Below are 55,254 nucleotides of genomic sequence, written 5' to 3' on the forward strand. Positions count from 1 at the left end.
CCTTGAGGTCGAGGGCCTTGAAGCGGTCCATGGTGGCGGCGTCCGCGGCGTCCGCGAGGACGTGGGCCAGACGCAGGTCATCGAGGTAGTCGGGCATGGGGGAACCGTATCCGCCCGGTGCGGCGGGGGGCTACCGGGGGCGGGGCGCGGGACCACGAGGACGCGCGGCGGGAGCCGCGCCCGGACGCGGCACGGAGCCGCCGGGGCGCGCGCGGGGAGGCCGGTGCACGGACGGGCCGCGCGGCACGCGGAATGCGCCCGGGTGCGTCCGGAGACCCTTGACAGTCCCCGCGGGCGCGCCAAATCTGGGGTCGGAGCCGTTCGGCCCGGGGAGGCGACGATGCCCGCAGCGCGGGAATCCCTGCTGGACGCCGCGTACACCGCGCTGGCACGCCGGCCGTGGTCGGCGGTGCGGATGGTGGACGTGGCCGCGGCGGCCGGTGTCTCCCGGCAGACGCTCTACAACGAGTTCGGCAGCAAGGAAGGGCTCGCGCGGGCGCTCGTCAGGAGGGAGGCGGACGGCTTCCTCGCCGGGGTCGACCGGGCGCTCGCAGGCCACACGGACCCGTACGAGCGGCTGACCGCGGCCGCCGAGTGGACCGCCTCCGCCGCCCGCCGGAACGCGCTGGTGAAGGCCATGCTCACCGGCTGCTGGAGCGAACGGCTGCCCGCGCCGCCGCTGTCGGCCGTGCCGTCCTCCTCCGCCGTGCCGGCGCAACGCAGGGCGGACGGCCCGCTGCCGGCGCCCGGCGACCTCCTGGCGGCGGTCCGCGACCGCGCCGTGGCCCTCGCGTCCGCGCCGGGCGCGCCCGGGACGGACGGCGCCGGTCCGGCCGACCCGGCCGGCGCCTGCGAGCTGGTGTTCCGCCTGGCGCTGTCGTGCGTGGCGGCGCCGCCGGGCGAGGGCGGGATCGCCGAACTGGTACGCGGCGCGCTGCGCGGGCGGACGCCGGGCTGAGCCGCGGCCCGCCGATCCGCCTTCGGGGCGGCGGGCTTCAGTGGGAGGAGCCGGACAGCTGCAGTCCGATCACGCCGATGATGACGAGGCTGATCGAGACGATCTTCAGCACCGACACCAGGTCGTCGAGGAAGACCATGCCGTAGATGGCGGTGCCCGCTGCCCCGATGCCGGTCCACACCGCGTAGGCGGGCCCCACGTCGAGCTTGCGCAGGGACAGGGTGAGCAGGCCGAAGCTGCCGAGCGCGAAGCAGCTGAAGGCGATGGTCGGCCAGAGCCTGGTGAAGCCGTGGGACAGTTTCAGACACACCGCGAAGCCGGTCTCGAGCATTCCCGCGACGATGACCAGCAGCCACGCCATGTGCTGTCCTCCGTGTGTCGTGTCCGCGTCTCCGTGGCCGCTCCGGCTCGGTGCGATTATGCACTTGCCTGACCGGGACGGGCGCAAACAACGCGGAGGTCACCGAACGGTCCCGCGCGCCGGTCAGTCGCCTTCCGTGCGCTCCCGCGTGGCCAGCAGCCGGCGCAGCGAGTACAGCCGGGCGGGGTCGGCGTGGCCGTCCGCGACCCACGCGTCCAGCGCGCAGTCCGGCTCGTCGTGACTGCATGCGCGCGGGCAGCCCTCCGTGCCGGGCTCCAGATCGGGGAAGGCGTGGATGACCCGGGACGGATCGATGTGGGCGAGCCCGAAGGACCGTACGCCCGGCGTGTCCACGACCCAGCCGTCGTCGCCCGCCAGGGGCAGAGCGAGCGCCGAGGTGGTGGTGTGCCGGCCGCGGCCGGTCACCGCGTTCACATGCCCCGTCGTCCGCCGCCGCTCCGGTGGGACCAGCGCGTTGACCAGGGTGGTCTTGCCGACGCCGGAGTGGCCCACGAACGCCGTGACCCGCCCGTCGAGATACTCCCGCACCCGGTCCGCCGCGCCGCCGGTCTCCAGCTCCTCCCGGCTGGTGACGACGTAGGGGATGTCCAACGCCCCGTAGAGCTCCAGGAGTTCGTCCGGCGGGGCGAGGTCCGACTTGGTCATGACCAGCAGTGGGTCGAGCCCGCCGTCGTACGCCGCCACCAGGCAGCGGTCGATCAGCCGCGGGCGCGGCTCGGGGTCGGCGAGCGCGGTGACGATGGCCAGCTGATCGGCGTTGGCCACGACCACGCGTTCGAACGGGTCGTCGTCGTCCGCCGTGCGGCGCAGGACCGAGGTGCGCTCCTCGATGCGGACGATGCGCGCGAGGGTGTCCTTCTTGCCGGACAGGTCGCCGACCAGGGCCACCTGGTCGCCCACGACGGCGGCCTTGCGGCCCAGCTCGCGTGCCTTCATCGCCAGGACCGTGCGGCCGTCGACCAGGCAGGTCAGCCGTCCTCGGTCGACCGTGAGCACCATGCCCTCGGCGGCGTCCTCGTGCTTGGGGCGGATGTTCGTCCGCGGGCGGTTGCCCCGGCGGTTGGGCCGGGAGCGGATGTCGTCCTCGTCGGTGTGCTTGCCGTAGCGGCGCATGACTTCTTCCCCGCGCCCTACGCCTCGAGCATCCCGGTCCACAGATCGGGGAAGTCCGGCAGGGTCTTCGCCGTCGTGGCCACGTTCTCGATCTGGACGCCCTCGACCGCCAGGCCGATGATCGCACCGGCGGTGGCCATGCGGTGGTCGTCGTAGGTGTGGAAGATCCCGCCGTGCAGCCGGCGCGGACGGATGTGCAGTCCGTCGGCGGTCTCGGTCACGTCGCCGCCGAGCTCGTTGATCTCCTTGGTCAGCGCGGCCAGCCGGTCCGTCTCGTGCAGCCGCAGATGGGCCACGCCCCGCAGCGTCGAGGGCGAGTCCGCGAGCGCGGCGACCGCGGCGATGCCCGGGGTCAGCTCGCCGACCTCGCTCAGGTCCACGTCGATGCCGTGCACGGCGCCCGAGCCGGTGAACACCAGCCCGTAGTCCGTGAGTTCGCAGGAACCGCCCATCTCGGTGAAGATCTCCCGCAGCCGGTCACCCGGCTGGGTGGTGTGGGCCGGCCAGTCCGGGACGACCACCTTGCCGCCGGTCACCAGCGCCGCGGCCAGGAACGGCTGGGCGTTCGACAGGTCCGGCTCCACGGTCAGGTCCCGGCCGAGCAGCGCGCCCGGCGTGACCCGCCACACGTTCGGCTCGCCGCCCGACTCCGGGGTGTCCACCTGGGCCCCCACCGCGCGCAGCATGTCCACCGTCATCCGGATGTGCGGCATCGACGGCAGCGTGGCGCCGACGTGGCGGACCTCGACGCCCTGGTTGAAACGGGGGCCGGACAGCAGCAGGGCGCTGACGAACTGGGAGGACGAGGAGGCGTCGATCTCCACCGCGCCGCCGTCCAGGGCGCCGCTGCCGTGCACGGTCAGCGGCAGCGCGCCGCGGCCGTCGTCGTCGATCCGGGCGCCGAGCACGCGCAGCGCGTCGATGACGCCGTGCAGCGGCCGCTCGTACGAACGCGGGTCGCCGTCGAAGCGGACGGGGCCGTCGGCCAGCGCGGCGACCGGCGGCAGGAAGCGCATCACCGTGCCGGCGTTGCCGACGTCGACCGTCGCCGGGCCGTGCAGCCCCGCCGGGATCACGCGCCAGGCCTCACCGGAGCCGCCCGCACCGGAGGCGGAGGACACCGTCTCCTCGATGCCGACGCCCATCGCCCGCAGCGCGCCGGCCATCAGCAGCGTGTCGCGGGAGCGCAGCGGCCGGCGCAGCCAGCCCGGCTCCGAGGCGAGGGCGGCGAGCACCAGGGCGCGGTTGGTGACCGACTTCGACCCGGGCACGTGGACCGTAGCGTCGACGGCTCCGCTCGCGTGCGGGGCGGGCCAGAGGGCGGTGTGTGCGGGGTTCGGGGCCATGCGCTAACTCTATAAGGAGGCGGTCGGACCGGCCGTCCCGCGGACGGACGGCCGGACCGCCGCACGCGCCGCACCCACGGGCTCGCGCTCATGGCCACATCCGGCAGGGCACGCACCCACGGGCACGCGCTCACGGGCACGCGCTCACGGGCACGTGCTCACAGGCTCGCGCCCATGGCCACGTACGGAAGGGCGCGCGCTCACGGGTACACACATCCCAGACCACGCGTCGACCGGCACGCGCGCCCCGGGCCTGCTCACAGACCGAGCAGCCAGCGCCCCCCGCCCATCAGCGCGCACAGCGACACGGCGTGGAACAGGAACAGCCACAGGGCCGCCGGCGCGTGCGTCAGCCGCGCCAGCTGGTCCGCGTCCGAGTCCCCGGCGCCCTCGCGGGACCGCCTGATCTGGAGCTCGAAGGCCGGCCGCACCCCGCCGAGCAGCAGGAACCACACCACGGCGTACGCGAACGCGGCCTGCACCTGGGGTCCGGCCAGCCACGACACCAGCAGGAACGCGCCGCCGGTGAGGACCACGGTCAGCACCCCGTAGGCGTTGCGGATCATCACCAGCATCGCCAGCAGCAGCGCCGTGGCCACCCACAGCAGCAGCGTGATGCGCCCGTCGGCGAGCAGGGCCGCGCCGCCGAGACCCAGCAGCGGGGGAGCGGTGTAGCCGGCGGCCGCCGTGAGGATCATGCCGAGGCCGTACGGCTTGCCCCGGCTCACGGTGAGGCCGCTGGTGTCGGAGTGCAGGCGTATGCCGGTCAGCGTGCGGCCGGTGAGCAGCGCCACCAGGCCGTGGCCGCCCTCGTGCGCGATCGTGACGGCGTTGCGCGCCACCCGCCACAGCGCGGGCGGGACGACGACGGCGAGCGCGGCGAGCGCGGTGCCGATCACCACCCACCGGTCGGGGGAGGGCTGGGTGCCCAGGAGCCGGTCCCAGAGGTCGGGCAGCGCGGTCGCGGCGAGGCGGTCCATGGTGCGAAGCGGCTCCTTGAGCGGGGCGGGGTCTGGCAGTGTTGCACGTATGTGCGGACGGTATGCATCGAGTCGCGGACCCGAGGACCTCGTGGACGTTTTCGGGATCGAGGTGGGGGTCCCCCCTGTTCGAGCGGAGTCGAGAACTTGGGGGAGGGAGCCGGAGGAGACCCTCGCTCCCGACTACAACGTCGCCCCGACCAAGGAGGTCCACGTCGTCCTGGACCGCCCTCTGAAGGACGCCGACGACAAGCGGCCGGTTCGCCAGCTGCGCACGCTGAGGTGGGGGCTGGTGCCGTCGTGGGCGAAGTCCCCCGAGGGCGCCGCCCGGATGATCAACGCGCGCGCCGAGACCGTGCACGAGAAGCCGTCGTACCGGCGCGCTTTCGCCGCCCGGCGGTGCATCGTGCCCGCCGACGGCTACTACGAGTGGGTCACCGGCGAGCAGGAGCGCGAACGGGAGGTCGAGGGGAGGCGCAAGCGCCCGCGCAAGCAGCCGTACTTCGTGACCCCGGCGGACGGATCGGTGTTCGCGATGGCGGGGCTCTACGAGTTCTGGCGGGACCGCACGCTGCCCGACGACCATCCGCGGGCCTGGTGGGCGACCTGCTCGGTGATCACCACGGAGGCGGAGCGCACGCCGCTCGCGGTGGCCCCGGCCGAGGGCCCCCGGGCGCTGGCCGACATCCACCCCCGGATGCCGCTGATGCTCACCCCCGACCGGTGGGACGCCTGGCTGGACCCGGCCCGCACCGACCCGGAGGATCTGCGCGCGCTCCTGGAGCCGCCGCCGGCCGGCCTGATGCGCGCCTACCCGGTCTCCACCGCCGTCAGCAACGTCCGCAACAACGGACCGGAGCTGCTGAAGGAGCTGCCCGCCCCCGAAGAGGGCACACTCTTCTGATGTGAACCCCGCTTCTGATGTGAACCCCGAGGCCGACGTGAACCCCGAGGCCGACGTGAACCCCGAAGCGACGGCCGAGGCGCCCGAGGCGGCATCCGACGTGGACGTGAGCGTCGACACCGTCGGGACGGAGGCGGGCGCGGCCCGCGTCACCTGGCGCCGGGCGCGGAAGGCGCGGCTCGTCCTCGCGCTGAGCCACGGCGCGGGCGGCGGCATCGAGGCGCGGGACCTCCGGGCGCTGGCCGGCGCGCTGCCCGGGCACGGCGTCACCGTCGCGCTCGTCGAGCAGCCCTGGCGGGTGGCCGGCAAGAAGGTGGCGCCCGCGCCGAAGACGCTGGACACCGGCTGGCGCGGCGTGTGGCCCGCCCTCGCCGGGCCGGGACTGCCGGTGATCGCGGGCGGTCGCAGCGCCGGCGCGCGGGTCGCCTGCCGTACGGCGGCCGGGCTGGGAGCGTGCGCCGTGCTCGCCCTCTCCTTCCCGCTGCACCCGCCGGGCCGGCCGGAGAAGTCCCGCGCCGCCGAGCTGCTCGGCGCCGGCGTGCCCACGCTCGTCGTCCAGGGCGGCAACGACCCGTTCGGGAAGCCGGCGGAGTTCCCGGAGGGCGCCCACGAGCTCTTCGAGGTCCCCGGCGGCGATCACGGCTTCGCCGTGCCCAAGCGGGCGGGAATCGGCCAGGACCAGGCCATGCGGCTGCTCACGGACGCCGTCACCCGGTGGATCGTGTCGCTCGGGTCACTCGGCTGACGGCCGGGAATGCCGGGCCCCCCAACGCTGTTGAGCCGGACGGAAGTGCTGGTAGCCGGCACCGAAGTCGTAGGAGAGGGAGTCCGCCGCATGGGTTGCACCGTCTGCCCGCCCGTCGCCCACCGTCCGGTGGACGGGCCGCTCCCGGCAACGTCCGATTCCGGCCGCGGCAGCCGCGCCGACCTGGAGTGGACGGTGCTGCACGCGGCCAAGGCCGCACCTATTCGAGCGGCGGGGGGCACGGGTCGTCGTCTATCCTCCGAAACGAGTGGGATCGCTCACGGTCCCACGACATCGTTTGAGGAGGTGGGTCCGGTTCCCGGTACCGACGCAGGGACCGACGACGGCCAGGCGGAGCTGCCCGAGGGCCAGGGCACGGGCGCGACCGCGTCCGGGGAGTCGACCGCCGAGCGCAGCGCGCGCTTCGAGCGGGACGCGCTCGAATTCCTCGACCAGATGTACTCGGCCGCGCTGCGCATGACGCGCAACCCCGCCGACGCCGAGGACCTGGTGCAGGAGACCTACGCCAAGGCGTACGCGTCCTTCCACCAGTTCCGCGAGGGCACCAACCTCAAGGCCTGGCTGTACCGCATCCTCACCAACACCTTCATCAACTCCTACCGCAAGAAGCAGCGCGAGCCCCAGCGCAGCGCGGCGGAGGAGATCGAGGACTGGCAGCTCGCCCGGGCCGAGTCGCACATGTCGACGGGGCTGCGCTCCGCCGAGTCGCAGGCGCTCGACCACCTGCCCGACTCGGACGTCAAGGAAGCGCTCCAGGCGATCCCCGAGGAATTCCGCATCGCCGTCTATCTCGCGGACGTAGAGGGCTTTGCGTACAAGGAGATCGCGGACATCATGGGGACACCCATCGGCACGGTGATGTCCCGGCTGCACCGGGGCCGCCGTCAACTGCGCGGCATGCTCGAGGACTACGCCCGCGATCGCGGACTCGTCCCGGCCGGCGCCGGCAAGTCGAACGAAGCGAAAGGCTCGGGCTCATGAGCTGCGGAGAGCCGCACGAGACGGACTGCAGTGAGGTACTCGATCACCTGTACGAGTTCCTCGACAGTGAGATGCCGGACGTCGATCGCACCAAGTTCGAGCACCACTTCGAGGAGTGCTCGCCGTGCCTGGAGAAGTACGGCCTGGAGCAGGCCGTGAAGAAGCTGGTCAAGCGGTGCTGCGGGCATGACGACGTCCCCGCCGACCTGCGCGCCAAGGTCATGGGGCGGATCGAGCTGATCCGCTCCGGCGACCAGGGCGGCTCCGGGCGTGATCTGCTGCCCCCGCCGGGCGCCGCCCAGGAGAGCTGACCCCGGGCGCTCCCGAAGGCTCCGCGGTCCGACGGCGCCGGACACTCTCCCGGAGTCCCGACCGGCCGTCCACCGAATGAACACCCGTCACTCGAACGTGCTAATCCGCGGGTTATCGGCCCGCGGACTCCCCCCTGCCCGTCCTAGGCTCGGACCCACTGGCCGTGGACAGGCGTGACCGGGGAGGGGCGTCATGGAGGCCGTTCCACCACGGGCCCGCGCCTACGTCGTCTGTGTCGCCCTCGGCGCGCTGGTCTGTCTGCTGCCGCTGCCCGCGACGCACGCCCCCTGGTGGGTGGTCGTCCTGCTGGCAGCGGTGTACGCCGCCTGCAAGCAGCTCGCCCCGCGACGCTTCACCGGTCCCTTCTACCCCGTGCTGCTGGCCGCCGCCTTCCTGCTGCCGCCGCCCGCCGCCGCGTTCGTCCCGCTGCCGGGGGCCCTGCTCGCGCGGACCGGGCAACGGCCCGAGGCACTGCGCCGGACCTGGCGGGCGGCCCAGCTCGTGCTGGCCGTGTGGGCCGCCGCCCGCGTGCACTGGGAGCTGGGCGGGCGCGACGCGGTCGTCGGCTCCGACTTCCCCTACGCCCTGCTGCCCGCCGCCCTCGCCGTCACGGCGTTCTGCCTGGTGCTGACCGTGCTGGACGGCGGGATCCTCGCGCTGGCCGAGCGGATCGAGGCACGGCGGGTCTGGCTGGGACTGTTCGCCCGGTCGCTGGCGCCGGTCGCGGTGCACGGCCTCGCCGGGCTGATGATGGCCGTGCTCTGGCGCAGCCGGTACGGCCCGGTCGCCGCCCTGCTCGTCCTGCTGCCGATGTGCGTGACCTGGTGGGCGTACGCGCAGTACCACCGGGAGCGGGCCGCCCACCAGGCGACGATCAGGGCGCTGGTGCAGGCGGTCGACATCAAGGACGGCTACACGCGCGGACACAGCGAGCGGGTCGGACAGGCCTCCGTGCTGATCGCGCGCGAGCTGGGCATGGACGACGGGCGGGTCGAGGTGCTCCGGTTCGCCGGGATCCTGCACGACGTCGGAAAGCTGGGCGTCCCCACCCGGCTGCTGCGCAAGGACGGGCCGCTGACGCCCGACGAGCGGCGGGTGATCGAACTGCACCCGGAGTACGGGCACGAGATGGTGCGCGGGATCTCCTTCCTCGGCGAGGCCCGCTCCGCGATCCTGCACCACCACGAACGACTGGACGGCAGTGGCTACCCCTACGGCCTGAAGGGCGCCCAGATCCCCGAGTGCGCGCGGGTGGTGGCCGTCGCGGACGCCTTCGACGCGATGACGTCCACCCGGTCCTACCGGCGGGCCCGCCCCGTCGGCGCGGCGCTCGCGGAACTGGAGCGCTGCGCGGGCGCGCAGTTCGACCCGCGGATGGTCATGGCGCTGACCCGTGCCGTCGACCACCACGGCTGGCACCCGGTGGTCACCGCGGACCTCGCTCCGCCCGCCCCCGTCCCCACGGCCCGCTCCGCCGGCCCGCCGCGCCCCGGCCCCCACGCCCGAACCGCTCCGCCTGCCGCCCCGCCTGCCGCGCCCGCCGCCGCGCAGGGCGCCCCGCCGCACACCGCCGACGAGCACGGCTCCCGCACCGCGGAGCCGGCCCCGGCGCCTGGCCCGGACCGTCCCGGCGCCTCGGACTCCGCGCCGGACCACCCCCGCCCCCGAGCCGCCGGCCCCGCCCCGCCCGGCGCGGGCCGCAGGGGAGCGCGCCGGTGACGTGGGGCCGACCGGTGGCCTTGATCCGGGGCTGCGCCCTCCTCGTGGCCGCGTTCTGCCTGGCGGTCACCTTGTGGACGGGGTTGGCGGACCCCGGGACCGCGCTCGCCTTCGGGACGCTCGTGCTCGTCGGGGAACTCACCCGCTGGTCCGGGGCCCAGGTCCGCGAGGCCGCGCCGCTCGGGGCCGCCGGAGCGCTGTCGTACGCGCTGCTCGGGGAGAACGCCGGCCGGGCCGGCCACCACGGCGTCTGCCAGGTCGTCGCCGTGGTGCTCGCCGCCGCCCTGCTCGGCAGCGTGCCGCACATCGCGCGCGGCCACAGCCCCACCCTGGACCACCTGGCGCGGCGGGTCCTCACCGTCTCCTTCGCCGCCGTCTGCTTCCAACCGCTCTACGGCAGGGGGGCGTTCCGCGGCTGGGGCGGGCCGGCGTACGCCCTGCTGCTGCTCGCGCTGCTGGTGCTCACCGCGCTGTGCGGCGCCGTGCTCGCCGCCGCGCCGGTCCACTGCCGCAGCCGGTGGCCGTTCGGCCCGCTGCTGCGGGAGGAGCTGCGCGGCCTCATGGGCATCGGGGCGGCGGTGTGCGCGACGGGCGCGGTGATGGCCCTCGCGGTCGCCGTCGTGGGACTGTGGGCGCTGCCGGTGTTCTCGCTGCCGCTGCTGCTCACGCAGCTGTCCCTGCGCCGGTACGCGGCCGTGCGGACCACCTACCGCCAGACCATCGCCTCGCTGGCCCGGGCCACCGAGGTCGCCGGGTACACCCCGGCCGGACATGCCCGGCGGGTCGCCGCGCTCAGCCGGGCCGTGGGCCGTGACCTGGGGCTCTCGGAGCCCGAGCTCACCGTCCTGGAGCACGCGGCGCTCATGCACGACATCGGGCAGCTCAGCCTGGTCGACCCGGTGCCCGCGGGCGCCACCGCCGGCCTGCCCGCCGAGGAGCAGCGGCGCATCGCGCTGCTCGGCGGGGCCGTGGTCCGCCAGAGCGGGGTGGGCCGGGAGGTCGCGGCCGTGGTGGAGCGGCAGGCCGACCCCTGCCCGGAGCAGCCGCTGCCCGCCCGGATCGTGCGGGCCGTGAACGCCTACGACGAGAAGGCGCGCGACGCCGGCTCCGGCGGACCGCTCAGGGCACTGGAGGAGCTGCGGCTGGCCACGGCGGGCGACTACGCGCCGGAAGTGGTCGAGGCCCTGGCCCGGGTGCTGTCACGCGAGAGTCTTCCGTCGCCCGTCACGGGGTAACCCATGGGTAATGAGCGCCTCTCAAGGCGTACGTGGTTGGATGCCAAGGAAAGGGTGTCCGGGGGCAGAGCCAGCCCAATCGACGGAACTGGCAGGCAGGAATCGTGAGGATCTTCGGCAAGGGACGGCACCGGCCCTCCGCCTCCTGGCGGCAGGCCACCGACCGCGCGTTCACCCTGATCGGCGACGGCCGGTACGAGGACGCGGGAGCGCTGCTGACGCGCGCCGCCGACCTGGAACCGTGGCTCTCGGAGTCCTGGTTCAACCTCGCCCTGCTGCACAAGTTCCGGCACGACTGGGAGCAGGCCAGGGCGGCGGGTCTGAGGGCCGTGGCCCTGCTGGAGAAGGAGACCGGCGCGCCCGACTGGTGGAACGTCGGCATCGCCGCCACCGCCCTGCAGGACTGGCCGCTGGCCCGCCGGGCCTGGCAGGCCTACGGTCTGAAGGTGCCCGGGGGCGCGGCCGCGGCCGGGGAACCGCTGGGCATGGAGCTGGGCAGCGCGGCGGTCCGGCTGTCGCCGGAGGGCGAGGCCGAGGTGGTCTGGGGCCGGCGGCTCGACCCGGCCCGCATGGAGGTGCTGTCCATTCCGCTGCCGTCCTCCGGGCGGCGCTGGGGCGAGGTCGTGCTGCACGACGGCGTGCCGCACGGCGAGCGGACCACGGCCGCCGGGCACAGCTACCCGGTCTTCGACGAGATCGAGCTGTGGGCGCCCTCGCCCGTGCCCACCTGGGTGGTCCTCCTGGAGGCGGCCACCGAGGCCGACCGGGACGCCCTGGAGCAGCTCGCCGCCGACGCGGGCTTCGCCGCCGAGGACTGGTCGTCCTCCGTACGGCTGCTGTGCCGGACCTGTTCGGAGTCGCGGATGCCGTCCGACGAGGGCGACGGCGTGCACCTGGACCCCCATGACCACAGCGAGCCCGGGCACCCCGGACCGCTGGGCCACCGCACCGACGGGCAGCTGTGGGTGCCCGAGCGGGAGTGCGGGGTGGCCGCGCCGGCCTCCCTGGTGAGGGGGTTGCTGGACGGCTGGGTGGCGGACAGCCCGGACTCGCGGGACTGGCGGGACCTGGAAGAGGTCTGCTGAACATTCGCCGTACTCTTATCCAGCATCACTCGTTCCAGGAAGGCAGGCGTACGTCGGTCATGGCGCAGCAGGACACCGATCAGCAGCACGCGGGCGTGCTCCCCGTCGACGACGAGGGTTACGTCGTCGACACGGAGGACTGCGAGGAGCGCGAGGCGGCCTGGCGCGGGCGCGGCACCTCGCGGCCCATCACCGTCGTCGGCAACCCTGTGCTGCACAAGGAGTGCGAGGACGTCACCGAGTTCGGCGACGAGCTCCAGCAGCTGGTCGCGGACATGTTCGCCAGCCAGCGCACCGCCGAGGGCGTGGGCCTGGCCGCCAACCAGATCGGTGTCGATCTGAAGGTCTTCGTCTACGACTGCATGGACGACGAGGGCGTCCGGCACGTCGGTGTGGTCTGCAACCCCGAGGTGGTCGAGCTGCCCGCGGACCGGCGTCGCCTGGACGACAGCAACGAGGGCTGCCTGTCGGTGCCGACGGCCTACGCGCCGCTCGCCCGCCCCGACTACGCCGAGGTCACCGGCCAGGACGAGCGGGGCAACGCGATCAAGGTGCGCGGCACCGGCTACTTCGCACGCTGTTTGCAGCACGAGACCGACCACCTGTACGGCCGGCTCTACATCGACCGGCTCTCCAAGCGCGAACGCAAGGACGCGCTGCGGCAGATGGCCGAGAACGAACCGCGCTACCCCGTGGTCGCCAACGACTGAGCCCGCCACGGCAGTCGGGGCGGGAGTGTCCCCCTGTGAACGGCGCCTGACCGGCCGAACGGTCAGGCGCCGTACTTGTGTGCCGTACACATTCGATCCTTTGTGCGCATTCGTCGAATCAAACCAGGCACACAAGGGGATATTCTCGGCATCCAAGGCGATGGGTGGAGCAAATCCGTTCCCAGAACGGTCAGTTGTGGTGCTGAATGGGAGAGCGGGGATACACGACGGCGTGCGCCGGGCACAGCGGCAGGGGCGGGCGCCACCGGCGGCTGAGAGGGGTTGTTCGTGCCGGCTTTCCCATACAGCACAACATCGACATCCACGGTGGTGGCGGTGCCACCGTCACTGACACTCCCGGTGATCGAGGCGGCGTTTCCCAGGCGACTGCACGCCTATTGGCCCCGACTCCAGGAGAAGACCCGTAGCTGGCTGCTGGAAAAACGGCTCATGCCGGCGGACAAGGTGCAGGAACACGCCGACGGCCTGCGCTACACCGACCTCATGGCGGGGTACTACCTCGGCGCCCCCGACGAGGTGCTCCAGGCGATAGCCGACTACAGTGCGTGGTTCTTCGTCTGGGACGACCGGCACGACCGCGACATCGTCCACGGCCGGCCCGTCGCCTGGCGGCGCCTGCGCCGCGCGCTGCACGCGGCCCTCGACTCCCCCCAGAGCCACCTGCACCACCCGGACACCCTGGTCGCGGCCTTCGCGGACAGCGTGCTGCGGCTGTACGGGTTCCTGCCGGCGACGTGGAACGCCCGCTTCGCCCGGCACTTCCACGCGGTGATCGAGGCGTACGACCGCGAGTTCCACAACCGTGTCGAGGGCGTCGTGCCCACCGTCGGGGACTACCTCGCGCTGCGCCGCCTCACCTTCGCGCACTGGATCTGGACCGATCTGCTGGAGCCCAGCGCGGGGCGCGAACTCCCCGACACCGTCCGGAAGAACCCCGCCTACCGGCGCCCGGCACTGCTCAGCCAGGAATTCGCCGCCTGGTACAACGACCTCTGCTCGCTGCCCAAGGAAATCGCGGGTGACGAGGTCCACAACCTCGGGATAAGTCTCGTCAAACACGAGGGCATGAGTCTGGAGGAGGCGATCGCGGAACTCCGCCGGCGCGTCGAGGAATGCATTTCCGAATTCCTGGTCGCGGAGCAGGAGGCATTACGTTTCGCCGATGGCCTGGCGGACGGGACGATGCGCGGAAAGGAACTGAGCGCCGCCGTCCTGTCCTGCGTCGGAAACATGCGGAACTGGTTCAGTTCCGTCTACTGGTTCCACCACGAGTCAGGCCGCTACATGGTCGACAGCTGGGACGACCGGTCCACACCCCCGTACGTCAGCAACGAAACGGCAGGTGAGAAATGACCGTCGAGTCGGTGAGGCCCGAGGACCGCTCGCAGGCGGCCCCGGAGCTGCGTGAGCCGCCGGTGGCGCCGGGCGCCGCCCCGTTCCTCGGCCACGGCCTCGAACTGGCCCGCGACCCGCTGGCCCTGCTGACCGGACTGCGCGACCACGGCGACGTCGTCCGCCTCCGGCTCGGCCCGAAGACGCTCTACGCCGTCACCGCGCCCGCCCTCACCGGGGCGCTCGCGCTCAGCCCCGACTACATCGTCGCCGGCCCCCTGTGGGAGTCTCTGGGGAGCCTGCTCGGCAAGGAGGGCGTGGCCACCGCCAACGGACCGCTGCACCGGCGTCAGCGGCGCACCATCCAGCCCGCCTTCCGGCTCGACGTGATCCCCGAGTACGGGCCGATCATGTCCGAGGAGGCCCACGCGCTGGTGGAGCGCTGGCGCCCCGGCCAGGTGCTCGACATCACCTCGGAGTCCTTCCGCGTCGCCGTCCGCGTCGCCGCCCGCTGTCTGATGCGCGGCAGCTACATGGACGCCCGCGCCGAGCGCATCTGCGCCGCGCTGGCCACGCTGTTCAGCGGCATGTACCGGCGCATGGTCGTCCCGCTCGGACCGCTTTACCGGCTGCCGCTGCGGTCGAACCGCGAATTCAACCGCGCATTGGCCGATTTCCACCTCCTCGTCGACGAGATCGTCGCCGACCGCAGGGCAAGCGGTCAAAAACCGGACGATTTGCTTACCGCTTTGCTGGACGCCACGGACGAGAATGGTGATCCCATCGGGGAACAGGAGATCCACGATCAGGTCATTGCCATCCTCACCGCAGGAAGCGAGACCGTCGGTTCCACGATCATGTCGCTCCTCCTCGCTCTCACGGAGTACCCGGATCTCGGAAGCAAGATCCAGGAGGAGGTGAAAACGGTGGCGGAAGGTCGGCCGCTGGCATTCGAGGACGTCCGAAAACTGACGTACACCGCCAATGTCGTCGTCGAGACATTGCGCCTGTATCCAGCCGTGTGGATTCTGACGCGCCGGACGGTGGCCGACACGGAGCTCGGCGGATACCGTATTCCGGCCGGAGCGGACGTCGTCTACAGCCCCTACGCCGTCCAGCGCGACCGGCGCTCGTTCGAGCGGCACGAGGAGTTCGACCCCGGACGCTGGCTGCCGGGGCGGTCCAAGGAGGTCCCGAAGTACGCGATGAGCCCGTTCAGCGTGGGCAACCGCAAGTGCCCGGGCGACCACTTCTCGATGGCCGAACTCACGCTGCTGACCGCGGCCGTCGCCTCCGCCTACCGCTTCGAGCAGGCCCCCGGGTCCGACCCGAGGCCGCGCATCGGCATCACGTTGCGTCCGCGCCGCCTGCTGCTGCGGGCCCTGCCCCGCTGAGCCGCCGTGCTCCGTCGGCCGGCCCGCCCCGCTGACCTGCCGGGCCGGTCCCGCCACGGCGGAACCGGCCACGAAGAGGCACGCGTTCAGGCGGCCTGCGGGCCCCTGAACGTGCGCCGGTAGGCGTTCGGCGTGGTGCCCAGCGCCCGGACGAACTGGTGCCGCAGCGCGGCGGCCGTGCCGAACCCGGTCCGGTCCGCGATCGCGTCCAGCGTCTCGTCCGTCACCTCCAGCAACCGCTGGGCCAGCAGCACCCGCTGGCGCAGGATCCACCGGTAGGGGGTCGTGCCCGTCTCCTGCTGGAAGCGGCGGGCGAAGGTGCGCGGCGACATGAGCGCGCGGGCGGCGAGCTGCTCGACGGTGACCTCCTGGTCGAGGTGCCGCTCCATCCAGACCAGCACCTCGCCGACGGTGTCGCACGGCGACTTCGGCAGCGGTCGCTCGATGTACTGCGCCTGCCCGCCGTCCCGGTGCGGCGGCACCACCATCCGCCGGGCGATCTTGTTGGCGACCTCCGGCCCCTGTTCCTTGCGCACGATGTGCAGACAGGCGTCGATGCCGGCGGCCGTGCCGGCCGAGGTGATCACCGGGTCCTCGTCCACATAGAGGACGTCCGGCTCGACGACCGCGCGCGGGTACTGCCGGCGCAGCTCGGCCGCGTGGTGCCAGTGCACCGCGCAGCGCCGCCCCTCCAGCAGACCCGCCGCGCCCAGCACGAACACCCCGGAGCACACGCTCAGCACCCGAGTGCCCCGGTCCACGGCCCGCCTGAGGGCGTCCAGCAGAGCGGGCGGGTAGATCCGGGTCGCGAAGTCGTTCCCGGCCGGCACGGCGATCAGGTCCGCCTCCTCCAGCCGGTCGAGCCCGTACGGCGTGGTGACGCTCAGCCCGCCCACATGGGTGCCGAGCGCCGGGCCCTCGGCGGAGACCACGGCGAAGTCGTAGGCGGGTAGTCCGTCGTCGCTGCGGTCGATGCCGAAGACCTCGCAGACGACACCGAGTTCGAAGGGATGCACACCGTCGAGCAGGACGGCGGCCACGTTCTCCAGCATGCCGCCAGTGTGCCTCACGAGTGGCAGGAAATTGAAGATGTGCGGCAGTCCTGCCACTCACGGCCGGGCGGATCCGGCGCGAGAGTGGAACGCATGAACACAGACCAGATCGAAGCCCTGATCGGAATGCTCGCGACCTTCGGACTCCTGGTCCTGATGGCGCTCCCCTCCGCCCTCGGCGTCGTGCGCGACAAGCGCATCGACCGCCAGATCCGGCAGGCGCGGCGGGAGCACGCGGACCAGGAGTCCCGTGAGGCCCTGGAGCGGCAGGAGCCTCAGAAGTCCTCGTCCAGGTCGACGGTGCCCTCCACCGCCACCTGGTACGCCGACGGACGCCGCTCGAAGAAGTTGGTCAGCTCCTGAACCCCCTGGAGCTCCATGAAGGAGAAGGGGTTCTCCGAGCCGTACACCGGAGCGAAGCCGAGCCGGGTCAGACGCTGGTCGGCGACGCACTCCAGGTACTGCCGCATCGAGTCGGTGTTCATGCCCGGGAGGCCGTCACCGCACAGGTCGCGCGCGAACTGCAGCTCGGCCTCGACGGCCTCCCGCAGCATGTCGGTGACCTGCTGCTCCAGCTGGTCGTCGAAGAGTTCCGGCTCCTCCTTGCGGACGGTGTCCACCACGTCGAAGGCGAACGACATGTGCATCGTCTCGTCGCGGAAGACCCAGTTGGTGCCGGTCGCCAGACCGTGCAGCAGGCCCCGGCTGCGGAACCAGTAGACGTAGGCGAAGGCGCCGTAGAAGAACAGGCCCTCGATGCAGGCGGCGAAGCAGATCAGGTTCAGCAGGAAGCGCCGGCGCTCCGCCTTGGTCTCCAGCCGGTCCAGCTTCTCGACCGAGTCCATCCACTTGAAGCAGAACTCCGCCTTCTCGCGGATGGAGGGGATGTTCTCCACCGCCGCGAAGGCCGCCGCCCGGTCGTCCGGGTCGGGCAGGTAGGTGTCCAGCAGCGTCAGATAGAACTGGACGTGGACGGCCTCCTCGAACAGCTGGCGCGACAGGTACAGGCGCGCCTCCGGGGAGTTGATGTGCTTGTAGAGGGTGAGCACCAGGTTGTTGGCGACGATCGAGTCGCCGGTGGCGAAGAAGGCCACCAGCCGGCCGATGAGGTGCTGCTCGCCCGGGCTCAGCCTGGCGAGGTCGGCGACGTCCGAGTGGAGGTCGACCTCCTCCACGTGCCAGGTGTTCTTGATGGCGTCCCGGTAGCGCTCGTAGAAGTCGGGGTAGCGCATGGGGCGCAGGGTCAGTTCGAAGCCCGGGTCGAGCAGGTTCTGGGTGGTGCGGTCGGTGGGGGTCATCACTGGCATGCCTCGCAGGACTCGGGATTTTCGAGGGAGCAGGCGACGGCGTCGGGGTCGGCCGGCTGCTGGACGGGGATCGGGGCCCGGTCGCGCGTGCGCCCCTGGGCGGCGCGCGCGATCCGGGTCGCCGGGCGCGAGCGCAGGTAGTACGTCGTCTTCAGGCCCTGCTTCCAGGCGTACGCGTACATCGAGGAGAGCTTGCCGATGGTCGGCGTCTCCAGGAACAGGTTCAGCGACTGCGCCTGGTCGAGGAACGGGGTGCGGGCGGCGGCCATGTCGATCAGGCCGCGCTGCGGGATCTCCCACGCCGTGCGGTACAGCGCCCGTACGTCGGCCGGGATCCAGGCGAAGTCCTGCACCGAGCCGTTGGACTCGCGCAGCGCCTCGCGGGTGCGGGCGTCCCACACGCCCAGCTCCTTCAGGTCGTCGACCAGGTAGGAGTTGACCTGGAGGAACTCGCCGGAGAGCGTCTCGCGCTTGAACAGGTTGGAGACCTGCGGCTCGATGCACTCGTAGACGCCGGCGATCGAGGCGATGGTGGCGGTCGGCGCGATCGCCAGCAGCAGCGAGTTGCGCATGCCGACGGACGCGATCCGCTCACGCAGCGCCGCCCACCGCTCGGGCCAGGTGAGGGAGACGTCGTAGTGGTCGGGGTGCAGCACGCCCCGGGCGGTGCGGGTCTTCTCCCAGGCCGGCAGCGGCCCGTGCCGCTCGGCGAGGTCGGTGGACGCCTCGTAGGCGGCGAGCATGATCCGCTCCGCGATACGGGTGGACAGGGCCTTCGCCTCGGCGGAGTCGAAGGGCACGCGCAGCTTGAAGAAGACGTCCTGCAGACCCATCGCGCCGAGGCCCACCGGCCGCCAGCGGGCGTTGGAGCGGCCCGCCTGCCCGGTCGGGTAGAAGTTGATGTCGACCACGCGGTCCAGGAAGGTCACGGCGGTGCGGACGGTCTCGTCCAGCCGGTCCCAGTCGATCTCCCCGCCGGTCACGAACGCGCCGAGGTTGACCGATCCCAGGTTGCACACCGCGGTCTCGCCGTCGTCGGTGACCTCCAGGATCTCCGTGCACAGGTTCGAGGAGTGAATGACGTGGCCCGGCTCGGCCGTCTGGTTGGCGGTGCGGTTGGCGGCGTCCTTGAAGGTCATCCAGCCGTTGCCGGTCTGCGCGAGGGTGCGCATCATGCGGCCGTACAGCTCGCGGGCCGGCATGGTCTTGCGGGCCAGGCCCCTCGCCTCGGCGGCGCGGTAGGCGGCGTCGAACTCCGCGCCCCACAGGTCCACCAGCTCGGGCACGTCCGCGGGGGAGAACAGCGACCACGGCGCGTCCGCGTTCACCCGGCGCATGAACTCGTCCGGGACCCAGTGCGCCAGGTTGAGGTTGTGGGTGCGGCGGGCGTCCTCGCCGGTGTTGTCCCGCAGCTCCAGGAACTCCTCGATGTCCGAGTGCCAGGTCTCCAGGTAGACCGCCGCGGCGCCCTTGCGCCGGCCGCCCTGGTTCACCGCGGCCACCGAGGCGTCCAGGGTCTTCAGGAACGGCACGATGCCGTTGGAGTGGCCGTTGGTGCCGCGGATCAGCGAACCGCGCGAGCGCACGCGGGAGTAGGCGATGCCGATGCCGCCGGCGTGCTTGGACAGGCGGGCCACCTGGTGGTAGCGGTCGTAGATGCTGTCCAGCTCGTCCTGCGGGGAGTCGAGCAGGTAGCAGGAGGACATCTGGGGGTGCCGGGTGCCGGAGTTGAAGAGCGTGGGGGAGGAGGGCAGGTAGTCGAGGCGGCTCATGAGCCCGTAGAGCGCCGCGACCTCGTCCACGGAGCGGGCGGTGTCGTCCTCGGCGAGGCCGCTCGCCACCCGCAGCATGAAGTGCTGGGGCGTCTCGATCACCTTGCGGGTGATCGGGTGCCGCAGGAGGTAGCGGCTGTGCAGGGTGCGCAGGCCGAAGTAGCCGAAGCGGTCGTCGGCGGCCGGGTCGGCCAGCGCGTCGAGACGCTCGGCGTGCCGACGCACGAAGTCCGCGGTCCGGTCGGCGATCAGCCCCTCGCGGTGGCCCACGGCGACGGACTCGGTGAAGCGGGTGACGCCCTGCGAGCCGGCCTCGGCGCGGATGGTGAGGGTCAGCAGCCTGGCCGCCAGCCGGGAGTAGGCGGGGTCCTCGGAGATGAGCCCGGCGGACGCCTCGGTGGCCAGCTCGCGCAACTCGGCCTCGTCGGCGTGCGCGGAGCGGCCGCGCAGCGCGGCGGCGGCGACCCGGCCGGGGTCGGCGTCGGGGAGGTCGGTGGTCAGCTCGGTCAGGGTCCGCAGCAGCGCGGCACCGGGACCGTCGGTCTCCAAGCGGTCCTCGACTGAAGCCGGATCCGCAGGCGCGATGGTCACTTGGGGCTCTCCCTCGCTCGGCACGAGGCCTCGTCGAGGGCATGCGGCAGCACACGAGCGCACGCGGCGTCGCGTCCACCGGCCCATTCCACGAGGCCCGGACGTCGGCACCCGGACCGGACGGCCGGGTGCGCTGTCGGCAGGTCCTCGGACTGACGCACGTACACGGCGATCAGGGCACATGTGTACGTGTACACCGTTGCGGGACAGTTCCGGATTCGCACCGGATTCCCCTGCGGCGACAGCGAGGACGAGCATACATCTTGTGCCGGGTGGTGAAGCCACCCCCATATGTTGTGTCGTGGTGACTGCGCAGCGTGTCAGAGGGGCAACGCGAGGGTGAGCGGGGAGAGGCGCCCGCGGGCCTCCCCGAAGCCCGCCGGCCCGCCCCTGGGACGGGCCTGGACCCCGCTGTGCGGGGGCGGCGGCGCGCCGCCGGACTCCGGGCCGCCCCGGTACGGCGACGGGCCGCCGGAGAGCCCTCCGGCGGCCCGTCGGCTGTCCGCCGGGATCAGTGGGCGCTGCCGGCCGTGGCCGGCGGCAGCTCCACCGCGACCCCGGCGTCGCCCGCGTCCTTCGTGTAGTCCTCGGGGCTGGTCTCGTCGACGCCCTCGGGCGCCTTCAGCGCCCTGAGGACGAAGGTCAGGACCACCGCGACGACCACGTTGAGCACGAACGCCGTCATGCCGATGTAGCCGATCTCGCCGATGCCCGGGATCTCCTTGGCCGAGCCGCCGAAGTGCTTCTGCGTGGGCGAGGCGACACCGTAGGCCGCGAGGGTGCCGTAGACCATGCCGACCGCCCAGCCGGCCAGCAGCGCCCAGCGGTGGAACCAGCGGGTGAACAGGCCGCCCACCAGGGCCGGGAAGGTCTGCAGGATCCAGATCCCGCCCAGCAGCTGGAAGTTGATGGCGACCGTCTTGTCCATGGTCAGGACGAAGACCAGCGCGCCGACCTTCACCAGCAGCGAGACGATCTTGGAGACCCGGGTCTCCTCCTTGGCCGTCGCGTCCGGCTTGATGAAGTCCTTGTAGATGTTGCGGGTGAAAAGGTTCGCCGCCGCGATCGACATGATGGCCGCCGGCACCAGCGCGCCGATGCCGATGGCCGCGAAGGCGATGCCCGTGAACCAGTCCGGGAACATGTCCTCGAACAGCTGCGGAATGGCCAGCTGGCCGTTCTGGACCTTGACGCCCGCCGCGATCGCCATGAAGCCCAGCAGCGCGAGCAGGCCCAGCATCAGCGAGTACAGCGGCAGGATCGTGGTGTTGCGGCGGATCACCTCACGGCTCTTCGAGGAGAGCGTCGCGGTGATCGAGTGCGGGTACATGAACAGCGCGAGCGCGGAGCCCAGGGCCAGCGTGGCGTACGTCCACTGGCTCGCCTCTCCCGGTACGACGGCGCCGCGCGGCTTCCCGGTGGCGGGGTTGGTCTGGCTGAAGGCGTCGGCGGCCTTCGCGAAGATGTCGTCGAACCCGCCCAGCTTGATCGGGATGTAGATGATCGCGACCGCGATGACGATGTAGATGAGCGCGTCCTTCACGAACGCGATCAGCGCCGGCGCGCGCAGGCCCGAGGAGTACGTGTAGGCCGCCAGCACGCCGAACGCGATCAGCAGCGGCAGGTCCTTGACGAACGCGTTGGTGTTCTCGCCGCCGCCGACGCCCATCACGTCCAGCACCGCCTGGATGCCGACGAGCTGCAGCGCGATGTACGGCATGGTGGCGAGGATGCCGGTGATCGCCACCGCCAGCGACAGGCCCTTGGAGCCGAACCGTCCGCGCACGAAGTCGGAGGTCGTCACGTACCCGTGCCGGTGCGACACCGACCACAGGCGCGGCAGGAACGTGAAGATCAGAGGGTAGACCAGGATCGTGTACGGCACCGCGAAGAAGCCGGCCGCGCCGGTCGCGTAGATCGCCGCCGGCACGGCCACGAAGGTGTACGCCGTGTACAGGTCGCCGCCGAGCAGGAACCAGGTGATCCAGGTGCCGAACGACCGGCCGCCCAGGCCCCATTCGTCGAGGCTGTGCTCGTTCTCGGCGCGGCGCCAGCGGGCGGCCAGGAAGCCCATGGCGGTGACGAGGACGAAGAAGAAGATGAAGACGCCGAGCGCGACGCCGTTGACGCCGTCCTTCATTCCGCCGCACCGTCCTTCCGGGCCGAGCGGGCGCGCTGGTCGTGCTGCCAGAGCCGGTAGGCGAGCACCGTGAGGATCGTGGAGAGGATCACCCACAGCATCTGGTACCAGTAGAAGAACGGGACACCGACGAACGTGGGATCGGTCTTGGCGTACGAACCGACCCAGAGCATCGCCACGAACGGGGCGACGAGGCAGAGGCCGATGACGACCCGCACGGGCGTCACCGTCCCTCTGCCGACTCCTGAGGCATCTGACATGTGCGGCTCCGTCCCCTCACTGACCACTGACCGGTGCAATGCGCAGGCAATCTAGGTCACGGCGCCCAGGGAACGGAACCCCTTGTCCGCATACCGGTTGACGTCCTGCGGTGGGGCCGCCGCCGGCCGCGGTCCGGGGGGCGGGCCGGACTCAGTCCACCGGCCGCTTCAGCCGCGCCACGAACTTGTAGCGGTCGCCGCGGTACACCGAGCGCACCCACTCCACGGGTTCGCCCGTGCGGTCCAGCGAGTGGCGGGACAGGAGCAGCATCGGCAGACCCACGTCGGTGCCGAGCAGGCCGGCCTCGCGCGGGGTGGCCAGCGAGGTCTCGATGGTCTCCTCGGCCTCGGCCAGGTGGACGTCGTAGACCTCGGCGAGGGCGGTGTAGAGGGAGGTGTACTTGACCAGGCTGCGGCGCAGCGCCGGGAAGCGCTTGGCCGACAGATGGGTGGTCTCGATGGCCATCGGCTCCCCGTTGGCCATGCGCAGCCGCTCGATGCGCAGCACGCGCCCGCCGGCCGTGATGTCGAGCAGCTCGGCGAGCCGGTCGTCGGCGGTGATGTAGCCGATGTCCAGCAGCTGCGAGGTCGGCTCCAGCCCCTGGGCGCGCATGTCCTCGGTGTAGGAGGTCAGTTGCAGCGCCTGGGAGACCTTGGGCTTGGCGACGAAGGTGCCCTTGCCCTGGATGCGCTCCAGCCGGCCCTCGACCACCAGCTCCTGCAGCGCCTGGCGCACGGTGGTGCGCGAGGTGTCGAACTCGGCCGCCAGCGTGCGCTCCGGCGGCACCGGCGTCCCGGGCGCCTGCGTCCGGGTCATGTCCAGCAGGTGCTTCTTCAGACGGTAGTACTTGGGCACGCGCGCGGTACGGACGGTCGCCCCACCCTCGTTCTCCGCACTGCTGACGTCGGTGCTCATGCTCCGCCTTCCCGGCTCCGGTGCCGAAGCGACCGACATCCCCATCGGCCACGGCTCACATCGTGGCACGGCTTCTTGTGGCGGGTGCTCACCCGCACGCTCCGTGATCTCCTCTGTATACCGTCGTGACCCTGGTTGGTCTAGTCCAACGTTCGCGGCAGTGCGCCGGTCTTCGGGGCCGTGCGGCGGCGGAGTCCGGCGCGGGCGCCCGGGGCGGCGAAGGCGCCGGCTCCCGGGAAGGGGACCGGCGCCCGCGCGCGGTGTCGGCGTCCCCGGTCAGATGCCCTGCCACTCCGGCTTGTCGGCGTAGGTGTGGCGGAAGTAGTCGGCGAGCTTCAGCTTGCCGGCGGCGGCCTCGTCCACGACGACCGTGGCGTGCGGGTGCAGCTGCAGCGCCGAGGCCGGGCAGACGGCCGCGACCGGTCCCTCGACGGTCGCGGCGACCGCGTCCGCCTTGCCCTCTCCCGTGGCCAGCAGCACCAGGTGCCGGGCCTCCAGGATGGTGCCGATGCCCTGGGTGATCACGTGGTGCGGCACCTGGTCGACGTCGCCGTCGAAGAACCGCGCGTTGTCCACCCGGGTCTGCTCGGTCAGCGTCTTGATCCGCGTCCGCGACGCCAGGGAGGAGCACGGCTCGTTGAACCCGATGTGCCCGTCCGTCCCGATGCCCAGCAGCTGGAGGTCGACGCCGCCGGCCTCGGCGAGCGTCCGGTCGTAGGCCTCGCAGGCCGCCTGGACGTCCTCGGCCGTGCCGTCGGGTCCCAGGAACGCCTCCATCCCGATGCCGAGCGGCTCCAGGACCTCGCGCCGCAGGACGGAGCGGTAGGACTCGGGGTGGTCGGCGGGCAGTCCGACGTACTCGTCCAGCTGGGCGATCCGCGCCCGCGAGGTGTCGGCGGCACCGGAGCGCACCTTGGCCGCCAGCGCCTCGTAGACGGGGAGCGGGGTGGAACCCGTGGCCACGCCGAGCAACGCGTCGGGCTTGCGCCGCAGCAGCCGCGCCATGGCCTCGGCGATGAGCTCGCCGCCCGCTGCGGCATCCGGAACGATGACAACTTCCACGCTGGGCCTGCCGATCTGAGGAGAACCGAGGAGAGGACTGGACCCGGAAACGAGGGGCCATGTGGTTTAGACCAATCTAGCAGAACGGCCCTTGCGGAGCGCGGCCTCCGGGCCCCTGTCGTGCGGGTGTCCGGCACGCGGGACGAGGACCTGAGCACCCCCGCGCTCACATGTCGATCAAGGCCCCGTGCGGCCGGCGCGCGTCGGCGGGAGCCGTCGGGTCCGGGGGGCGCTCGCGGAAATTGCCGCCGCCAACCGGCCCCGTGGCCGGCCCGGGCGGGCTAGGCTGCTCCGTGGTGACCGGCCGGCGTCCGACCGGTCGGCCGGGTTCCGCCCGTACCGGTCCGTCCGATCGGCGCGAAAGAACGACGAGCAGCTTCCCGCGCATGGACAGGCGCAAGTGGTCTAGTCCAGAATCGAGGAGGAATCCTCGAACAGCGGGACGTGCGCGGCGCCCCCGCGCACGACATGTGAACGCGTGAGCCTCCGTCCTCCCCGCACAGGAGGACGGACCGAGGAACCGGTGCTCTCTGCCCTGACTGCCCCGGCTCCTCATCCTTCGGCCGACCGGGACCGCACACCCCACGGCCGATACTGCTCCGGGCTGCGGTGCCAGGAGGGCTGAGGGTCCCTCCCAGGCGCCGCGGCCCGCGGGTGTTTCCGGACCCTTCGGCGCGGGGTGCGCCCGAGCCTTCGACGCGGGGCTCGCCCAGTCCCCGGCGCGGGGTGCGCCCGAGCTCCGGACGCGGGGTGCGCCCGAGCTCCGGACGCGGGGTGCGCCCGCGTATTTCAGGACCGTACAAACGCCCGGGTACGCTCGCAGACGTGCCCTCCATGAACGAACTCGTACGCCAGCACACCGCGCTCGACGACTCCGACCTCGAGTGGCTCCATCTGCTGGTCTCGGAGTGGCAGCTGCTCTCCGACCTCTCCTTCGCCGACCTCGTCCTGTGGGTCCCCACGCTGGACGGCACCCGGTACGTCTCCGTCGCCCAGATGCGGCCGAACACCGGCCCGACCTCCTACCAGGACGACATGGTCGGCCACCTCGTGCCGCGCGGCCGCCGCCCGATGCTGGACGCGGCGCTCGACGAGGGCCGGATCGTGCGCGAGGGTGACCCGGAGTGGCGCGAGGAGGTCCCGGTCCGCGTCGAGTCGATCCCGGTACGGCGCGAGGGCCGCGTCCTCGGCGTCATCGCGCGCAACACCAACCTGCTCACGGTGCGCACCCCGAGCCGGCTGGAGCTGACCTATCTGCAGAGCGCCTCGGACCTGGCGCAGATGATCGCCGCCGGAACGTTCCCCTTCCCGGACCAGCAGGTCGACATGGACGCCTCGCCGCGGGTCGGCGACGGGCTGATCCGGCTGGACGCGGACGGCATCGTCCACTACGCCTCGCCGAACGCGCTCTCCGCCTACCACCGCCTCGGTCTCGCATCCGACCTGGTCGGCCACCACCTGGGCGAGGCGACCGCCGAACTCGCCCCGTCCCGGGCCCCCGTGGACGAGGCGCTGGTGAAGCTGGCCAGCGGCTGGGCGCCCCGCGAGTTCGAGATCGAGGCCAGCGACGGAGTGATCCAGTTCCGGGCCATCCCGCTCAAGCCCAAGGGCACGCGCATCGGTTCGCTGGTCCTGCTCCGTGACGTCACCGAACTGCGCCGTCGCGAGCGCGAGTTGATCACCAAGGACGCGACGATCCGGGAGATCCACCACCGGGTCAAGAACAACCTCCAGACGGTGGCGGCCCTGCTCAGGCTCCAGGCGCGGCGGATCGGCTCCGAGGCCGGGCGGGAGGCCCTGGAGGAGGCCGTGCGCCGAGTCGGGTCGATCGCCATCGTGCATGAGACGCTGTCTCAGAACCTGGATGAGCGCGTGGAGTTCGACGAGATCGCCGACCGGGTGCTGGCGATGGTCGCCGAGATCTCTCCGGGCAAGGTGTCTGGCCGGCGCACCGGCAGGTTCGGGATCCTGGACGCCGAGGTCGCGACCCCGCTGTCGATGGTCCTCACCGAGATCCTCCAGAACGCCCTGGAGCACGGCTTCCGGGAGGGCGACACCGGCACGGTCGAGGTGTCCGCGGTCCGCGGCGGCTCGCGCGAGGCCCGGCTGCTCGTCACCGTCCAGGACGACGGGGTCGGCCTGCCCGAGGGTTTCGACCCGCACCGCTCCGGCAACCTCGGCCTGCAGATCGTGCGCACCCTGGTCGAGGGGGAGCTCGGCGGCTCCTTCGACATGGTCCCGGCCCCCGGACGCGGTACGCGCGTCGTCCTCGACATCCCGGTCCAGACGCAGAAGTGAGCGACCGCTCCCGAGCGGTGGCGGAGAAGGCGGCGGGACGACCGCCGGGAGAACGGCGAAGAGCCCGAACAGCAAAGAGCCCCGGACCTCGAAAGATCCGGGGCTAGTCGCTTCGTGCTTCCCCTGTCGGGAACACCCCTGCTCGAAGAGCGGGGGCCACCGGGGGGTACTGCGCGCTGCGGCTCGGGGGCGGGAGATGCGTACTCGCTGTACGCGCCGCCAAGCTCAGGCTGTCAGCGGGGTGGCTGTTGTCAGGCGGAGGCCTGACGGGCCCGGTTGCGGGCGGCGCGGCGCTTCATCGCGCGGCGCTCGTCCTCGCTGAGACCACCCCAGACGCCGGAGTCCTGACCGGACTCGAGCGCCCACTGCAGGCACTGCTCGATAACCGGGCAGCGACGGCAGACGGCCTTGGCTTCCTCGATCTGCAGCAGCGCAGGACCGGTGTTGCCGATGGGGAAGAAGAGCTCGGGGTCTTCCTCGCGGCAAACGGCGTTGTGACGCCAGTCCATGGCTGCTACCTCTCCTTGGTATTACGTGCAAGTTGCTTGTGAATGTGAACGCTTTCACGAATCCCTCAACAAGTGAAGGGCCGACCGTCAGGTTGCCCTGGCGTGGTCCTGTGATGTGGAGGGGATCCGGCGATCTCTGGGGCCCGAATGAGGGGCCGTCCCGATCGCCATGTAGAGACTCGCAAACCTCGGCGACGGATACAACCCCTTCCGGAAAGTTTTTTTTGATTCCTCGGTGTCGACTAGGTCACAGCCGTACTTCCATGGGGTGGATCCTGGCCTAAACGTTCGAGTGAAAGGACTTTCGCCTCTTCCACTCACACAATCACACGCAGTGCACGGCGTACGCCTGTGAACGTCACGCTCGTTCGCAGCCCCAGGTGGTCGCCGTCCATCTGCAGGGGGAGCGGCACCTTCGAATGCAAGGTGAAGCGACTCAGATCGTGCAGTGAGAGTGCGTGCCGGCCCTGGGGCCCGCGCTCCGGGGACGAAGTGAGCAACTGCGTGCCATACCGGGCAACAGCGGCCGTCGACAGGCGGCTGAGACCGAGCACGTCGAGCCCCGTGTCGAACGAGGCCTTGGGCGAGGTGTACATCGGCCGGTTGCCGAGATACGTCCACGGTGAGGTGTTCGAGACTATGGCGACCACCAGATCCGTGGCCGGGTCCTCACCGTCCCGCTCCACCGTGATCGTGCCGTGCCGCCGGTTCGGCTCGCCGAGGAACTGGCGGACGACCTGGCGTACGTACAGCGCGTGCGTGGACTTCTTGCCGCGTTCCCGCTGCTGCTCCACGCGGCCGACCACGCCCGCGTCGAAGCCGAGCCCGGCGTTGAAGGTGAACCAGCGCTCGGGTACGGCGGCGTCCTCCGTGCCCGGCGTCCCCGAGGCCAGGCCCAGGCCGACGGTCCGCTCGCTGCCGTCCCGCAGGCCGTCCAGGATCGCTCCGGTGGCCTCCACCGCGTCGTTGGGCAGGCCCAGGGCGCGCGCGAAGACGTTGGTGGAGCCGCCGGGCACCACGGCGAGGCGGGGCAGGCGCTCGGGGTCCGGGCCCCGGTGCAGCAGGCCGTTGACGACCTCGTTGACCGTGCCGTCGCCGCCGAGGGCCACGACCAGATCGATCTCGTCGCTGTCCGCGGCCTGCCGGCCCAGGTCCCGGGCGTGGCCGCGGTACTCGGTGGTCACCGCCTCCAGCTTCATCTCGCTGGCGAGCGCGTGGATCAGGACATCGCGCGTACGTGCGCTTGTGGTGGTTGCCGCCGGATTGACCACGAGAAGTGCACGCATGGGTTGCAGGGTACCTACTGGGCAGTACTCCGCCCAGGCCGAGGTAGGGATCGGGTAAGAGGAGCGGGCGTGAGTCCGGACACGACGGCGCGGCCCGCGAGGGATGCGGCGGCGGCCCGAGGGCTACTCTTCAGGGGTGAGCAGTGAGCAGAAACCCGTTTCCGGCACCGCCGACACCACGGACCCGGCGGACACCGCCGGCCCGCGCCCGCGGCGGCTGACGTACGCGGCGGCGCTGAGCGCGCTGGAGGCGCTCGCGCTGGTCGTGGGCGGGGCCTGGATGCTCGTCCTGGGCGTCACGGGCGAGGGGGGCGACAGGCAGCAGGCCGTCACCGGCGGGATCACCGTGCTGGTGCTCGCGCTGCTGCCGCTGCTGGCCGCCCGGGGTCTGCTGCTGCGCCGCGGCTGGAGCCGCGGCCCGGCCGTCATCACCCAGATCATGGCGCTGCCCGTCGCCTACAGCCTGCTCAAGTCGGGCGGCGCGGCCGTCCCGGCCGGTATCGCCCTCACGGCGGTGGCGGTGGCCTCGCTGGTCCTGCTCGTCCACCCGGCGACGACCCAGGCCCTCGGCATCCGGGGTCCGGGCCGGGCCCAGGAGAGCGACCAGCGGTAGCGGCACGGCCCCGCCCTGTGCGGCGGGCGATCGGGCCGCGGACGACGCCGTCCGCAGGCGGGCCGCCCCGCGGCCCCACCCGCGACCGTGCGCCACGGCGGCCTCACCGCGCCGGGCCCGGCTCCATGCCTCCCAGGGCGTGTTTCGAAAGTCCCGCCTGCCCCGCGACGCCTGGCACGCGCACTCGCCGCGTTGTCGGGATCGTCCACGTACGCCCAGTACGAGGACCCTCCGCCTTGCGATCACACGCACCAGACGCCGCGGGGCCCGCCCTTCGAGCGGACAGCGCCACTTTCGAAACACGCCCCTGAAACTCCGCGGACCCGCACGGCGCGCCTCGGGCTTCCCCGGCCTCGCGCGGCGCGGTTCGCGCCGCCAGGGGCCGTCGGACGCGGCCCGCGCCGCCGGGGATGCCCGGCCGCCGAGCCGGTGTGACTCCTGGTGTCACTCCTCGACCAGGAGCTTCTCCCGCAGCTGGGCCAGCGTGCGGGCCAGCAGCCGGGAGACGTGCATCTGCGAGATGCCGACCTCCTGCGCGATCTGTGACTGGGTCATGTTGCCGAAGAAGCGCAGCAGCAGGATCCGCTTCTCGCGCGGCGGGAGATCCTCCAGCAGCGGCTTGAGGGACTCGCGGTACTCCACGCCCTCCAGCGCCTCGTCCTCCGCGCCGAGCGTGTCCGCGACCGCCGGGGACTCGTCGTCCGTGTCGGGGACGTCCAGGGACAGCGTCGAGTAGGCGTTGGCCGACTCCAGGCCCTCCAGGACCTCCTCCTCGGAGATGGCGAGCTTCTCCGCCAGCTCGTGCACCGTGGGGGAGCGGCCGTGCAGCTGGGACAGCTCGGCGGTCGCCGTGGTGAGCGCGAGGCGCAGCTCCTGGAGCCGGCGCGGCACCCGCACCGCCCAGCCCTTGTCCCGGAAGTGCCGCTTGATCTCGCCGACGACCGTCGGGGTCGCGTACGTGGAGAACTCCACGCCGCGGTCCGGGTCGAAGCGGTCGACCGACTTGATCAGGCCGATCGTGGCGACCTGGGTGAGGTCGTCCAGCGGCTCTCCGCGGTTGCGGAAGCGGCGCGCGAGGTGCTCGACGAGCGGAAGGTGCATGCGGACCAGCTGGTTGCGCAGCTCCGCGTACTGCGGGCTGCCCTCCTTCAGGGCGCGCAGCTCCACGAACATCGCGCGCGCCCCACTGCGGTCCTGAGGGGCGTGCCGCGTGCCGTGCACGCTCGGGACGCCGTGTGCGCCGTCCTCGGAGTTTCGCTCGTGCTCGCTCATCGTCCCGCCCGTCGCCCTTCCCCGAGCCCTCGCCTCCTCCCCCACCCTCGGCGTGGCCAGGGTGGAGGGACCCCTCGGGTCGGCGAGGTCCCCGCTCCGCGCCGGTGGAGGCGTCCCCCGCACGGCGTCGTCCGACCGCTCGCCCGGGAGGACGGGTCCCAGGGACTCGTCCTCCGGGTGCGGCCTGGCCTGCTCGGGGATGCCGTCGATGCCGCCGGCCGGCCTCGGGGCTCCCGCCGCAGTGCCCGGGCCGTCCTCGCCCGGGGCGCCGGCCCCGTCCGCGCGGGGCGCCGCCCCGTCCTCGGCCGGCAGTTCCCGTGTGCCGCGCTCTTCGTCCCGCACCGGCCCGTCCCCGTTCCTCACGCCGGCCCGGGTCCCGCGCCGCGCTGTTTGTAGAGGCTGATCGACACGGTCCTGTCCTCGTCCACGGCGGAGGAGACCTTGCCCGCGAGAGCGGACAGGACGGTCCAGGCGAAGGTGTCCCGCGAGGGCGCGTGACCGTCCGTGGTGGGGGCCGAGACGGTGACCTCGAGCGAGTCGTCGACCAGCCGGAAGACGCAGCTGAGCACCGAGCCGGGCACGGCCTGCTGGAGCAGGATCGCGCAGGCCTCGTCCACCGCGATGCGCAGGTCCTCGATCTCGTCCAGGGTGAAGTCCAAACGGGCCGCGAGGCCGGCCGTGGCCGTCCGCAGCACCGACAGGTAGGCACCCGCAGCCGGCAGCCGGACCTCCACGAAGTCCTGGTTCGCCGCGGGCTCGCCTGCGATCTGGGACACCCTCACCTCCAAGGTGGTACAAGCTCTTTCGGGGCCGAGGGTCGCCCCCCGGGTCACGCGACGCGTGGTTCAGCGGTGACGCTACCGCGCTCTCGACATTACTGTCCCGGTACCCCGACCCTGCTGTCACTCATAGTAAACACACGGATACGCTCCGTGGCTAGGGGTTCGGCGGGCTCAAATGGGAACAGCGCGCGCCGGGTTGACGTACCCAGACGTCAGACCGTCGAACCGTCCGGAACGCCGGTCACACCAGTACGTGATCCACGAAGCACCAGCGCCAGTCCTCACCGGGTTCGAACGTCCGCATCACCGGGTGTCCGGTGTCCTTGTGGTGCTTCGTCGCGTGCTGCCCCGGCGAGGAGTCGCAGCACCCCACGTGGCCGCAGGTCAGGCACAGCCGCAGCTGGACCGGGTGCGTGCCGTCCGCCAGGCACTCCGGACACGTCTCGCCACAGGGTTCGGGCTCCGGGGCCGGCAGCGTGCCAGTGTGCGTGCACTGTTTCATGATTGCCAGATTACGACTTCCGCGCGGGTGACCGGGCGGAACGAGAGGGCGGGACGACACGATGGGCGGGCGAGGACGATGGACGTGATGCCGCTGCTGCTGCTGGTGGCGGGCAGCGCCGCGGTGGCCGGAGCCGCCCGGCGCACCCCGGTGCCGGCGCCGCTGCTGCTGGTCGCCGCCGGGCTGGCGGTCTCCTACGTCCCCGGGGTGCCCGACTACACCCTCGATCCCGCGGTGGTCCTGCCGCTGCTGCTGCCCCCGCTGCTGTACACGTCGGCCATCGACAGCTCCTACCTCGACCTGCGCGCGCAGCTCCGGCCCGTGGCGCTGCTCTCGGTGGGGTACGTGCTGTTCGCGACCTTCGCGGTCGGCTGGGCCGCCTACCTGATCGTGCCGGACCTGCCGCTGACGGCGGCGCTGGTGCTGGGCGCCGTGGTGGCGCCGCCGGACGCGGTCGCGGCGACCGCGGTGGCCCGCCGGGTCGGACTGCCCTCGCGGATCACCACCATCCTGCAGGGCGAGTCCCTGCTGAACGACGCCACCGCGATCACCGCCTACAAGGTCGCGCTCGCCGCGGCGGTCGGCGAGGGCGCCACCTGGGCCGGGGGAGTCGAGGAGTTCCTGATCGCGGCGGTCGGCGGCGTCGGTGTCGGGCTGGTGCTGATGGCGCCGCTGCACTGGCTGCGCACCCACCTGAGGGAAGCCCTGCTGCAGAACACCCTGTCGCTGCTGATCCCGTTCGTCGCCTATGGCGTCGCCGAACAGCTGCACGCCTCCGGGGTGCTCGCCGTCGTCACGGTCGCCCTCTATCTCGGGCACCGCGCCTGGGAGGTCGACTTCGCCACCCGGCTCCAGGAGGAGGCGGTGTGGAAGATGGTCGCCTTCGTCCTGGAGTCGGCCGTCTTCGCCCTCATCGGCCTGCAGCTGCCGGTCGTCGTCCGAGGGCTGGAGACGTACGCGGGCGCCGACGCCGCCTGGTACGCGATCGTCCTCTTCCTGGTGGTCGTCGCGGCCCGGTTCGTGTGGGTGTACCCGGCGGCGTTCCTGCCCCGGCTGCTGTCCCGGCGGGTGCGGGAGAGGGAGGCGAACCCCACCTGGAGAGGGGCGATGGTCACCGGCTGGGCCGGCATGCGGGGCGTGGTGTCGCTGGCCATCGCCTTCTCGGTCCCGGTCACCGTGCACGGCGGCGGCCCCTTCCCGCAGCGCAACCTCCTGCTCTTCCTGACCTTCACCACGGTCATCGGCACCCTGGTCGTGCAGGGCCTGACCCTGCCCCCGCTGATCCGCCTGCTGAAGTTCCCCGGCCGCGACGCGCACGCCGCCACCCTCGCCGAGGCGAACGCCCAGGCGCAGGCGTCCCTGGCCGCCGAGCGGCGCCTGGAGGAACTGCTCGCCGACGAGCGCAACACCTTGCCCCCGCCCCTGGCCGAGCGTCTGCGGGCCGTGCTGGAGCGCCGCCGCAACGCCGTCTGGGAGCGCCTCGGCCAGACCAACCCGGTCACCGGCGAGTCGGTCGACGACACCTACCGCCGCCTGTCCAGGGACATGATCGGCGCCGAGCGCGAGGTCTTCGTCCGGCTGCGCGACGGCCGCTACATCGACGACGAGATGCTGCGCACCCTGCTGCGGCGCCTGGACCTGGAGGAGGCGGCCGTCTACCGGGAGGCGACGTGAGGAGGCGGCGCGCGGGCGGACGGCCGCGGCTCAGGGCCGGTCGGGGAAGGGGCGCCCCGTGACGACCGCCGCGATCGTCGTCCCGCGCGGGAAGGCGCCCTCGTCCGCCAGGGTGACCAGGGCGTAGAGCAGCTTGGCGACATAGAGACGTTCGACCGGGAGGCCGTGGCGGGCGGAGAAGTCCTCGGCGAAGGCGTCGAGTTCCGGCGTGGTGCGGGCGTAGCCGCCGAAGTGGAAGCGCTCGTCGAGCGACCAGGCGCCCCGTCGCCCGCCGAAGGCGCGCTCCTGCAGGGCCTGCACCTCGTCGCCCAGGAAGCCGCCCCTGAGGACCGGTATGCCGAGGGCGCGCCGGCCGGGCGGCAGCCCGGCGGCCAGGCCGGCGAGGGTTCCGCCGGTGCCGCAGGCCACGGCGACGACGTCGGCGCGCTCGCCGAGCTCCTCGCCGAGGGCCCGGCAGCCGCGCACGGCCAGGGCGTTGCTGCCGCCCTCCGGCACGACGTGGGCGTCAGCCGCCCCCACCGCCCGCAGCACGGCCGCGAGCGTCTCCGGCTCGGCCTTGCGGCGGTACGTCGAGCGGTCGACGAAGTGCAGCCGCATCCCGTCGGCCGCGCACCGGGCCAGGGACGGATTCAGGGGGCGGTCGGCCAGCTCGTGGCCGCGGACCACCCCGACGGTGGGCAGGCCGAGGAGGCGGCCCGCGGCGGCGGTGGCGCGCAGATGGTTGGAGTAGGCGCCGCCGAAGGTGAGGACCGTCCGGCCGGCCGCGGCTTGGAGGTTCGGGGCGAGTTTGCGCCACTTGTTGCCGACCAGCTCCGGGTGGATCAGGTCGTCGCGCTTGAGCAGCAGCCGCAGCCCGTGCCGGGTGAAACGCTCGTCGGCCGCCTCCCGCAGCGGGGACGGCAGCCGGGGGGCGAGCACGGCGGGATCGGGGGCGTCGCGGCTGGTCACCCGCCCATTGTCCCGGAGCGGGCGGGGGAGCGCACGGGGCGGCGCAGCGGCGTACGGACCCGGCCGGGCACCCGCCTCTGCCCGGACCGGCAGTGATCCATTCCCGCTCTTTCGTGTAATAGCACGGACACCCTGTGTGATGGAAGGCTGGCGCATGCAAATCGATGCCCGGATCCGATCGGGTGCCGGGCATGAGCGGGAGGGCAATTCTCTATGTCGGTAGGCGAAGAGGTCCGTGCGGAGCAGGGCCGGCCGCAGCAGAGTCTCGGCACGGCGGCCGCGCGGAACCTGGCCACCACCACCAAGTCCGTACCCCAGATGCAGGAGATCAGTTCGCGCTGGCTGCTGCGCATGCTGCCCTGGGTCGACGTGCAGGGCGGCACCTACCGGGTGAACCGGCGGCTCACCTACGCCGTCGGCGACGGCCGGGTCACCTTCGTCAAGACGGGCGACCGGGTCGAGGTGATCCCCGCCGAACTCGGCGAACTGCCCGCGCTGCGGGGGTACGAGGACGACGACGTGCTCTCCGAACTCGCCTCGCGCTGCCGGCAGCGCGAGATCGGCGCCGGCCAGGTGATCGCCTCCTTCGGCAGCCAGTCCGAGGACGTGTACCTGCTCGCGCACGGCAGGGCCGAGAAGGTCGGCACCGGCCCGTACGGCGACGACCAGGTCCTCGGTGTCCTCGCCGACGGCGCCTACTTCGGCGAGCACGCGCTCCTCGACCCCGAGGCCATCTGGGAGTACACGGTCCGCGCGGACACCACATGCACCGTCCTCGTCCTGTCCCGGCACGACTTCGAGCAGGTCGCCGAGCGCGCCGAGTCCCTGCGCGACCACCTCCGGCGGCTGCGCTCCATCCCCGGGCAGCGCACCAACAAGTACGGCGAGAAGGAGGTCGACCTCGCCGCCGGCCACAGCGGCGAGCCGGACATCCCGCACACCTTCGTCGACTACGAGGCCCGGCCCCGCGAGTACGAACTGAGCATCGCCCAGACCGTGCTGCGCATCCACTCGCGCGTCGCCGACCTCTACAACCAGCCCATGAACCAGACCGAGCAGCAGCTCCGGCTGACCGTCGAGGCGCTGAAAGAGCGTCAGGAGCACGAGCTCATCAACAACCGTGACTTCGGCCTGCTCCACAACTGCGAGTACGACCAGCGGATCCAGCCGCACGACGGCGTGCCGAGCCCCGACGACATGGACGAGCTGCTCAGCCGGCGCCGCGGCACCAAGCTCTTCCTCGCCCACCCGCGCGCGATCGCGGCGTTCGGCCGTGAGCTCAACAAGCGGGGCCTGGTCCCCGAGACCATCGACATGGGCGGCAACCGGATCCCCACCTGGCGCGGGGTGCCGATCTTCCCGTCCAACAAGATCCCGGTCACCGAGGCCCGGACCAGCTCCATCATCGCCATGCGTCTCGGGGAGGAGGACCAGGGCGTCATCGGGCTGCGCGCCAAGGGCATCCCGGACGAGATCGAGCCGAGCCTGTCCGTGCGCTTCATGGGCATCAACGAGCAGGCGATCATCAAGTACCTGGTGACGTCCTACTTCTCGGCGGCCGTGCTGGTGCCGGACGCGCTGGGCGTCCTGGAGAACATCGAGGTCGGTCGTTGGCGCTGAGGCTCACCGCGCGCTCGCGGTGTCCCCGCCCGCCGGTCCGGGTAGTACATCCCGGGGGCGAGGGCCCGGTACCGGCAGCGCAGACACCAGTGTTCGCGGACTCTGCGAGGGGGAGCGGATGGCCGAGTTCATGACGGAGACGACACCACGCCCGCCCGGTGGCAGGCGCACCGCGGCGACGGCGCGGCCGGGGGGCACGGCATCCGCCGTACCGTTCCCACGCCCTGCCGGCGGCGCCCCCGACGACACCCCGGGAGCCGTCCCCGACGGGCACGACGCGGCGGTGATCCTCGACCGCGCGCGGGCCTCGGTCGACCCGGAACTGCGCTCCGCGGTCGCCTCGTTGCCCGCGTCCATGCGGCGGATCGCGAGCTATCACTTCGGGTGGGAGCACGCGGACGGCACACCGGCCGCGGGGAACGCGGGCAAGGCGATCCGCCCGGCGCTGGTCCTGGCCGCGGCCCACGCGATCGGCGGGCCGCGGGCGCGCACCGGCGCGGCACGGGCGGCCGCGGCGGTGGAACTGGTCCACAACTTCACGCTGTTGCACGACGACGTGATGGACCGGGACACCACCCGCCGGCACCGGCCCACCGTGTGGACGGTGTTCGGCGACGCCGACGCCATCCTCGCCGGCGACGCCCTCCAGGCGCTCGCCCTGCGGCTGCTCGCCGAGGACCCGCACCCGGCCGCCCCGGCCGCCGCCGCCCGGCTGGCCGCCTGCGTCGTCGAGCTGTGCGCGGGCCAGCACGCGGACACGGCGCTGGAGAGCCGCGCTCCCGACGAGGTGACGCTCGCCGAGGTGCTCGCCATGGCCGAGGCCAAGACGGGAGCGCTGATCGGCTGCGCTTGCGCCGTCGGGGCGCTGTACGCGGGGGCGGCCGAGGAGGAGGTGAGGGCGCTGGACGCCTTCGGCCGGCAGGCCGGGCTCGCGTTCCAGCTCATCGACGACGTCATCGGCATATGGGGCGACCCCGCACGCACCGGCAAGCCGGCCGGCGCCGATCTAGCCGCCCGCAAGAAGTCCCTGCCGGTGGTCGCCGCGCTCACCTCCGGCACGCCGGCGGCCGGCGAGCTCGCCGAGCTCTACGCCCGGCCGCACCAGGAAGGAGAGGAGGAGCGCGCCACGCTCGCGGTGGAGCGGGCGGGCGGCCGCGACTGGGCCCAGTCCCAGGCGGCCGACCGGATGGCCCAGGCCGTCGACGAACTGTCGCGGGCCGTGCCCGACCCGGCCGCCGCGGGAGGTTTGCTGGCCCTGGCCGAGTTCGTGACACGGCGCACCAGCTGACCACGGCTCACGGCGACGGCGCGACCGCGCGGTGAAGCCCCGGGGCGGGGACGGGGCCGTACCACGGTCCGTGCCGTCCGGCCCTCGCCGGCGCGGCGCGCACAGACCCCGGAGTTACCGGGTCCGTACGGCTCCTGACCCCGTACGGCCCTCGGCGGCTCCGGTCCGGCGGGTCCCGCACTGCCCCACGGTGTGCGGGGCCCGCTCATCGGCCCCGCCGGCCCCGAGTACGCTCAACGCTCGTACGCCTGAAGCTTTTCGAGGTGAAGGGGCGGAAGATGGGTGTGGTGATCCGGGCGGCGGACGCCGAGGACCGGGACCTGGTCGTGCGGCTGCTGGACGGGGCGTTCCAGGACGATCCGGTGAGCGGTTGGGTCTTCCCGGAGGAGGAGTACCGCCGCAGGACCCACCACCGGCTGATGGCGGCCTTCGCCGACATCGTGTTCGCCGAGGGCCGGATCGACGTCACCGAGGACGGCACGGCGTGCGCCCTGTGGCTGTCCGTACCCGCCGACGCCCCCGGGGCGGCGGACGGGAACGACGCGGCCGGCACGTCCGCCGAGGCCGACGGGACGGAGGGCGCCGAGGCGTCGGACGGGGCCGACGAGGCGGTGCGGTTGCGGGAGGCGGTCGATCCGGCGAACCCCCGGGTGGAGGAGATAGCCCGGCTGATGGCCGGGGCCCATCCGGCCGGCCCCGCCCACGAGTACCTGTGGATGATCGCCGTCGCACCGGACCGCCAGGGCGAGGGGCTGGGCGGCGAACTCGTCCGGCACGTCCTCGACCGCTGCGACCGCGAGGGACTGCCCGCCTACCTGGAGGCGAGCAGCGCCCGCAGCACCAGGCTCTACGAGCGCCTGGGCTTCACCTTCACCGGCCCCGCCCTCGAACTGCCGGACGGCCCGCGGATGTGGCCGATGTGGCGCGAACCCCGCACGGGCACGGCGGCCACACCCCATGCGGCGAGGTCCCTCGTGAACCAGGGCCGTCCGGCGGTTCAGGACGCGTGATCCGCCGCGATCCGCCGGGGCAGGCCCTGGCCGTCGTTTCAGTCCTGCCCGGCAGCGGGCAGCCCGCCCGTCTCGGGATCCCGGGCCGTCAGGCAGTACAGGCCCCCGGCCGGATCGCGCAGCACGGTCCAGCGCGGGTGGTCGGCCACATGGACCGCGCCCAGACGCTCGTGGTGCGCGCGGGTGGCGGCGATGTCCGCGCAGGCCAGGTCCAGGTGGGCCGTGGCGGGCCGTTCCTCGCCCAGCCGTTGGAGCAGGACCCGGACGGGCAGGCCGGGCGGCGGCGTGAGCACGTGGAACTCGGGACGGGAGCCGGGCCGCGACTCCCAGCCGTCCAGGAGCCCGCTCCAGAAGGCGACCTCGGCCGCGTACGCGGAGGGCGGGACGTCGAGGCACACCTGGTCGAGACGGCTGCCGCGGACCACGGGAGGGCGTACCGACTCGCCGTTCCAGGGCACCGCGCAGAACGACTGCCCGCCGGGCGAGCGGAGGACGGCCCAGTCCTCGTGCTCGGCGACCGAGGCGGCGCCGAGACGCACAGCCGCCGCCACGAGGTCCGGGACGTCCTCGACGGCCAGGTCGAGATGCGCGCCGCCCTCGCCCGAGGCGACGGCCTGGACTTTGCCGCACGCGTCGGCGCCGACCGGCAGCAGGGTGGCGAACTCACCGCGGTCACCGCGGGGTTGTGACGGCCGGGTGTCCGTGACGACCGCCCAGAACTCCAGGGCCCGGGTGAAGCGCTCGGCGGGCCGGTCGGCGAAGGCGTACGTCCAGCGGATGCTCATGGCCTGATCGTAGGGCGGCCCGGCGCGCGGCCCGGCCGCCTCTCACGCCTCGGACCGCTCCATGAACCGCAGCAGGTTCCCCGCCGGATCCCGGAACGCGCAGTCCCGCACGCCGTAGGGCTGGTCCATCGGCTCCTGGACGACGTCGGCGCCGTGCTCCCGGACCCGGGCGAAGAGGGCGTCGCAGTCGGCGGTGGTGAAGATGACGCCGCGCAGCACGCCCTTGGCCAGCAGTCGCGCCATCGCCTCCTTGTCGTCGGGTGAGGCGTCCGGGTTGGCCGCGGGCGGCTCCAGGACGATCTCCACGTCCGGCTGGAGCGGCGACCCCACGGTCACCCACCGCATCCCCTCGAACCCGACGTCGTTGCGCACCTGGAGGCCCAGCACGTCGCGGTAGAAGATGAGCGCCTTGTCGTGGTCGTCGACGGCGATGAAGCACTGGCGCAGTTTCAGGTCCATGCCCTCACGCTAAGCCCATTCCCGCCCGTCCTACGGCGCGGGTGGCGGGCCCGTGCGCCGGGGGCGGGTGAAGGCGCGGGTCACGCAGGTCGGGATGACCGCGCTCGCCTCGTGCGACCGGGACCGGTAGGCGCTCGGGGTCTCGCCGACGAGTTCGGTGAACCGGGAGCTGAACGACCCCAGCGAGGTGCACCCGACCGCCAGGCACACCTCCGTCACGCTCATGTCGCCCCGTCTGAGCAGCGCCTTGGCCCGCTCGATCCGGCGGGTCATGAGATAGCCGTACGGCGTCTCGCCGAACGCCGCCCGGAAACTGCGCTGGAAGTGCCCCGGCGACATCAGCGCGGTGCGCGCGAGTTCCGCCACGTCCAGCGCCTCGGCGTACTCCCGGTCCATCCGGTCCCGGGCCCGCCGCAGGCGCACCAGATCCTCCACCGACGTCACCCGCCCAGCATGCCACGGCCCGCCCGGGCGCGGGCCGTACCCGGGCAGCGCGAAGGGGCCCGGCCGACTGTCCGACCGAGCCCCATCACGTTCTGTCGCGGTCCGCGGTGGCGCGGCGACCGCCGGCCACCGGCCGAAGCCCGCGGGTCAGGCCTTCTTGGTCTCCCAGAAGATCTTGTCGATCTGGGCGATGTAGTCCAGGGCCTTCTGACCCGTCGCCGGGTCGGTGGAGGCCTTGGCGGCGGAGAGGGCCTTCAGCGTGTCGTTGACCAGCTGGTGCAGCTCCGGGTACTTCTCGAAGTGCGGGGGCTTGAAGTAGTCGCTCCACAGCACGGAGACGTGGTGCTTGGCGAGCTCGGCGCGCTGCTCCTTGATGACGGTGGCACGCGCCTGGAAGTGCGGGTCGTCGTTGCCGGCCATCTTCTCCTGGACGGCCTTCACCGACTCCGCCTCGATGCGGGCCTGGGCCGGGTCGTACACGCCGCAGGGCAGGTCGCAGTGCGCGCTGACCTTGACCTTGGGGGCAAACAGGCGGGAAAGCATGGAGCATTCCTTCCTCGTGATCGTCTTCTCAGGTGGGACATTACTCCCTGCCAGGCGTGTTTTCTCGAGTGCCCCCTTGGGCTTAGGACAAAAGTCCAGGGTCAGACTGAGACTGGTGGAGGAACGGACCGGGGAGGTGCCGGGGATGCCGGAGCTGTCGCAGGAGACCGAGCGCAGGGCCGCCGTACTGCCCTTCGGGCTGGCCGAGGTGACCGGGCCGTCCATGGTGCCGACGCTGTACCACGGGGACCGGCTCGTGGTGCAGTACGGGGCGCGGGTCCGGCGGGGCGACGTGATCGTCCTGCGCCATCCGTTCCAGCAGGACCTGCTGGTCGTCAAGCGTGCGGCGGAACGCCGCGAGGGCGGCTGGTGGGTGCTCGGGGACAACACCTACGCCGGGGGCGACAGCACCGACTACGGCACCGTCCCGGAGGAACTGGTGCTCGGCAAGGTGTGGTTCCGGTACCGGCCGCGCCGGCCCGCTCAGCGCTCCGGACCGGCGCTGGTGCGCTGGGCGCTGTCGGCGGTCAGGCCCGTGCTCACCGACCGGTCGGCCTCCAGGCGCTTGCGGGCGCGGTAGGCGGCCACGTTGGCCCGGGTGGCGCAGCGGTCGGAGCAGTAGCGGCGCGAGCGGTTGGTCGAGGTGTCGAGGTAGGCGTTGCGGCAGGGCGCTGCCTCGCACAGGCCGAGCCGGTCCACGCCGTACTCCGTCAGGTGGAAGGCGAGGCCCATCGCGGCGATCGCCGCGTAGCCGGCCGTGGCGTTGGACGGGTGGTCGGCCAGGTGCATGTGCCACAGCGGGCGGCCGTCCTCGTCGCGGTGGTCGTGCCCGGAGATCTGCGGGCTGACCGGGAACTCCAGCAGCAGGGAGTTCAGCAGCGCCACCGCCAGGGTCTCGTCGCCCTGGTCGGCCGCCTCGAAGACCGCGCGCAGCCGGGCGCGCACCGAACGGAAGCGGGTGACGTCGGCCTCGGTGGCCCGGCGGGCCGCGGAGCCGTTGGCGCCGAACAGGTCCCGGACCGCCTCGACCGACGTCAGGGTGTCCTTGCCCCGGGCCGGTTCCTCCGTGTTGACGAGACGGACGGCGTAATCCGAGTAATAGGCCAGTTCCACTTGTAGTCCTTACCGGTGTGCCCTATGGTCTGAGCGCGGCCTTGTAACAGACGGTCGTGCATCCAGGGTATTACGTGAACTGCGTCAGGGAGGGCGACGATGACGGAGACGGGTACGGACATCACCGCTGCGGGGGCGGACTGGCAGGCCTGGCAGGAGAGCTGGGACCGGCAGCAGGAGTGGTACATGCCCGACCGCGAGGACCGCTTCCGCGTCATGCTCGACATGGTGGAGGCCCTCGTCGGCACCGCGCCGCGCGTCCTGGACCTCGCCTGCGGCACCGGCACCATCACCGCCCGCCTGCTCACCCGCTTCCCCGAGGCCACCAGCACCGGCGTCGACCTCGACCCGGCGCTGCTCGCCATCGCGCGGGGCACCTTCGAGGGGGACGGACGGGTCTCCTTCGTCGCGGCCGACCTGAAGGACCCCGACTGGACGGCGAAGCTGCCGTACGACTCCTACGACGCCGTCCTGACCGCGACGGCCCTGCACTGGCTGCACAGCGAACCCCTCGCGGCACTCTACGGATCGGTCGCGGGACTCGTCCGCGACGGCGGCGTCTTCATGAACGCGGACCACATGATCGACGACGCCACGCCGCGGATCAACGCCGCCGAGCGTGCCCAGCGCCACGCCCGCATGGATCAGGCCAGGGGGACGGGCGCCCTGGACTGGACCGAGTGGTGGCAGCTGGCCGCCGAGGACCCGGTCCTGGCCGAGCCGACCGCCCGCCGGTTCGAGATCTACGGCGAGCACGCCGACGGAGACACGCCCTCGGCCGCCTGGCACGCGCGCGTGCTGCGTGAGAAGGGCTTCGCGGAGGCCCGCCCGGTGTGGTGCTCCCCGTCGGACACGCTGCTGCTCGCGCTGAAGTAGGCGAGCCGCGCACGGCGAAGGGGCGGTACGGAGATCCGTACCGCCCCTTCGGCGCGTCCGCCGGTTACAGCACCTTCGACAGGAACGACTGGGTGCGCTCGTGCTGCGGGTCGGTCAGGACGTCGCGCGGGTGGCCGGATTCGACGACCACGCCGCCGTCCATGAAGACGAGGTTGTCGCCCACCTCCCGGGCGAAGCCCATCTCGTGGGTGACGACGACCATCGTCATGCCGGACTCGGCCAGGTCGCGCATGACGTCGAGGACGTCACCGACCAGCTCCGGGTCGAGCGCCGAGGTCGGCTCGTCGAACAGCATCAGCTTCGGGTCCATGGCCAGGGCCCGGGCGATCGCCACCCGCTGCTGCTGGCCGCCGGAGAGCTGGGAGGGGTAGTGACCGGCCCGGTCGGCCAGGCCCACGCGGTCCAGCAGGGTCATCGCCCGCTCCCGGGCCTCCGCCTTGCTCGCGCCCTTGACCTGGACCGGGGCCTCCATGACGTTCTCGACGGCCGTCATGTGCGGGAACAGGTTGAAGCGCTGGAAGACCATGCCGATGTCCCGGCGCTTCATCGCGACCTCGCGGTCGCGCAGCTCGTAGAGCTTGTCGCCGTGCTGCCGGTAGCCGACGAGATCGCCGTCGACGTACAGCCGGCCCGCGTTGATCTTCTCCAGGTGGTTGATGCACCTCAGGAAGGTCGACTTGCCGGAGCCGGAGGGGCCGATGAGGCAGAACACCTCGCCGGGCCGGACCTCCAGGTCGATGCCCTTGAGCACCTCGACCTGGCCGAACGACTTGTGCACGCCCTCCGCCTTGACCATCGCGACGGAGGTGTCGCGCGGGACGGCGTCCTGCTTCGTGAGCTTGTCGCTCATGCGCTCACGGCTCCCTTCGGCCGGCCGATGGAGAACATGTTGGCCTTGACCTTCTGCCACGGCGTCGGCGGCAGGCTGCGGCTGGAGCCGCGCGCGTAGTAGCGCTCCAGGTAGTACTGGCCCACGCTCAGCACCGAGGTGAGGATCAGGTACCAGGCGGCGGCGAGGAAGTACATCTCCACCGGGGCGCCGGAGACCGTGCCGATGTCCTGGGCGTAGCGGAACAGCTCGGGATACTGGACGGCCGCCACGAGCGAGGTCGTCTTCAGCATGTTGATCACTTCGTTGCCGGTCGGCGGCACGATCACCCGCATGGCCTGCGGGATGATGATGCGCAGCAGGGTCTTGCCGTGGCTCATGCCCAGCGCCTGGGCGGCCTCGGTCTGGCCCTCGTCGACGGCGAGCAGGCCGGCGCGGCAGATCTCCGCCATGTACGCCGCCTCGTTCAGACCCAGGCCGAGCAGCGCCGTCAGCAGCGGCGTCATGAAGTTCGACCAGTAGTCCTTGTAGAACGGCATCAGGTTGATGTACTCGAAGACCAGGCCCAGGTTGAACCAGAGGAACAGCTGGACCAGGACCGGGGTGCCGCGGAAGAACCAGATGTAGAACCAGGCGATCGACGAGGTCACCGGGTTCTTCGACAGGCGCATCACCGCCAGGACGATGCCGCCGACGATGCCGATCAGCATCGACAGGACCGTCAGCAGGAGGGTCTTGCCGACGCCGGTGGTGATCCGGTCGTCGAAGAAGTAGTCGGGGACCGCATGCCAGTTGATCTTGCCCTGGCTGAACGCGTAGATGATCGCGAAGAGAAGGGCGATCGCGATGACGGCGGTGACGTACCGCCCGTAGTGACGGACCGGGATGGCCTTGACGGCCTGCGGTCCCGTGGGGGGCGTGCCCTTGGGCTCCGCCGTCTTGTCGATGTCAGCACTCACGGGTGTTGCCTTTCGGTGGCCGCTCGGGGGGCGGTCACTTGCCGCCGTTGACGGCGGACTGCTTGACGGCGCCGTCCTGGGCGCCCCACTTCTCCAGGATCTTCTGGTACTCGCCGTTCTTGATGATCGCGTCCATCGCGGCCTGCAGGGCGTCCCGCAGCTGGGTGCTGGACTTGCCGACGGCGATGCCGTACGGGGCCGCCTCGACCTGGTCGCCGACGATCTCGAAGTCCTTGCCGCCGCCGGAGGTCTTGACCGCGTAGGCGGCGACCGGGAAGTCGGCGGAGACCGCGTCGGCGCCGCCCGAGCGCAGGCGGGTCTCGGCCTGCTGGTTGTCGTCGAAGGCCTGGATGGTGAGCTTCTTGCCGCTCGGACACTTCTTCGCCTCGGCCTTGGCGAGGTCCTCCGAGACGGTGCCGCGCTCCACGGCGATCTTCTTGCCGCACAGGTCGGACCAGGAGGTGATGCCCTTGGTGTCGCCCTTGCGGGTGTAGACGGAGACGCCGGCCTGCAGGTAGTCGACGAAGTCGACGCCCTCGCCGACCTTCTTGCCCGTGGTCGGGTCCACGCCGTCCTGGCGGTTCTTGTTGTCCGTCATCGCCGACATCGCGATGTCGTAGCGGTTGGAGCGCAGACCGGTGAGCAGGGCGTCGAACGTGCCGTTCTGGAAGTCGAACTTCACGCCGAGCTGCTTGCCCATCGCGTCCGCGAGGTCGGGGTCTATGCCGGCCGTCTTGCCGGAGGCGTCCTTGAACTCGACCGGCGCGTACGAGATGTCGGAGCCGACCCGGATGACACCCTTGTCGCGGATCGACGCCGGGAGCTTGCCGGCGAGCGGAGCGGAGGCCGCGGACGCGTTGTCGGACGACGTGTCCTTGTCCTTGGTCTGGTCACCGCAGCCGGTGAGAATCAGCGCGCCTGCGACCGCGATCGCACCGACCGCTGCCAGACGGGAGTGCGCGGCGGTCGTACGACGGGTGGAGCGTGCGGTCATGGTGGTTCCTCCGGCGGATGGGTGGCGTTGCCGATGGGTCGACGAGAACACACACCTTCGGGTGTCGCGACCTCGTGTGATTGACGCATCTTGCCATTCGGGATGCGCCGATCAGGGGACTCGCCATGTCAAAATCGGATAACGGGTGACCCCCGAACCGCCTGTAGCCGCCCTATCACGGCCGGACCATCTGCGGGAATGTTTCCTTCCAGCGGGAAGATCTTCGGTCTGTCTCGGGATGTGGGCCGAAAGATCAGGTCTTTTGCGTGTTTCAAGGGCCTTGTCAAACATTCGACGAGCACTTGTCCCCATATTGGGCCAAGTGTCGGGGCGTCGTCATGTGACCTTCGCGTTATGGACTCGTCGCCGACAGCGTTCGTCCGGTAAGAAGGTTCTTTACACCCCTCATCCGGGGCTCAGGGCGCGTGTGCGGCGCGCCCGTCGCGTATGTGCCCGAACGCATCACTCACTGGGCTGTGCGCGGTCCCGCCCACCCCTCACCAGGAGTGGCCACCCTCAAACCATGAACAATTAAGGGGTAAAACCAAGTGGCAGCGGAGATCGTCAATCCTCGCAGCGACAGCAGTACGGATCAGGACGGCGGGGCAGAGCCGCTGGATTCCTTCGATCCGGCCTTCGCGCTGCACCGTGGCGGGAAGATGGCCGTGCAGGCCACCGTGCCCGTCCGTGACAAGGACGACCTGTCCCTGGCGTACACGCCCGGCGTCGCGCGGGTGTGCACCGCCATCGCCGAGCAGCCGGAACTGGTCAACGACTACACGTGGAAGTCGTCCGTGGTCGCCGTCGTGACCGACGGAACGGCCGTGCTCGGCCTCGGGGACATCGGTCCCGAAGCCTCCCTCCCGGTGATGGAGGGCAAGGCGATCCTTTTCAAGCAGTTCGGCGGCGTGGACGCGGTTCCGATCGCCCTCGCCTGCACCGACGCCGACGAGATCGTCGAGACCGTCGTGCGTCTCGCGCCGTCCTTCGGCGGCGTCAACCTGGAGGACATCTCGGCGCCCCGGTGCTTCGAGATCGAGCGGAAGCTCCAGGAGCGCCTGGACATCCCGGTCTTCCACGACGACCAGCACGGAACGGCGGTCGTCACCCTCGCGGCGCTGCGCAACGCGGCACGGCTGAGCGGACGGACCATCGGTGAGCTGCGGGCCGTCATCTCCGGCGCCGGCGCGGCCGGTGTCGCCATCGCCAAGATGCTGATCGAGGCCGGCATCGGGGACGTCGCGGTCGCCGACCGCAAGGGCATCGTCTCGGCCGACCGGCAGGACCTGACCGAGGTCAAGCGCGAACTGGCCGAGTTCACCAACAAGGCGGGCCTCACGGGGACCCTGGAGCAGGCGCTGGCCGGCGCCGACGTCTTCATCGGCGTCTCCGGCGGCACGGTCGCCGAGGAGGCCGTGGCCTCCATGGCGAAGGGCGCCTTCGTCTTCGCCATGGCCAACCCGAATCCCGAGGTGCACCCCGACGTCGCGCACAAGTACGCGGCGGTCGTGGCCACCGGCCGCTCCGACTTCCCCAACCAGATCAACAACGTCCTCGCGTTCCCCGGCATCTTCGCCGGCGCGCTGCAGGTCCGGGCGTCGCGGATCACCGAGGGAATGAAGATCGCGGCGGCCGAGGCGCTGGCCGGGGTGGTCGGCGACGATCTCGCCGCCGACTACGTGATCCCCTCGCCGTTCGACGAGCGGGTCGCCCCGGCCGTGACGGCGGCCGTGGCGGCGGCGGCACGCGCCGAAGGCGTCGCCCGTCGCTGACGTGCGACCGTGTGAGCCGGCATGACCCGAATGGCCCCGCCCGAGAAGGCGGGGCCATTCGGCTTCGCCCGCCTCCGTCCGCCCGTCGACGGGCGGGCGCACGGTTGGCAAGAGGGTGTGTGTCACAGAGCCGCGTGGTTCCGCAGTCGTCGGCGCACCCCTATCGTCAAGGCCATGTTCGCTGTCTACGCCGCCCGAATCGACCGCGACCAGCCGCTGAACGGACTGGAGTCGGGGGAGCGCCCGGCCCCCGAGGCCCGCCCCGGCTGGAGCACCGTCGACGTCAGGGCCGCCTCCCTGAACCATCACGACCTCTGGTCGCTCAAAGGTGTGGGCCTGTCCGAGGACAAGCTGCCCATGATCCTCGGCTGCGACGCCGCGGGTGTCGACGAGGACGGCAACGAGGTCGTCCTGCACTCCGTGATCGGACAGAGCGGCCACGGGGTGGGCCCCAAGGAGCCCCGCTCCATCCTGACCGAGCGCTACCAGGGCACCTTCGCCGAGCAGGTCGCCGTCCCCACCTGGAACGTCCTGCCCAAGCCCAAGGAACTCTCCTTCGAGGAGGCCGCCTGCCTGCCCACGGCCTGGCTCACCGCCTACCGCATGCTGTTCACCAACGCGGGCGTACGCCCCGGTGACTCCGTTCTCGTGCAGGGCGCGGGCGGCGGCGTCGCCACCGCCGCGATCGTGCTCGGCAAGGCGGCGGGCCTCAGGGTCTTCGCCACCAGCCGCGACGAGGCCAAGCGCAAGCGGGCTCTGGAACTCGGCGCCGTGGAGGCGGTGGAGTCGGGCGCACGGCTGCCGCAGCGGGTGGACGCCGTGATCGAGACCGTCGGCGCGGCCACCTGGTCCCACTCGGTGAAGTCCCTGCGTCCCGGCGGCACCCTCGTCATCTCCGGCGCCACCAGTGGTGACCGCCCCTCCCACGCCGAGCTGACCCGGATCTTCTTCCTGGAGCTCAAGGTGGTCGGCTCGACCATGGGAACCAAGGACGAGCTGGAGGACCTGCTCTCCTTCTGCGCCGCCACCGGCGTCCGCCCCGTGATCGACGAGGTCCTGCCGCTCGACCGGGCCCGCGAGGGCTTCGAACGGATCGCGTCCGGCGACCAGTTCGGCAAGATCGTACTCACCGGCTCCTGAGCTGCTGACCCGCCGGCCCGCGAACCGCGGTCTGCGGTGCCCGCGGTGCCCGGGGCGCGCTCACCGCGCGCTCCGGACACCGCGGCCGTCAGACCTTCGGCCCGCGCAGCAGCGCGCCGATGTGCGCCGCCGCCGTCGCCAGACGGCGGCGGGTCTCACGCAACTGGTCGGACGTGATGCCCTGATCACGGGCCGCGTCCCGGATGTCGTCCCGGAACCGGTCCAGCAGCCGGTCCAGGTCGCGGGCCGGGTCACCGGTGAAGTCCTCGTGCGCCCAGGCCGGTTCGTAACCGGCCGGGAAGTCCTGAGGAGTCTCGGAGTACTCGGCGCGCGAGGGAGCCTCACCGGCCGCCGGACGGCCGAACGCGAAGTTCTTGCCGAAGTCGCCGAACTCCTTGGCGATCTCGGTCAGCCCCTCGCGCACCCCCGTCGGCCAGTCGCCACGCGTGAAGTGGTCCTGCACCTGGTCCTGCAGCCGACGGGCGACCCGCTGGAACTCCTCCTGCGCCAGGGCCCGTGCCCGATCCTGCGCCTCCTTGGCCTGGCGCCGGGCCCGCTGGGCCTCCTCGCGGGCCCGGCGGCTCTCGTCCTTGGCGCGCCGGGCCTGCTCCTTCCACTCCTGCTTGACCCGCCGCATCTCCTCCTTGGCGGCCCGCCAGGCTTCCCGGTCGTCGGCCGTGTCGCCCGCCGCGGACTCCCAGGCGCCCGAGTGCGCGTCCTTCGCGGAGCCCTGCCGGGCCGCGGACGCCGCGGCGCGCATCTCACGGCGCAGATCGCCCGCCGCGCCGCGCACGTCGGCCCGGATCTCGGCGGCCAGCTCGGCCACCGACTCACGGATCTCCAGCTCCAGGTCGGCCAGTTCACCGCTGCGGTCGGCCAGCTCGGCGCGGCCGGCGTCCGTGATGGCGTAGACCTTGCGTCCGCCCTCGGTGGTGTGGGTGACCAGGCCCTCGGCCTCCAGCTTGGCCAGCCGGGGATAGACGGTGCCCGCCGAGGGCGCGTACAACCCCTGGAAGCGCTCCTCCAGGAGCCGGATCACCTCGTAGCCGTGGCGCGGGGCCTCGTCGAGCAGCTTGAGCAGATAGAGGCGGAGGCGTCCGTGGGCGAAGACGGGAGGCATGTCAGAGCACCTTCTTGTCGGTCGTGCCGTCGGCCGGGGCGTCGGAGGGGGCGTCCTCGCCCGGTCCGGAGTCCCAGGACCCGTCCGCCACCGGCGGGCGCCGCAGCAGCGCGATGGAGCCGGAGACCGTCGTGGCCTTCAGTCTGCCGTGGCCCGTGCCCAGCCGGCCGGTGATCCGCTTGGCGCCCCACTGGCCGGTGACCCGCAGGTCCTCGAAGGCGTTGGAGACCGAACCGCTCGCGGTGTTCGCCTCCACCTCGGTGTCCGCCGGGTGGGGCAACCGGATGGCGATCTCACCGGAGACGTTGGTCAGGGCGATGTCGGTGGGGCGGCCCGCCGGGTCGAGGTCCACGATCATCGAGCCGCTCACCGATTCGGCCCGGACCGAGGAGCCGGAGCCCTCGACCACCGTCAGGTCGCCGGAGACCGAGTTGAACCGGAGCTCGCCGGAGAGGGCCTGCGCCTCCAGGTTCCCCGAGACGGTGGTGGCCCGCACCGGGCCGGTGACGCCCACCAGCGTGGTGTCGCCGGTGACGCCCTTGACCTCCGTACGCCCGTCGATCCCGGACACCACCGCCGCGGCGCCGACCACGCCGACCTCGACGCGCGTACCCGCCGGGACGGCCAGGGACACCACGGCGCTGCGCCGCCAGCCCTTGCGGTCGAGCCACTTGAGGAAGCCCTTCCAGGGCAGGTCGTCGTAGGCGACGGTCAGGGTGCCGCCCTGCTGCGTGACGACCAGGGGCGGTCCCTCGATCTCGGAGACCTCCATGCGCGCGGAGTCCTCGTCCGTGCCCACGACGTTCACCGTGCCGTTGACGATGCGGACGTTCAGTTCGGTCACGGGCTTGTCGAAGGTGAGCTTCCTGGGCTCCCCCACGGACCACTCGGACATGGTGCTGACCTCCTGGGACGGACCGGGGCGCGCGAGGGCGCGAGGCCGGAGACGGACCGGACAGGGATGCGACACGCCATATCGCGTCCCTCACAAGACACGATATATCGCGGACACGGAAAGTCAAGACACACGAAAGGGCGCCCCCAGAGGGGGCGCCCCACGCGCGGACCACCGGTTCCGGCGGGCCGCCGGCGTCCACCGGACCGCCGGTGCTACCGGACCGTCGGCCCTACTCGTCGTCCTCGTCGTCGTCCAGCCGGGCCAGCCAGGTGGCCAGCCGCTCCACCGGAACCTCGAAGTCGGGGTTCAGGTCGACGAAGGTCCGCAGCTGCTGGGCCAGCCACTCGAAGGTGACCTCCTCCTCGCCCCGCCGCTTCTCCAGCTCTTCGATGCCACGGTCAGTGAAGTACATGCGCTCAAGGATAAGTGCGCCGAAAGGCCGCGGAAACGGCCCTGCCCGCGCTCCCGGACCGCGGAACCGGCCCGCCCGCGCTCCCGGACCGCGCAAGCCGCCCTCCCGGACCGCGCAAACGGCCGGGCCGCACCCCCGAAGCGGGGGTGCGGCCCGGTACGTACGGCCCGCGAAGGCGCTGACGCGCCCGCGCCGCGGTTACGCCTCGAACACCTCGCGCACGAGCTGCTCCTGCTCCGCCTGGTGCCGCTTGGCGGAACCCACGGCGGGGGAGGAGGAGTGCGGGCGGGAGATACGGCGCAGGCGCTCGCTGTGCGGCACGTCCGCGCCGACCGCCAGGTCCAGGTGGTCGATCAGGTTGAGCGCGATGAACGGCCAGGCGCCCTGGTTCGCCGGCTCCTCCTGCGTCCACAGGTACTTCTCGGCGTTCGGGTACTTCTTGATCTCCGCCTGGAGCTCGGCACCCGGCAGCGGGTACAGGCGCTCGATGCGGATGATCGCGGTGTCCGTCACGCCGCGCTTCTTCCGCTCGGCGTCGAGGTCGTAGTAGACCTTGCCGGAGCAGAAGACGACCTTCTTGACGGCGTTGGCCTCGACCGAGGTGTCACCGATGACCGGGCGGAAGCCGCCCGTCGTGAACTCCTCCGTCTTCGAGGCGGCGGCCTTCAGGCGCAGCATCGACTTCGGGGTGAAGACCACCAGCGGCTTGTGGTGCGGGTTGTGCACCTGCCACCGCAGGAGGTGGAAGTAGTTCGACGGCAGGGTCGGCATCGCGACCGTCATGTTGTTCTGCGCGCACAGCTGGAGGTAGCGCTCGATGCGGGCCGAGGAGTGGTCCGGGCCCTGGCCCTCGTAGCCGTGCGGCAGCAGCAGCGTGACGCCGGAGGTCTGGCCCCACTTCTGCTCGGCGGCCGAGATGTACTCGTCGATGACCGACTGGGCGCCGTTGGCGAAGTCGCCGAACTGGGCCTCCCACATCACCAGCGCGTCCGGGCGGGTCAGCGAGTAGCCGTACTCGAAGCCCATGACCGCGTACTCGGAGAGCAGCGAGTCGTAGACGTTGTAGCGGGCCTGCTCGTCCGCCAGGTACAGCAGCGGCGTGTAGTCCTCGCCGGTCTCGCGGTCGATCAGCACCGCGTGGCGCTGGCCGAAGGTGCCGCGGCGGGAGTCCTGGCCGGACAGCCGGACCGGGACGCCCTCCAGCAGCAGCGAGCCGATGGCGAGGGTCTCGCCCATGCCCCAGTCGATCGTGCCGTCCTCCACCATCGTGGCCCGGCGCTGCAGCTGCGGCAGCAGGCGCGGGTGGACGGTGAAGTGCTCGGGGATGTTGACCTGGGACTCGGCGATTCGCTTGACGACCTCGGCGGAGATCGCGGTGCTGACCTCGACCGGGAAGCCCGCCTGCGGGTCCGGGGACGCCGGGACGGCCGGCTGCGCGGTGGCCTCGCGGACCTCCGTGAAGACCTTCTCCAGCTGGCCCTGGTAGTCCTGGAGCGCCTGCTCGGCCTCTTCCAGGGTGATGTCGCCGCGACCGATCAGGGACTCGGTGTAGAGCTTGCGCACCGAGCGCTTCTTGTCGATCAGGTCGTACATCAGCGGCTGGGTGAAGGCCGGGTTGTCCGACTCGTTGTGACCGCGGCGGCGGTAGCAGATGAGGTCGATCACCACGTCCTTGTTGAACGCCTGGCGGAACTCGAAGGCGAGCCGCGCGACGCGGACCACGGCCTCCGGGTCGTCGCCGTTCACGTGGAAGATCGGGGCCTCGATCATGCGGGCCACGTCGGTGGCGTACATCGAGGAGCGTGAGGACTCCGGGGCGGCGGTGAAGCCGACCTGGTTGTTGATGACGATGTGGACCGTGCCGCCGGTGCGGTAGCCGCGCAGCTGCGACATGTTCAGGGTCTCGGCCACCACGCCCTGGCCCGCGAAGGCCGCGTCGCCGTGGATCGCCACCGGCAGGACGGTGAAGTCCGTGCCGCCCTTGTTGATGACGTCCTGCTTGGCGCGGGTGATGCCCTCGATGACCGGGTCGACCGTCTCCAGGTGGGAGGGGTTCGCGGCCAGGGAGACCTTGATCTGCTCGCCGTCCAGGCCGGTGAAGGTGCCCTCGGCGCCCAGGTGGTACTTCACGTCGCCGGAGCCGTGCATCGACTTCGGGTCGAGGTTGCCCTCGAACTCGCGGAAGATCTGCGCGTAGGACTTGCCGACGATGTTGGCCAGGACGTTCAGGCGGCCGCGGTGGGCCATGCCGATGACGACCTCGTCCAGGCGGGACTCGGCCGCGGAGTCGATGACCGCGTCCAGCAGCGGGATGACGGACTCGCCGCCCTCCAGGGAGAACCGCTTCTGGCCGACGTACTTCGTCTGCAGGAAGGTCTCGAAGGCCTCCGCCGCGTTCAGCCGGCGCAGGATGCGCAGCTGCTCCTCGCGCTCCGGCTTGGAGTGCGGGCGCTCCACGCGGTCCTGGATCCACTTGCGCTGCTTGGGGTCCTGGATGTGCATGAACTCGATGCCGACCGTGCGGCAGTACGAGTCGCGCAGCACGCCGAGGATGTCGCGCAGCTTCATCATCGACTTGCCGGCGAAGCCGCCGACGGCGAACTCGCGCTCCAGGTCCCACAGGGTGAGGCCGTGCTCGACGATGTCCAGGTCGGGGTGCTTGCGCTGGCGGTACTCCAGCGGGTCGGTGTCGGCCATGACGTGGCCGCGGACCCGGTAGGAGTGGATCAGCTCGAAGACGCGGGCGGCCTTGGTGACGTCGTCGTCGTGCGAGGCGTCGATGTCCTTGAGCCAGCGGACCGGCTCGTAGGGGATGCGCAGCGCCTCGAAGATCTCGTCGTAGAAGCCGTTGTCGCCGAGCAGGAGGTTGGCGACCTGGCGCAGGAACTCGCCGGAGGCGGCGCCCTGGATCACCCGGTGGTCGTAGGTCGACGTGAGCGTCATGACCTTGGAGATGCCGAGCTTGTTCAGGGTGTCCTGGGAGGTGCCCTGGAACTCCGCCGGGTAGTCCATGGAGCCGACGCCCATGATCACCGACTGGCCGGGCATCAGGCGCGGCACGGAGTGCACGGTGCCGAGTCCGCCGGGGTTGGTCAGGGAGACCGTGACACCGGTGAAGTCGTCCATCGTCAGCTTGCCGTCGCGGGCGCGGCGGACGATGTCCTCGTAGGCCTGCCAGAACTCGAAGAAGTTCAGCGTCTCGGCCTTCTTGATCGCCGCGACGACCAGCTGGCGGTCGCCGTTGGGCTTGACCAGGTCGATGGCGAGGCCGAGGTTGACGTGCGCCGGCTTGATCAGGGTCGGCTTGCCGTCCTTCTCGCCGAACGCGTGATTCATCGACGGCATGGCCTTGATGGCCTGCACCATCGCGTAGCCGATCAGGTGCGTGAAGGAGATCTTCCCGCCCCGGGCGCGCTTGAGGTGGTTGTTGATGACGATGCGGTTGTCGAACAGCAGCTTCACCGGGACGGCGCGCACGGACGTGGCCGTGGGCAGCTCCAGGGAGGCGTTCATGTTCTTGGCGACCGCGGCGGACGGGCCGCGCAGCGTCACGAACTCCGGGCCCTCGGGGGCCGCGCCGGCGGGCTGGGGCTTGGCGGCGGCCGGCTTCGCGGGCGCCGGGGCCTTGGCCGCGGCGGGCTTGGCCGGGGCGGCCGGAGCCGGCGCCGGGGCGGCCGGAGCGGCGGCGGGCTTGGCGGCGGGCGCGGCCGGGGCCGGAGCGGCTGGGGCCTGCGCGGCCGGGGCCTGCGCGGCGGGCGCCGCCTGGGGCGCCGTGCCGGTTCCCGCGGCCCCCGCGGCCGCGGCACCCGACGGGGCCGAGGAGGCAGCGGCGGCGGCCCCCGGCTTGTAGTCGGCGAAGAAGTCCCACCAGGCGCGGTCTACCGAGTTCGGGTCCTGGAGGTACTGCTGATAGATCTCGTCGACGAGCCACTCGTTGGCACCGAAGGCCGCCGCGGGGTTCTTCCCGTCCTGGCTGGTCTCGGTGGAGATGCTCGAGTTACTGGGGGACTGTGGCGACACGGCGGCAACCGCCCTCTTCCGCTTCACAAGGTGATGGACAGCGGGAATAAAGGCTACGCCTCCAAGACGGTGAAGGTCAGGTCGGGCCCGTTCAACGTCGCGCAAGTCACATCGAAAGCTGTGTTTCGGGGCTTGAAATGGCGGGAAACAAGCGTGGTTCGCCCGTGCGCGGGAAGGGTGGACCCGGGTCCGGCCCCTGCGAGGCGCGGTCCCCTGCCTGATCACACGTGTCCGTCTGCCCGGAAGCTCGTGGATCTTGTGGTTCCGCCTCGAACTTTACGTCAACTTTGAACTGAGGGGGGTCCCGGAAGGGTGATGAGGATCCGGCAGCCGCGATCGGATTCGGCCACACCGATCCGGCCGCCGTGCAGATCCACCGCCCACCGCGCGATGGCCAGGCCGAGCCCGGTGCCGCCGTCGCTGCCCGGGCCGTGCGGGCGGCTCACCTGGCCCCGGTTGAACCGCTCGAAGACGCGGTGCCACTCGGAGCGCGGTATGCCGGGCCCCTCGTCCAGGACCTCCAGCTCCAGCGACTCCGGCTGCGGCCCGCGCCGCGCCTTCACCGTCACCCTGCCGTGCGGCGGGCTGTGCTTGACGGCGTTGTCGATCAGGTTGGCGAGCACCTGGTGGACCCGCTCGGGGTCCGCGTGCGCGGTCAGCTCCGGCGGGGAGACGTCCAGGCACAGATGGACGTCCGTACGGGTGTGACTGCCGGAGCCGGAGGCCATC

Annotated in this window: 53 protein-coding genes and 1 riboswitch (2 of these 54 only partly in view); of the genes, 22 read left to right on the forward strand and 31 right to left on the reverse strand. The window is 71.8% G+C overall.

Features of this window, described 5'->3' with window-relative positions:
- Window positions 1-97: the beginning of a histidinol-phosphatase gene (gene hisN / locus ACH5A8_RS27490; protein WP_399006310.1), read on the reverse strand. 704 nt of this gene lie to the left of the window's left edge; only the first 97 of its 801 coding nucleotides appear in the window; it begins with the start codon at window positions 95-97; its stop codon lies beyond the left edge, outside the window.
- A gap of 243 nt (window positions 98-340) precedes the next feature.
- Here hisN and ACH5A8_RS27495 point away from each other — a divergent pair, with 243 nt between their 5' ends.
- Window positions 341-958: a TetR/AcrR family transcriptional regulator gene (locus ACH5A8_RS27495; RefSeq protein ID WP_399006312.1), complete on the forward strand. Its 618-nt coding sequence runs from the start codon at window positions 341-343 to the stop codon at window positions 956-958.
- Between the two features lie 37 nt (window positions 959-995).
- Here ACH5A8_RS27495 and ACH5A8_RS27500 read toward each other — a convergent pair whose 3' ends face one another.
- From ACH5A8_RS27500 to ACH5A8_RS27515, 4 genes are all read right to left on the reverse strand, one after another.
- Window positions 996-1,319, reverse strand: coding sequence for a DMT family transporter (locus tag ACH5A8_RS27500; protein WP_399006314.1), 324 nt, complete (start codon window positions 1,317-1,319; stop codon window positions 996-998).
- A gap of 123 nt (window positions 1,320-1,442) precedes the next feature.
- Window positions 1,443-2,453, reverse strand: coding sequence for a ribosome small subunit-dependent GTPase A (rsgA, locus tag ACH5A8_RS27505; RefSeq protein ID WP_399006316.1), 1,011 nt, complete (start codon window positions 2,451-2,453; stop codon window positions 1,443-1,445).
- A gap of 17 nt (window positions 2,454-2,470) precedes the next feature.
- The gene (gene aroA / locus ACH5A8_RS27510; RefSeq protein ID WP_399006318.1) at window positions 2,471-3,799 is read right to left on the reverse strand and encodes a 3-phosphoshikimate 1-carboxyvinyltransferase; all 1,329 of its coding nucleotides are present in this window, start codon (window positions 3,797-3,799) and stop codon (window positions 2,471-2,473) included.
- 257 nt (window positions 3,800-4,056) lie between these two features.
- Window positions 4,057-4,779: a M50 family metallopeptidase gene (locus ACH5A8_RS27515; protein WP_399006321.1), complete on the reverse strand. Its 723-nt coding sequence runs from the start codon at window positions 4,777-4,779 to the stop codon at window positions 4,057-4,059.
- 49 nt (window positions 4,780-4,828) lie between these two features.
- Between ACH5A8_RS27515 and ACH5A8_RS27520 the strand changes: the two genes are divergently transcribed.
- The 10 genes from ACH5A8_RS27520 (at window position 4,829) to ACH5A8_RS27565 (ending at window position 15,238) form a co-directional block, all read left to right on the forward strand.
- Window positions 4,829-5,683 (forward strand): SOS response-associated peptidase, encoded by an 855-nt coding sequence (locus ACH5A8_RS27520; protein ID WP_399006324.1) that lies wholly within the window; start codon window positions 4,829-4,831, stop codon window positions 5,681-5,683.
- A 100-nt stretch (window positions 5,684-5,783) separates the two neighbouring features.
- The gene (locus tag ACH5A8_RS27525; protein ID WP_399006589.1) at window positions 5,784-6,428 is read left to right on the forward strand and encodes an alpha/beta family hydrolase; all 645 of its coding nucleotides are present in this window, start codon (window positions 5,784-5,786) and stop codon (window positions 6,426-6,428) included.
- Window positions 6,429-6,734: 306 nt separating this feature from the next.
- Window positions 6,735-7,430, forward strand: coding sequence for an RNA polymerase sigma factor SigR (gene sigR, locus ACH5A8_RS27530; protein ID WP_399006326.1), 696 nt, complete (start codon window positions 6,735-6,737; stop codon window positions 7,428-7,430).
- Window positions 7,427-7,741, forward strand: a complete 315-nt coding sequence (rsrA, locus tag ACH5A8_RS27535; protein ID WP_399006328.1) for a mycothiol system anti-sigma-R factor — start codon at window positions 7,427-7,429, stop codon at window positions 7,739-7,741. The genes sigR and rsrA overlap by 4 nt, the downstream gene beginning before the upstream one ends.
- Before the next feature lie 193 nt (window positions 7,742-7,934).
- Window positions 7,935-9,461 (forward strand): HD-GYP domain-containing protein, encoded by a 1,527-nt coding sequence (locus tag ACH5A8_RS27540; protein ID WP_399006330.1) that lies wholly within the window; start codon window positions 7,935-7,937, stop codon window positions 9,459-9,461.
- A 14-nt stretch (window positions 9,462-9,475) separates the two neighbouring features.
- The gene (locus ACH5A8_RS27545; RefSeq protein WP_399006332.1) at window positions 9,476-10,696 is read left to right on the forward strand and encodes an HD-GYP domain-containing protein; all 1,221 of its coding nucleotides are present in this window, start codon (window positions 9,476-9,478) and stop codon (window positions 10,694-10,696) included.
- Between the two features lie 104 nt (window positions 10,697-10,800).
- Window positions 10,801-11,781 (forward strand): tetratricopeptide repeat protein, encoded by a 981-nt coding sequence (locus tag ACH5A8_RS27550; RefSeq protein ID WP_399006334.1) that lies wholly within the window; start codon window positions 10,801-10,803, stop codon window positions 11,779-11,781.
- Window positions 11,782-11,840: 59 nt separating this feature from the next.
- Window positions 11,841-12,491, forward strand: coding sequence for a peptide deformylase (def, locus tag ACH5A8_RS27555; RefSeq protein WP_399006336.1), 651 nt, complete (start codon window positions 11,841-11,843; stop codon window positions 12,489-12,491).
- 288 nt (window positions 12,492-12,779) lie between these two features.
- Window positions 12,780-13,865, forward strand: coding sequence for an epi-isozizaene synthase (gene cyc1 / locus ACH5A8_RS27560; RefSeq protein ID WP_399006337.1), 1,086 nt, complete (start codon window positions 12,780-12,782; stop codon window positions 13,863-13,865).
- Complete coding sequence (locus tag ACH5A8_RS27565; RefSeq protein WP_399006339.1) at window positions 13,862-15,238, forward strand: cytochrome P450; 1,377 nt, start codon at window positions 13,862-13,864, stop codon at window positions 15,236-15,238. Before cyc1 ends, ACH5A8_RS27565 begins: the two co-directional genes overlap by 4 nt.
- A gap of 86 nt (window positions 15,239-15,324) precedes the next feature.
- Here the strand turns inward: ACH5A8_RS27565 and ACH5A8_RS27570 are convergent, their stop codons facing one another.
- Window positions 15,325-16,290 (reverse strand): GlxA family transcriptional regulator, encoded by a 966-nt coding sequence (locus ACH5A8_RS27570; RefSeq protein ID WP_399006341.1) that lies wholly within the window; start codon window positions 16,288-16,290, stop codon window positions 15,325-15,327.
- Window positions 16,291-16,383: 93 nt separating this feature from the next.
- Between ACH5A8_RS27570 and ACH5A8_RS27575 the strand changes: the two genes are divergently transcribed.
- Complete coding sequence (locus ACH5A8_RS27575) at window positions 16,384-16,653, forward strand: hypothetical protein (protein ID WP_399006343.1); 270 nt, start codon at window positions 16,384-16,386, stop codon at window positions 16,651-16,653.
- Here ACH5A8_RS27575 and ACH5A8_RS27580 read toward each other — a convergent pair.
- The 6 genes from ACH5A8_RS27580 to nagB form a co-directional block, all read right to left on the reverse strand.
- Entirely contained in the window at window positions 16,566-17,588 is a 1,023-nt protein-coding gene (locus ACH5A8_RS27580) for a ribonucleotide-diphosphate reductase subunit beta (protein ID WP_399006591.1), read from the reverse strand. The genes ACH5A8_RS27575 and ACH5A8_RS27580 overlap by 88 nt on opposite strands.
- Complete coding sequence (locus tag ACH5A8_RS27585) at window positions 17,588-19,960, reverse strand: ribonucleoside-diphosphate reductase subunit alpha (protein ID WP_399006344.1); 2,373 nt, start codon at window positions 19,958-19,960, stop codon at window positions 17,588-17,590. The genes ACH5A8_RS27580 and ACH5A8_RS27585 overlap by 1 nt, the downstream gene beginning before the upstream one ends.
- Window positions 19,961-20,080: 120 nt before the next feature.
- Window positions 20,081-20,235: riboswitch (cobalamin riboswitch) on the reverse strand.
- 236 nt (window positions 20,236-20,471) lie between these two features.
- Complete coding sequence (gene mctP, locus ACH5A8_RS27590) at window positions 20,472-22,100, reverse strand: monocarboxylate uptake permease MctP (protein ID WP_399006346.1); 1,629 nt, start codon at window positions 22,098-22,100, stop codon at window positions 20,472-20,474.
- Window positions 22,097-22,360 (reverse strand): DUF3311 domain-containing protein, encoded by a 264-nt coding sequence (locus ACH5A8_RS27595; RefSeq protein ID WP_399006348.1) that lies wholly within the window; start codon window positions 22,358-22,360, stop codon window positions 22,097-22,099. Before ACH5A8_RS27595 ends, mctP begins: the two co-directional genes overlap by 4 nt.
- A gap of 151 nt (window positions 22,361-22,511) precedes the next feature.
- Window positions 22,512-23,276 (reverse strand): GntR family transcriptional regulator, encoded by a 765-nt coding sequence (locus tag ACH5A8_RS27600; protein WP_399006350.1) that lies wholly within the window; start codon window positions 23,274-23,276, stop codon window positions 22,512-22,514.
- A 276-nt stretch (window positions 23,277-23,552) separates the two neighbouring features.
- Window positions 23,553-24,338: a glucosamine-6-phosphate deaminase gene (gene nagB / locus ACH5A8_RS27605; protein ID WP_399006352.1), complete on the reverse strand. Its 786-nt coding sequence runs from the start codon at window positions 24,336-24,338 to the stop codon at window positions 23,553-23,555.
- An 834-nt stretch (window positions 24,339-25,172) separates the two neighbouring features.
- On the opposite strand from nagB, the gene ACH5A8_RS27610 reads away from it, so the two are divergent.
- Window positions 25,173-26,636, forward strand: coding sequence for a sensor histidine kinase (locus ACH5A8_RS27610; RefSeq protein WP_399006593.1), 1,464 nt, complete (start codon window positions 25,173-25,175; stop codon window positions 26,634-26,636).
- Between the two features lie 251 nt (window positions 26,637-26,887).
- On the opposite strand, the gene ACH5A8_RS27615 is transcribed toward ACH5A8_RS27610, so the two are convergent.
- Both ACH5A8_RS27615 and ACH5A8_RS27620 read right to left on the reverse strand, forming a co-directional pair.
- Window positions 26,888-27,145, reverse strand: a complete 258-nt coding sequence (locus tag ACH5A8_RS27615) for a WhiB family transcriptional regulator (protein ID WP_003992873.1) — start codon at window positions 27,143-27,145, stop codon at window positions 26,888-26,890.
- 317 nt (window positions 27,146-27,462) lie between these two features.
- Complete coding sequence (locus ACH5A8_RS27620; RefSeq protein ID WP_399006353.1) at window positions 27,463-28,431, reverse strand: diacylglycerol/lipid kinase family protein; 969 nt, start codon at window positions 28,429-28,431, stop codon at window positions 27,463-27,465.
- A 136-nt stretch (window positions 28,432-28,567) separates the two neighbouring features.
- On the opposite strand from ACH5A8_RS27620, the gene ACH5A8_RS27625 reads away from it, so the two are divergent.
- Window positions 28,568-29,044 carry a hypothetical protein gene (locus ACH5A8_RS27625; RefSeq protein ID WP_399006355.1) on the forward strand — a complete coding sequence of 159 codons (477 nt, stop codon included), beginning with the start codon at window positions 28,568-28,570 and terminating at the stop codon, window positions 29,042-29,044.
- A 444-nt stretch (window positions 29,045-29,488) separates the two neighbouring features.
- On the opposite strand, the gene ACH5A8_RS27630 is transcribed toward ACH5A8_RS27625, so the two are convergent.
- The 3 genes from ACH5A8_RS27630 to ACH5A8_RS27640 form a co-directional block, all read right to left on the reverse strand.
- Entirely contained in the window at window positions 29,489-30,658 is a 1,170-nt protein-coding gene (locus ACH5A8_RS27630) for a SigB/SigF/SigG family RNA polymerase sigma factor (protein ID WP_399006357.1), read from the reverse strand.
- A gap of 17 nt (window positions 30,659-30,675) precedes the next feature.
- On the reverse strand, window positions 30,676-31,092 hold the full coding sequence (locus ACH5A8_RS27635; RefSeq protein WP_137301875.1) for an anti-sigma regulatory factor: 417 nt from the start codon (window positions 31,090-31,092) through the stop codon (window positions 30,676-30,678).
- A gap of 247 nt (window positions 31,093-31,339) precedes the next feature.
- Window positions 31,340-31,600 carry a UBP-type zinc finger domain-containing protein gene (locus ACH5A8_RS27640; RefSeq protein ID WP_399006359.1) on the reverse strand — a complete coding sequence of 87 codons (261 nt, stop codon included), beginning with the start codon at window positions 31,598-31,600 and terminating at the stop codon, window positions 31,340-31,342.
- Window positions 31,601-31,678: 78 nt separating this feature from the next.
- On the opposite strand from ACH5A8_RS27640, the gene ACH5A8_RS27645 reads away from it, so the two are divergent.
- Entirely contained in the window at window positions 31,679-33,274 is a 1,596-nt protein-coding gene (locus tag ACH5A8_RS27645) for a Na+/H+ antiporter (protein ID WP_399006361.1), read from the forward strand.
- A 30-nt stretch (window positions 33,275-33,304) separates the two neighbouring features.
- On the opposite strand, the gene ACH5A8_RS27650 is transcribed toward ACH5A8_RS27645, so the two are convergent.
- On the reverse strand, window positions 33,305-34,222 hold the full coding sequence (locus tag ACH5A8_RS27650) for a 1-aminocyclopropane-1-carboxylate deaminase/D-cysteine desulfhydrase (protein WP_399006363.1): 918 nt from the start codon (window positions 34,220-34,222) through the stop codon (window positions 33,305-33,307).
- Window positions 34,223-34,435: 213 nt separating this feature from the next.
- On the opposite strand from ACH5A8_RS27650, the gene ACH5A8_RS27655 reads away from it, so the two are divergent.
- From ACH5A8_RS27655 to ACH5A8_RS27665, 3 genes are all read left to right on the forward strand, one after another.
- Window positions 34,436-35,842: a family 2B encapsulin nanocompartment shell protein gene (locus ACH5A8_RS27655; RefSeq protein ID WP_399006365.1), complete on the forward strand. Its 1,407-nt coding sequence runs from the start codon at window positions 34,436-34,438 to the stop codon at window positions 35,840-35,842.
- A gap of 118 nt (window positions 35,843-35,960) precedes the next feature.
- Window positions 35,961-37,130: a family 2 encapsulin nanocompartment cargo protein polyprenyl transferase gene (locus ACH5A8_RS27660; protein WP_399006367.1), complete on the forward strand. Its 1,170-nt coding sequence runs from the start codon at window positions 35,961-35,963 to the stop codon at window positions 37,128-37,130.
- A 278-nt stretch (window positions 37,131-37,408) separates the two neighbouring features.
- Window positions 37,409-38,140: a GNAT family N-acetyltransferase gene (locus tag ACH5A8_RS27665; protein WP_399006368.1), complete on the forward strand. Its 732-nt coding sequence runs from the start codon at window positions 37,409-37,411 to the stop codon at window positions 38,138-38,140.
- Window positions 38,141-38,178: 38 nt separating this feature from the next.
- Here ACH5A8_RS27665 and ACH5A8_RS27670 read toward each other — a convergent pair whose 3' ends face one another.
- From ACH5A8_RS27670 to sodN, 4 genes are all read right to left on the reverse strand, one after another.
- Window positions 38,179-38,925, reverse strand: coding sequence for a VOC family protein (locus ACH5A8_RS27670; RefSeq protein WP_399006370.1), 747 nt, complete (start codon window positions 38,923-38,925; stop codon window positions 38,179-38,181).
- Window positions 38,926-38,967: 42 nt separating this feature from the next.
- Window positions 38,968-39,384: a VOC family protein gene (locus tag ACH5A8_RS27675; protein WP_399006372.1), complete on the reverse strand. Its 417-nt coding sequence runs from the start codon at window positions 39,382-39,384 to the stop codon at window positions 38,968-38,970.
- Between the two features lie 30 nt (window positions 39,385-39,414).
- On the reverse strand, window positions 39,415-39,828 hold the full coding sequence (locus tag ACH5A8_RS27680; protein WP_399006374.1) for a helix-turn-helix transcriptional regulator: 414 nt from the start codon (window positions 39,826-39,828) through the stop codon (window positions 39,415-39,417).
- 147 nt (window positions 39,829-39,975) lie between these two features.
- Entirely contained in the window at window positions 39,976-40,371 is a 396-nt protein-coding gene (gene sodN, locus ACH5A8_RS27685; protein WP_004983535.1) for a superoxide dismutase, Ni, read from the reverse strand.
- 145 nt (window positions 40,372-40,516) lie between these two features.
- On the opposite strand from sodN, the gene sodX reads away from it, so the two are divergent.
- A complete protein-coding gene (sodX, locus tag ACH5A8_RS27690; RefSeq protein ID WP_399006595.1) occupies window positions 40,517-40,951 on the forward strand; it encodes a nickel-type superoxide dismutase maturation protease in 435 nt (144 codons plus the stop codon).
- Here the strand turns inward: sodX and ACH5A8_RS27695 are convergent.
- A complete protein-coding gene (locus ACH5A8_RS27695; RefSeq protein WP_399006376.1) occupies window positions 40,855-41,484 on the reverse strand; it encodes a CGNR zinc finger domain-containing protein in 630 nt (209 codons plus the stop codon). The two genes, sodX and ACH5A8_RS27695, sit on opposite strands and share 97 nt — an antisense overlap.
- A 99-nt stretch (window positions 41,485-41,583) precedes the next feature.
- Here ACH5A8_RS27695 and ACH5A8_RS27700 point away from each other — a divergent pair, with 99 nt between their 5' ends.
- The gene (locus ACH5A8_RS27700) at window positions 41,584-42,360 is read left to right on the forward strand and encodes a class I SAM-dependent methyltransferase (RefSeq protein ID WP_399006378.1); all 777 of its coding nucleotides are present in this window, start codon (window positions 41,584-41,586) and stop codon (window positions 42,358-42,360) included.
- Between the two features lie 64 nt (window positions 42,361-42,424).
- Here ACH5A8_RS27700 and ACH5A8_RS27705 read toward each other — a convergent pair whose 3' ends face one another.
- From ACH5A8_RS27705 to ACH5A8_RS27715, 3 genes are read right to left on the reverse strand one after another with little or no spacing between them, the layout of a single operon-like run.
- Window positions 42,425-43,231: an amino acid ABC transporter ATP-binding protein gene (locus ACH5A8_RS27705; RefSeq protein ID WP_399006380.1), complete on the reverse strand. Its 807-nt coding sequence runs from the start codon at window positions 43,229-43,231 to the stop codon at window positions 42,425-42,427.
- On the reverse strand, window positions 43,228-44,169 hold the full coding sequence (locus tag ACH5A8_RS27710; protein ID WP_399006382.1) for an amino acid ABC transporter permease: 942 nt from the start codon (window positions 44,167-44,169) through the stop codon (window positions 43,228-43,230). Before ACH5A8_RS27710 ends, ACH5A8_RS27705 begins: the two co-directional genes overlap by 4 nt.
- Window positions 44,170-44,203: 34 nt before the next feature.
- Window positions 44,204-45,163 (reverse strand): ABC transporter substrate-binding protein, encoded by a 960-nt coding sequence (locus ACH5A8_RS27715; RefSeq protein ID WP_399006384.1) that lies wholly within the window; start codon window positions 45,161-45,163, stop codon window positions 44,204-44,206.
- Window positions 45,164-45,711: 548 nt separating this feature from the next.
- On the opposite strand from ACH5A8_RS27715, the gene ACH5A8_RS27720 reads away from it, so the two are divergent.
- Both ACH5A8_RS27720 and ACH5A8_RS27725 read left to right on the forward strand, forming a co-directional pair.
- Window positions 45,712-46,935 carry an NADP-dependent malic enzyme gene (locus tag ACH5A8_RS27720; protein WP_399006386.1) on the forward strand — a complete coding sequence of 408 codons (1,224 nt, stop codon included), beginning with the start codon at window positions 45,712-45,714 and terminating at the stop codon, window positions 46,933-46,935.
- Window positions 46,936-47,109: 174 nt separating this feature from the next.
- The gene (locus ACH5A8_RS27725; RefSeq protein ID WP_399006387.1) at window positions 47,110-48,075 is read left to right on the forward strand and encodes a zinc-binding dehydrogenase; all 966 of its coding nucleotides are present in this window, start codon (window positions 47,110-47,112) and stop codon (window positions 48,073-48,075) included.
- An 88-nt stretch (window positions 48,076-48,163) separates the two neighbouring features.
- Here ACH5A8_RS27725 and ACH5A8_RS27730 read toward each other — a convergent pair whose 3' ends face one another.
- The 5 genes from ACH5A8_RS27730 to ACH5A8_RS27750 form a co-directional block, all read right to left on the reverse strand.
- Entirely contained in the window at window positions 48,164-49,195 is a 1,032-nt protein-coding gene (locus ACH5A8_RS27730) for a helix-turn-helix transcriptional regulator (protein ID WP_399006389.1), read from the reverse strand.
- Window position 49,196: 1 nt separating this feature from the next.
- Complete coding sequence (locus ACH5A8_RS27735; protein WP_399006391.1) at window positions 49,197-50,090, reverse strand: DUF4097 family beta strand repeat-containing protein; 894 nt, start codon at window positions 50,088-50,090, stop codon at window positions 49,197-49,199.
- Window positions 50,091-50,322: 232 nt separating this feature from the next.
- Window positions 50,323-50,601 carry a DUF6104 family protein gene (locus ACH5A8_RS27740; protein ID WP_399006392.1) on the reverse strand — a complete coding sequence of 93 codons (279 nt, stop codon included), beginning with the start codon at window positions 50,599-50,601 and terminating at the stop codon, window positions 50,323-50,325.
- A gap of 102 nt (window positions 50,602-50,703) precedes the next feature.
- Window positions 50,704-54,525, reverse strand: a complete 3,822-nt coding sequence (locus ACH5A8_RS27745) for a multifunctional oxoglutarate decarboxylase/oxoglutarate dehydrogenase thiamine pyrophosphate-binding subunit/dihydrolipoyllysine-residue succinyltransferase subunit (RefSeq protein ID WP_399006394.1) — start codon at window positions 54,523-54,525, stop codon at window positions 50,704-50,706.
- 281 nt (window positions 54,526-54,806) lie between these two features.
- Window positions 54,807-55,254: the final stretch of an ATP-binding protein gene (locus ACH5A8_RS27750; RefSeq protein WP_399006396.1), read on the reverse strand. It continues 734 nt past the right edge of the window; the window shows 448 of its 1,182 coding nt (coding positions 735-1,182); the start codon falls outside the window, past its right edge; the stop codon is at window positions 54,807-54,809.

It is taken from the genome of Streptomyces sp. NPDC018610 (assembly GCF_044391765.1).
Classification (GTDB): domain Bacteria; phylum Actinomycetota; class Actinomycetes; order Streptomycetales; family Streptomycetaceae; genus Streptomyces.

What these genes read in the sequence shown, in the direction of transcription:
- ACH5A8_RS27495 (WP_399006312.1), top strand. Translation starts at nt 341, where the DNA reads ATGCCCGCAGCGCGGGAATCCCTGCTGGACGCCGCGTACACCGCGCTG.
- ACH5A8_RS27500 (WP_399006314.1), bottom strand. Translation starts at nt 1,319, where the DNA reads ATGGCGTGGCTGCTGGTCATCGTCGCGGGAATGCTCGAGACCGGCTTC.
- rsgA (WP_399006316.1), bottom strand. Translation starts at nt 2,453, where the DNA reads ATGCGCCGCTACGGCAAGCACACCGACGAGGACGACATCCGCTCCCGG.
- aroA (WP_399006318.1), bottom strand. Translation starts at nt 3,799, where the DNA reads ATGGCCCCGAACCCCGCACACACCGCCCTCTGGCCCGCCCCGCACGCG.
- ACH5A8_RS27515 (WP_399006321.1), bottom strand. Translation starts at nt 4,779, where the DNA reads ATGGACCGCCTCGCCGCGACCGCGCTGCCCGACCTCTGGGACCGGCTC.
- ACH5A8_RS27520 (WP_399006324.1), top strand. Translation starts at nt 4,829, where the DNA reads ATGTGCGGACGGTATGCATCGAGTCGCGGACCCGAGGACCTCGTGGAC.
- rsrA (WP_399006328.1), top strand. Translation starts at nt 7,427, where the DNA reads ATGAGCTGCGGAGAGCCGCACGAGACGGACTGCAGTGAGGTACTCGAT.
- ACH5A8_RS27540 (WP_399006330.1), top strand. Translation starts at nt 7,935, where the DNA reads ATGGAGGCCGTTCCACCACGGGCCCGCGCCTACGTCGTCTGTGTCGCC.
- def (WP_399006336.1), top strand. Translation starts at nt 11,841, where the DNA reads ATGGCGCAGCAGGACACCGATCAGCAGCACGCGGGCGTGCTCCCCGTC.
- ACH5A8_RS27565 (WP_399006339.1), top strand. Translation starts at nt 13,862, where the DNA reads ATGACCGTCGAGTCGGTGAGGCCCGAGGACCGCTCGCAGGCGGCCCCG.
- ACH5A8_RS27570 (WP_399006341.1), bottom strand. Translation starts at nt 16,290, where the DNA reads ATGCTGGAGAACGTGGCCGCCGTCCTGCTCGACGGTGTGCATCCCTTC.
- ACH5A8_RS27575 (WP_399006343.1), top strand. Translation starts at nt 16,384, where the DNA reads ATGAACACAGACCAGATCGAAGCCCTGATCGGAATGCTCGCGACCTTC.
- ACH5A8_RS27580 (WP_399006591.1), bottom strand. Translation starts at nt 17,588, where the DNA reads ATGACCCCCACCGACCGCACCACCCAGAACCTGCTCGACCCGGGCTTC.
- mctP (WP_399006346.1), bottom strand. Translation starts at nt 22,100, where the DNA reads ATGAAGGACGGCGTCAACGGCGTCGCGCTCGGCGTCTTCATCTTCTTC.
- ACH5A8_RS27595 (WP_399006348.1), bottom strand. Translation starts at nt 22,360, where the DNA reads ATGTCAGATGCCTCAGGAGTCGGCAGAGGGACGGTGACGCCCGTGCGG.
- ACH5A8_RS27600 (WP_399006350.1), bottom strand. Translation starts at nt 23,276, where the DNA reads ATGAGCACCGACGTCAGCAGTGCGGAGAACGAGGGTGGGGCGACCGTC.
- ACH5A8_RS27610 (WP_399006593.1), top strand. Translation starts at nt 25,173, where the DNA reads ATGAACGAACTCGTACGCCAGCACACCGCGCTCGACGACTCCGACCTC.
- ACH5A8_RS27615 (WP_003992873.1), bottom strand. Translation starts at nt 27,145, where the DNA reads ATGGACTGGCGTCACAACGCCGTTTGCCGCGAGGAAGACCCCGAGCTC.
- ACH5A8_RS27620 (WP_399006353.1), bottom strand. Translation starts at nt 28,431, where the DNA reads ATGCGTGCACTTCTCGTGGTCAATCCGGCGGCAACCACCACAAGCGCA.
- ACH5A8_RS27640 (WP_399006359.1), bottom strand. Translation starts at nt 31,600, where the DNA reads ATGAAACAGTGCACGCACACTGGCACGCTGCCGGCCCCGGAGCCCGAA.
- ACH5A8_RS27645 (WP_399006361.1), top strand. Translation starts at nt 31,679, where the DNA reads ATGGACGTGATGCCGCTGCTGCTGCTGGTGGCGGGCAGCGCCGCGGTG.
- ACH5A8_RS27655 (WP_399006365.1), top strand. Translation starts at nt 34,436, where the DNA reads ATGTCGGTAGGCGAAGAGGTCCGTGCGGAGCAGGGCCGGCCGCAGCAG.
- ACH5A8_RS27660 (WP_399006367.1), top strand. Translation starts at nt 35,961, where the DNA reads ATGGCCGAGTTCATGACGGAGACGACACCACGCCCGCCCGGTGGCAGG.
- ACH5A8_RS27665 (WP_399006368.1), top strand. Translation starts at nt 37,409, where the DNA reads ATGGGTGTGGTGATCCGGGCGGCGGACGCCGAGGACCGGGACCTGGTC.
- ACH5A8_RS27670 (WP_399006370.1), bottom strand. Translation starts at nt 38,925, where the DNA reads ATGAGCATCCGCTGGACGTACGCCTTCGCCGACCGGCCCGCCGAGCGC.
- ACH5A8_RS27675 (WP_399006372.1), bottom strand. Translation starts at nt 39,384, where the DNA reads ATGGACCTGAAACTGCGCCAGTGCTTCATCGCCGTCGACGACCACGAC.
- sodN (WP_004983535.1), bottom strand. Translation starts at nt 40,371, where the DNA reads ATGCTTTCCCGCCTGTTTGCCCCCAAGGTCAAGGTCAGCGCGCACTGC.
- sodX (WP_399006595.1), top strand. Translation starts at nt 40,517, where the DNA reads ATGCCGGAGCTGTCGCAGGAGACCGAGCGCAGGGCCGCCGTACTGCCC.
- ACH5A8_RS27700 (WP_399006378.1), top strand. Translation starts at nt 41,584, where the DNA reads ATGACGGAGACGGGTACGGACATCACCGCTGCGGGGGCGGACTGGCAG.
- ACH5A8_RS27705 (WP_399006380.1), bottom strand. Translation starts at nt 43,231, where the DNA reads ATGAGCGACAAGCTCACGAAGCAGGACGCCGTCCCGCGCGACACCTCC.
- ACH5A8_RS27715 (WP_399006384.1), bottom strand. Translation starts at nt 45,163, where the DNA reads ATGACCGCACGCTCCACCCGTCGTACGACCGCCGCGCACTCCCGTCTG.
- ACH5A8_RS27725 (WP_399006387.1), top strand. Translation starts at nt 47,110, where the DNA reads ATGTTCGCTGTCTACGCCGCCCGAATCGACCGCGACCAGCCGCTGAAC.
- ACH5A8_RS27730 (WP_399006389.1), bottom strand. Translation starts at nt 49,195, where the DNA reads ATGCCTCCCGTCTTCGCCCACGGACGCCTCCGCCTCTATCTGCTCAAG.
- ACH5A8_RS27735 (WP_399006391.1), bottom strand. Translation starts at nt 50,090, where the DNA reads ATGTCCGAGTGGTCCGTGGGGGAGCCCAGGAAGCTCACCTTCGACAAG.